33 protein-coding genes, 2 pseudogenes and 1 riboswitch (1 of these 36 only partly in view) are annotated in these 42053 nt (G+C 66.4%); of the genes and pseudogenes, 20 read left to right on the top strand and 15 right to left on the bottom strand.

Translation table 11 applies throughout. The features are described 5' to 3' along the window. From CFR72_RS06290 to ade, 6 genes and pseudogenes are all read right to left on the bottom strand, one after another. Positions 1-213 (bottom strand): annotated as a pseudogene (locus CFR72_RS06290) (MotA/TolQ/ExbB proton channel family protein); the annotation flags it as partial. A gap of 93 nt (positions 214-306) precedes the next feature. Next, positions 307-984 (bottom strand): energy transducer TonB, encoded by a 678-nt coding sequence (locus CFR72_RS06285; protein WP_110913136.1) that lies wholly within the window; start codon positions 982-984, stop codon positions 307-309. Positions 985-1866: 882 nt separating this feature from the next. Then, positions 1867-2670, bottom strand: coding sequence for a hypothetical protein (locus CFR72_RS06280; RefSeq protein WP_110913135.1), 804 nt, complete (start codon positions 2668-2670; stop codon positions 1867-1869). Further along, a complete protein-coding gene (locus CFR72_RS06275) occupies positions 2670-3383 on the bottom strand; it encodes a hypothetical protein (protein ID WP_110913134.1) in 714 nt (237 codons plus the stop codon). Before CFR72_RS06275 ends, CFR72_RS06280 begins: the two co-directional genes overlap by 1 nt. Beyond that, positions 3380-4303: a site-specific integrase gene (locus CFR72_RS06270; protein WP_233044546.1), complete on the bottom strand. Its 924-nt coding sequence runs from the start codon at positions 4301-4303 to the stop codon at positions 3380-3382. The genes CFR72_RS06275 and CFR72_RS06270 overlap by 4 nt, the downstream gene beginning before the upstream one ends. A gap of 16 nt (positions 4304-4319) precedes the next feature. Further along, positions 4320-6020 carry an adenine deaminase gene (ade, locus tag CFR72_RS06265; RefSeq protein ID WP_110913133.1) on the bottom strand — a complete coding sequence of 567 codons (1701 nt, stop codon included), beginning with the start codon at positions 6018-6020 and terminating at the stop codon, positions 4320-4322. Positions 6021-6396: 376 nt separating this feature from the next. Here ade and thiC point away from each other — a divergent pair, with 376 nt between their 5' ends. Next, positions 6397-8238, top strand: coding sequence for a phosphomethylpyrimidine synthase ThiC (thiC, locus tag CFR72_RS06260; protein ID WP_110913132.1), 1842 nt, complete (start codon positions 6397-6399; stop codon positions 8236-8238). A 199-nt stretch (positions 8239-8437) separates the two neighbouring features. Here the strand turns inward: thiC and CFR72_RS06255 are convergent, their stop codons facing one another. After that, complete coding sequence (locus CFR72_RS06255; protein ID WP_110913151.1) at positions 8438-9529, bottom strand: branched-chain amino acid aminotransferase; 1092 nt, start codon at positions 9527-9529, stop codon at positions 8438-8440. Here CFR72_RS06255 and CFR72_RS17115 point away from each other — a divergent pair. Then, on the top strand, positions 9501-9707 hold the full coding sequence (locus CFR72_RS17115; protein ID WP_167400310.1) for a hypothetical protein: 207 nt from the start codon (positions 9501-9503) through the stop codon (positions 9705-9707). The two genes, CFR72_RS06255 and CFR72_RS17115, sit on opposite strands and share 29 nt — an antisense overlap. 101 nt (positions 9708-9808) lie before the next feature. Here the strand turns inward: CFR72_RS17115 and CFR72_RS06250 are convergent, their stop codons facing one another. Beyond that, on the bottom strand, positions 9809-10642 hold the full coding sequence (locus CFR72_RS06250) for a nitroreductase family protein (RefSeq protein WP_110913131.1): 834 nt from the start codon (positions 10640-10642) through the stop codon (positions 9809-9811). A gap of 126 nt (positions 10643-10768) precedes the next feature. Next, the gene (locus CFR72_RS06245) at positions 10769-12211 is read right to left on the bottom strand and encodes an NAD-dependent succinate-semialdehyde dehydrogenase (RefSeq protein WP_110913130.1); all 1443 of its coding nucleotides are present in this window, start codon (positions 12209-12211) and stop codon (positions 10769-10771) included. Positions 12212-12552: 341 nt separating this feature from the next. Here CFR72_RS06245 and acuI point away from each other — a divergent pair, with 341 nt between their 5' ends. Further along, positions 12553-13539, top strand: a complete 987-nt coding sequence (gene acuI / locus CFR72_RS06240) for an acrylyl-CoA reductase (NADPH) (protein WP_110913129.1) — start codon at positions 12553-12555, stop codon at positions 13537-13539. Between the two features lie 56 nt (positions 13540-13595). Here acuI and CFR72_RS06235 read toward each other — a convergent pair whose 3' ends face one another. Next, positions 13596-13820, bottom strand: a complete 225-nt coding sequence (locus tag CFR72_RS06235; RefSeq protein WP_110913128.1) for a CbtB domain-containing protein — start codon at positions 13818-13820, stop codon at positions 13596-13598. Between the two features lie 376 nt (positions 13821-14196). Between CFR72_RS06235 and CFR72_RS06230 the strand changes: the two genes are divergently transcribed. From CFR72_RS06230 to cobJ, 8 genes are all read left to right on the top strand, one after another. Then, on the top strand, positions 14197-14736 hold the full coding sequence (locus CFR72_RS06230) for a histidine phosphatase family protein (RefSeq protein WP_110913127.1): 540 nt from the start codon (positions 14197-14199) through the stop codon (positions 14734-14736). An 18-nt stretch (positions 14737-14754) separates the two neighbouring features. Continuing rightward, a riboswitch (cobalamin riboswitch) is annotated at positions 14755-15025 on the top strand. A 176-nt stretch (positions 15026-15201) separates the two neighbouring features. Continuing rightward, on the top strand, positions 15202-15612 hold the full coding sequence (locus tag CFR72_RS06225) for a DUF1636 domain-containing protein (protein WP_110913150.1): 411 nt from the start codon (positions 15202-15204) through the stop codon (positions 15610-15612). After that, positions 15609-16676, top strand: a complete 1068-nt coding sequence (gene cobW / locus CFR72_RS06220; RefSeq protein ID WP_110913126.1) for a cobalamin biosynthesis protein CobW — start codon at positions 15609-15611, stop codon at positions 16674-16676. Before CFR72_RS06225 ends, cobW begins: the two co-directional genes overlap by 4 nt. A 100-nt stretch (positions 16677-16776) precedes the next feature. Next, the gene (cobN, locus tag CFR72_RS06215; RefSeq protein ID WP_110913125.1) at positions 16777-20166 is read left to right on the top strand and encodes a cobaltochelatase subunit CobN; all 3390 of its coding nucleotides are present in this window, start codon (positions 16777-16779) and stop codon (positions 20164-20166) included. Next, the gene (gene cobG, locus CFR72_RS06210) at positions 20163-21392 is read left to right on the top strand and encodes a precorrin-3B synthase (RefSeq protein WP_110913124.1); all 1230 of its coding nucleotides are present in this window, start codon (positions 20163-20165) and stop codon (positions 21390-21392) included. The genes cobN and cobG overlap by 4 nt, the downstream gene beginning before the upstream one ends. Beyond that, a complete protein-coding gene (locus CFR72_RS06205) occupies positions 21389-22030 on the top strand; it encodes a precorrin-8X methylmutase (protein ID WP_110913123.1) in 642 nt (213 codons plus the stop codon). Before cobG ends, CFR72_RS06205 begins: the two co-directional genes overlap by 4 nt. After that, the gene (locus tag CFR72_RS06200) at positions 22027-22764 is read left to right on the top strand and encodes a precorrin-2 C(20)-methyltransferase (RefSeq protein ID WP_110913122.1); all 738 of its coding nucleotides are present in this window, start codon (positions 22027-22029) and stop codon (positions 22762-22764) included. Before CFR72_RS06205 ends, CFR72_RS06200 begins: the two co-directional genes overlap by 4 nt. Further along, entirely contained in the window at positions 22761-23540 is a 780-nt protein-coding gene (cobJ, locus tag CFR72_RS17995; RefSeq protein WP_110913121.1) for a precorrin-3B C(17)-methyltransferase, read from the top strand. Before CFR72_RS06200 ends, cobJ begins: the two co-directional genes overlap by 4 nt. 67 nt (positions 23541-23607) lie before the next feature. On the opposite strand, the pseudogene CFR72_RS06190 reads toward cobJ, so the two are convergent. Then, positions 23608-24288 (bottom strand): annotated as a pseudogene (locus CFR72_RS06190) (cobalt-precorrin-6A reductase); the annotation flags it as partial. A 26-nt stretch (positions 24289-24314) separates the two neighbouring features. On the opposite strand from CFR72_RS06190, the gene cbiE reads away from it, so the two are divergent. From cbiE to cobM, 3 genes are read left to right on the top strand one after another with little or no spacing between them, the layout of a single operon-like run. Next, positions 24315-25559 carry a precorrin-6y C5,15-methyltransferase (decarboxylating) subunit CbiE gene (gene cbiE, locus CFR72_RS06185; RefSeq protein ID WP_110913119.1) on the top strand — a complete coding sequence of 415 codons (1245 nt, stop codon included), beginning with the start codon at positions 24315-24317 and terminating at the stop codon, positions 25557-25559. After that, positions 25556-25969, top strand: coding sequence for a cobalamin biosynthesis protein (locus CFR72_RS06180; protein WP_244182189.1), 414 nt, complete (start codon positions 25556-25558; stop codon positions 25967-25969). Before cbiE ends, CFR72_RS06180 begins: the two co-directional genes overlap by 4 nt. Continuing rightward, a complete protein-coding gene (gene cobM / locus CFR72_RS06175; RefSeq protein ID WP_110913118.1) occupies positions 25966-26718 on the top strand; it encodes a precorrin-4 C(11)-methyltransferase in 753 nt (250 codons plus the stop codon). The genes CFR72_RS06180 and cobM overlap by 4 nt, the downstream gene beginning before the upstream one ends. A 96-nt stretch (positions 26719-26814) precedes the next feature. Here the strand turns inward: cobM and CFR72_RS06170 are convergent, their stop codons facing one another. Continuing rightward, positions 26815-27930: a cobalt-precorrin-5B (C(1))-methyltransferase gene (locus CFR72_RS06170; RefSeq protein WP_110913148.1), complete on the bottom strand. Its 1116-nt coding sequence runs from the start codon at positions 27928-27930 to the stop codon at positions 26815-26817. A 74-nt stretch (positions 27931-28004) separates the two neighbouring features. Between CFR72_RS06170 and CFR72_RS06165 the strand changes: the two genes are divergently transcribed. The 6 genes from CFR72_RS06165 to CFR72_RS06140 all read left to right on the top strand — a co-directional run bounded on the left by CFR72_RS06165 (position 28005) and on the right by CFR72_RS06140 (position 36781). Then, complete coding sequence (locus CFR72_RS06165) at positions 28005-29318, top strand: cobyrinate a,c-diamide synthase (RefSeq protein ID WP_208629974.1); 1314 nt, start codon at positions 28005-28007, stop codon at positions 29316-29318. 457 nt (positions 29319-29775) lie between these two features. Further along, positions 29776-30036 carry a FeoA family protein gene (locus CFR72_RS06160; RefSeq protein WP_110913146.1) on the top strand — a complete coding sequence of 87 codons (261 nt, stop codon included), beginning with the start codon at positions 29776-29778 and terminating at the stop codon, positions 30034-30036. After that, a complete protein-coding gene (feoB, locus tag CFR72_RS06155; protein WP_110913117.1) occupies positions 30033-31883 on the top strand; it encodes a ferrous iron transporter B in 1851 nt (616 codons plus the stop codon). The genes CFR72_RS06160 and feoB overlap by 4 nt, the downstream gene beginning before the upstream one ends. Positions 31884-31892: 9 nt before the next feature. Beyond that, the gene (locus CFR72_RS06150) at positions 31893-32150 is read left to right on the top strand and encodes a DUF6587 family protein (RefSeq protein ID WP_110913116.1); all 258 of its coding nucleotides are present in this window, start codon (positions 31893-31895) and stop codon (positions 32148-32150) included. Between the two features lie 635 nt (positions 32151-32785). After that, the gene (locus CFR72_RS06145; protein ID WP_110913145.1) at positions 32786-35014 is read left to right on the top strand and encodes an EAL domain-containing protein; all 2229 of its coding nucleotides are present in this window, start codon (positions 32786-32788) and stop codon (positions 35012-35014) included. 39 nt (positions 35015-35053) lie between these two features. Next, the gene (locus CFR72_RS06140) at positions 35054-36781 is read left to right on the top strand and encodes a putative bifunctional diguanylate cyclase/phosphodiesterase (RefSeq protein ID WP_110913115.1); all 1728 of its coding nucleotides are present in this window, start codon (positions 35054-35056) and stop codon (positions 36779-36781) included. A 228-nt stretch (positions 36782-37009) separates the two neighbouring features. Here the strand turns inward: CFR72_RS06140 and lpdA are convergent, their stop codons facing one another. From lpdA to CFR72_RS06125, 3 genes are all read right to left on the bottom strand, one after another. Then, positions 37010-38749: a dihydrolipoyl dehydrogenase gene (gene lpdA / locus CFR72_RS06135; protein ID WP_110913114.1), complete on the bottom strand. Its 1740-nt coding sequence runs from the start codon at positions 38747-38749 to the stop codon at positions 37010-37012. Between the two features lie 74 nt (positions 38750-38823). Then, a complete protein-coding gene (odhB, locus tag CFR72_RS06130; RefSeq protein WP_110913113.1) occupies positions 38824-40074 on the bottom strand; it encodes a 2-oxoglutarate dehydrogenase complex dihydrolipoyllysine-residue succinyltransferase in 1251 nt (416 codons plus the stop codon). 266 nt (positions 40075-40340) lie between these two features. Continuing rightward, positions 40341-42053: the 3' portion of a 2-oxoglutarate dehydrogenase E1 component gene (locus tag CFR72_RS06125; RefSeq protein WP_110913112.1), read on the bottom strand. It continues 1152 nt past the right edge of the window; only the last 1713 of its 2865 coding nucleotides appear in the window; its start codon lies beyond the right edge, outside the window; its stop codon occupies positions 40341-40343.

Here is a 42053-nt window from a genome sequence, read left to right as displayed (position 1 = left end):
GGCCGCGGCGTCAGCAGGCGGGGCGGCCGGCGCGTCCGCCGGGGCGGCAGCGGAAGGGGCACCCGCGCCATCGGTCGGGGGTGCGGAAACCGCCGGCGCGTCTGCTGCCGGGGCCGCGTCCTGCGCCAGCGCCGCAAGCGGAGACGAAACGCACAGCATGGCGGCGAAAGCTGCCGAGGTGATGAGAGCGTGTTTGCGATGCAGTCTGATCATTTACTCAGGATCCTCTAGACAGGACGTGTTGTTTTTAGAAGCTGCTGGGGACTTCGAGCCCCCGCATCGCAACATTGGCTGACACCGCCACACTCAGTCGTTCAGGCTGAATGTGATGGTATAAAGGTGATGAAATTCCTTGACCGGAACACCATTTTTCACGGCCGGAGCGTAACGCGACTGACGCACGGCACGCAGCGCGGCATCGGCAAACGGCTGCCCACCCTTCACGCTCATGACCTGACAGTTGCTGGTCGCACCCGTCGTTTCAACGTCACACGCAACGGTCACGACGCCTTCGCGACCCGCATCCGACATTTCTTCCGGATATTCGGGCACCACATGGTTCAGCGGCGACGAACCGGCCATGTGATCGGGCACTGGCGGCGCATTGGACACCGGCGCATCCGACGACGACGGCGGGGTCACCTTGGCCGGCGGCATGGGCTTGGGCGGCTTCGTATGCGTCACGTGCTTGATCGGCGGCGGCGGCGCCTGGACCTGGATCTTCGGCGGCGGGATGTACGGCGGCGGCGGCTGCGTGATCACCGGCGGCGGCGGCGGCGGCGGCGGCGGCGGTGGGGGCGGCGGCGGCTCCTTGATCACCCGGGCCTGCACTGGCGGACGCGGCGGCGGCGGCGGCGAGGACTTGGGCGCGCCAAGGCCATACATCAGCGCCGTGACGAGAGCGCCCTCGAAAAGTAAAACGACGCCAAATATTATGGCTTTCTGTAATCGATTATCACTTTGTTCCGCATACGTCATACCCATACCTCATTCAGAACGGCATAGTTAATGGAGGTTATAGAAAGTTTCCTGATGTTCTGATTTGACCGAATACTACGAGAGTATGACCAGATATCTACGAAACGTCTGGTTGAATCCGACTGCGCCAGCCCGACATTCCTCCAACCGGATAGCGCTGTTTTCGCAATTGCCACGGATTGCAGCCAACAGCGTGTCAGAAGGACTGGCAGACAGTCGTGAAGCCGGTAGCCGGTTCCCTCCCTGCAAGGAAAGTCGCTTGTCCATCATGATTTATCCATAAACGTCCATAAACATTATTAACTCTCCGAAATCAACCCTCTTGTGGCCGAAACGGCATGGGAGGACACGCGTCATGCTTCGTGAATCGATTACCGAAAATAACAAACCAGAAACGCCATCTCCACCCGATGAAAAACTGATTTTGCCAGCTTGAGCAAAAACCCCGCGCAGTCAAGCTAAGGGACAACAATTAATGGAAAAAACACACAGGCGACGCTTCCCCGAACTCACTTTCGCACATCGTTGATATCCTTGCGGGCATTGCAGGCGGTCCCTGATGTTACCGTGCCGCCTGCATTCCATCGCGCGATGCAGCCCGGTGCAGGCCGATCCTGCGGATGTTTCTTGCGCAGAATGACAATCGCGCGACATAAAGTTATCATATCGAAACGATATGCGGTAGCACGTTCCACACCACCACATCACTTTTCGTTATTACACGATGTATTCACGGAATTCCGACACACTGTTCATGCGGACCGTCGCCCCGATTAATGCATCCCGGCGAAAGGCATCATACACCAGCTGTTATATTTACGGCTAACAAAATATTACTGCCCCCGGCCCGCAGGGCCACAATTCCGCCACATCCCGCCGCGACCGTCCTCAACTGCGGCAGAATGCCGGCAGCGGGTCGGGTTCCTCCTGCATGGCGCGGGCCTCCCCCTGCTTCACCAGTTCCAGGCAGGCGGTGAAGGTGCTGGTCCAGGCGGAGCGCGCACGCACGGGCGATTGGTCGGACGGTGCGGGCGCATCCCCCTCGCGCAGCGCCGCATCGGGCAGCATCCGGTCCAGCAGGACCGGGCCATCGCTCAACCGCAGGGCATGGCGCACACGCACGCGCGCATCCTCCACATCGAACAGGTCAAGCTGCACCGGAGCGTAACCGGGTTCGGGCGGCGGCACGCCCCAGTTGCCGTCAAAGACCGCAAGGCACCCCCACAGGAATTCGATGCGGTCGGTTTCCCATTCCGGTGGCTGCTCCGTAATGGCGCAGGCGGGCCCGGCGCCATAGACATGGATATCGCGGCCCAGTTGCGGGCGCGCCGACAGCCACGCCGCCAGACGGGCCGCTTCCTCCGCCGCCAGCAGTTGCGCGCGCAGGCGCGACACCTCGTCGGTGGCTTCCTGCTGTCGCGGGTCATCGGCCGGCAGCATCAGGCGCGAACGCAGCAGCAGCAGGCCCGACACCATGACCGCCCATTCCGCCCTGCGCCCCAGCGGGAGCGAGGACGAGGTACGGATGGCGACCGTCAACTGGTCCACCAGCGCGACAAGGTCGAGCGCACGGATATCGATCCGCCGCGCCTGCGCCAGCGCCAGCAGGTGCGTCAGGCCACCTTGGTACGCCTCCATGCGGATGACGGGTTCCGGGCGGCCATCCTCCTCGAACAGGTCATACTGCGCCATTACGCCATGTCCCGTGCCGACAGGACGAAGGACAGGTCCGGCCAGCGCGCACGCACCGCCGCGACCAGCGGTTCGGGGGCCTCCGCACGGGGGGTAAAAAAACCATAGACCACGGGCTTGTGCCCGTTGGGCAGGCGGCGTCCCGCCTTGCGCCCCACCAGGCGCTGCACGTTGCGCGGGGCCTCCGCCGTGCCCCAGTGCCGCCGCAGCCATGACAGCGCATCGGGATGCGTCGCCCCCAGTCGCAGGATGGAGGACGGTATGGGCACCAGCGCATGGAAATCCAGCACGCAGGGACGGTCCATGCGCATCAGGTTGTGCGAATGGCGGACCTCCGCCGCGTCACGGAACTGCCGCGCGAGGATGCGGCATCCCTCGATCGACAGGCCACGGCGGGTATGCGCGGACGCGCCATCGCCAATCGCCAGCGCGAACATGTCCTCCTCCACCCGTTCCCCGTCAAAGGGCCATGGGATCAGGCCGCGCCCGCGCGCCGTGGCGGCGAAATCGTCCACCGCCGCGATCGGGCCATGGACCAGCAGGTGCCACCATTGCCAGTACCCCTCCGCCGCCGCGTCGCGCCATGCCGCAAGGGGCCTGCGCCCGCGCCGCCCGCGTGGCGCGGGAGTGAGGGGTGCCGTGGAGTCGGAGAGCGGTTCATCTCCCTTTACCGGCGGCAGGTCGGCCCACGGGAAACGCAGGTTTTCGGTCATGGCGCGCTGGCCCGCACGTAGGCGAGCATCCCGCGCGGGTCACGGTGGCGGGTATGGCGGCGCACCTCCTCCACATCAACGCCACGTGCAAGGGCATCGACGATATGGCCCGCCCGCAGGGCATGCGCGCTAAGCCGGGCGGCATATCCCGCATCAAGGTCGGCCAGTGCCGCGCGCCGTTGCAGGATGCGCGTCACGGCAAAGGGGGTCAGCGCACGCCCCCCGGCCCGGTCGCCCTTGGAAATGGGCCGGAACAGCGGCCCGGTCTGGCGATGCGCCACCTTCTGCCACGCGGCAAACGCATCGGCGGGGCAGAGCAGCAGGTCATCGGGACGTTGCGGCATGGTGACGTCCTCCCCTTCCGGCATGTCGTCCGCACCTGCGCGGACGGACGCCGCGCGGTTGCGCACATGCAGCACCACGCCATGCGGTACGATGCGCACGTCCTCCACCATCAGTCCCACCAGTTCCGAACGCCGCAGCGCGCCCGCGAACCCGAAGACCAGCAGGCAGCGGTCCCGTCGGCCGCGCGCGCTGTCGTCGCAGCGTTCGACCATGGCCCGCAACTGCGCCGGTGTCAGGATTTCCGGCCGGGGCGCGACCTGTGGCGTCGCGGCCTCCAGCGCGGCGTGCAAAGCGGCGCGGATGACGGGATCGCTGACCTTCCACGGCTGGTTGTTGAACCGGTGCATCTTGCCGATCGCGGCAAGGCGGCGGCGGATGGTCGCAGGGGCATAGTCCTGCAGGGAGCCCAGATACGCCGCGACATCTCCTGCCGTGGCCGGGATGGGCCGCACCCCGTGTTGCGCGCACCATGCGGCGAAATGCGTCCAGTCGGCGCGATAGGCACGCAGCGTCGCCGTGGCCTGTGGCCGCGTGAGGGAGGGGCTGTCGCCGTGCGCCGTCATGTCCTGTGCCATCGGTTATCCGCGCATCCTACAGCAGGGCCATGCGATCGACATCCACCATCCCGAAATCCGTGATCTTGAGGTGCGGGATCACGGGCAGCGGCAGGAACGCCAGTTGCAGGAACGGCTCATCCAGCGTGCAGCCCAACCCGCGCGCGGCGGCGCGCAGCACCTCCAGCCGGGAGGCGACCTGCTCGAACGGGGCATCGCTCATCAGGCCCGCGATCGGCAGCGGCAGGTCTGCCACCACGCGCCCGTCGCGCACGACGACAAAGCCGCCGCCAGTGGTTTCCAGATGGTTGACGGCGGCGGCCATGTCCGCGCCGTCGATCCCGACCACGCAGATATTGTGGCTGTCATGGCCAACCGACGACGCCAGCGCCCCGGACTTCAGCCCGAATCCCTTCACCAGGCCCCGCCCGATATTGTCGTTATGCCCGTGTCGCGCCACCACGCAGACGCGCGCGATGTCGCGGGCGGGGTCGGCCTGCACCACACCGTCGCGCACCGGCATGTCGGCACGCAGGAATTCGGTGATGATCTGTCCGGGGATCAGGCCGATCACCGGGGCCTGCACGCCATCGCCCGCCTGCGCCATGTCGGCGGCACTGACCGGGGCGGGCAGGCTGATGCTGTCCAGCCCCACCGGCGCGATGACCTCGCGCGCGGCGAACAGCGCGTCATCGACCACGCGCCCCGCCGCGATCACGTCGGAGACCCGACATTCACGCAGGTCGTCAAGCAGCACGATATCCGCCCGCCATCCCGGCGCGATCATCCCGCGGTCGCGCAGCCCAAACGCATTCGCGGCACTGAGCGAGGCGCTGCGATAGGCGGCGACGGGTTCGACACCTTCGGCGATCGCAAGGCGGATCAGGTAATCCAGGTGCCCCTCATGCGCGATTTCCAGCGGGTTGCGGTCATCGGTGCAGAACGCGAAGAACGGCGAGGTCGCGGGCGTCAGCAGCGGGACAAGCGCGCGCAGGTCCTTGCACACCGATCCCTCGCGGATCAGCACCGTCATGCCCTTGCGCACCTTCTCCAGCGCCTCGGCGGCGGTCGTGGCCTCATGGTCGGTGGAAATCCCCGCCGACAGATACGCATTGAGCGCCCGCCCGCGCAGCAGCGGCGCATGCCCGTCGATATGCCGCCCCGCAAAGGCCGCCAGCTTTTCCATGCAGCCCGGATCCCCATTGATCACGCCGGACACATTCATGAACTCCGCAAGGCCGATGACCTTCGGGTGGTCGCGCCATTCCACCAGGTCGGCGGCCGACAGGCACGCGCCCGATGTTTCCAACGCGGTGGACGGCACGCAGCTTGACAGGTTGACGCGCAGGCCCATCACCACGCGCGACGCGGCGGCCACGAAATAATCCAGCGCCGCGCGCCCCAGCACATTGGCCATTTCATGCGGGTCGCAGATCGCGGTCGTCACCCCGTGCGGCAGGACGCAACGGTCGAATTCGAACGGCGTGATCAGCGAGGATTCGACATGCAGGTGCGTGTCGATGAAGCCCGGCACCGCAATACGGCCCCGTGCCTCAATGACATGGCGTCCCTCGTAATGGTCCAGCGTGCCGACGATGGTGTCGCCACAGATGGCGATATCACCGTCCAGCAGGTCCCCCGTCACCAGGTCAAGCAGGCGTGCGCCACGGATGACGGTATCGGCGGGTTCGCCGCCACGGCCCTGCGCAATGCGGGTGGGGATCGGTCGGGTGGTCATCGGCCTGTCTTCCGTTCTGATTTCCCTTGCCCTTTTACCCTACTCCGCCCCGATGCTGATACCGGGCGGGCATATTTTTCACATCCTGTTGTCTGATGCCCATGGTGATTGACAATGCGCGCGGCTTTGCCGATCCTGCGCCTACCAAGGGGAGTCCCGTCAAAGGGGCTGAGATACCGCTGGCACGCCGCCGAGGCGTGGATGCGGGGACCCTGCCGGGCGCATGGCGCGCCCGGGGAACCTGATCCGGTTCATACCGGCGGAGGGACTGGTGTGACATCGGAAAAAACAGGCCCTCCGCCGCGATCCACGCCCGCAGGACCACCTTCCGGTTTCTCCCCTTCCCCTGTCGGAGAGAAACACGAGGTGTCCTGTCATGAACAAGATTGTCCCGCCTTCCTCTCCCGACCATGTCACCACCGGCCCGATCCAGGGCTCGGTCAAGGCGTGGTCTTCCCCCACCGGCCGCCCGGACATCCGCGTGCCGTTCCGCGAAATCGCGCTGGAACCCTCGGCCAACGAACCGCCGGTGCGCGTCTATGACACGTCCGGTCCCTATACCGCCTCCCCCGCCCATACGGACGTGAACAGGGGCCTGCCGCGCATCCGCGAGGGCTGGATCGCAGCGCGCGACACCATCACCGTGACCCCGCGCGCCGTCCGGCCCGAAGATAACGGCTTCGCCGCGGGCGAGCAGCTTGTCCCCCCCTGCCCCGCGCCGCATGTGGTGCGCGAGGGCAGGCGCGGCACAAAGGTCACGCAGTTCGAATTCGCCCGCGCGGGCATCATCACGGACGAGATGATCTATGCCGCGCACCGCGAAAACCTTGGCCGGACGGAAATGGTGGCGGGTGCTGAGGCACGCCGCGCGGACGGGGAGGATTTCGGGGCGGACATCCCCGCCTTCATCACCCCGGAATTCGTGCGCTCCGAAATCGCGTCGGGGCGGGCGATCCTGCCGGCCAACATCAACCATCCCGAACTTGAACCGATGGTCATCGGGCGCAATTTCCTGGTGAAGGTCAACGCGAACATCGGCAATTCCGCCGTCACCTCCTCCGTCGCGGAGGAAGTGGAGAAGATGGTCTGGTCCATCCGCTGGGGCGCGGACACGGTGATGGACCTGTCTACCGGGCGCAACATCCACAACATCCGCGACTGGATCATCCGCAACGCGCCCGTGCCGATCGGCACGGTGCCGCTGTACCAGGCGCTGGAAAAGGTCGGCGGCGTGCCCGAAGCCCTGACATGGGACATCTTCCGCGACACGCTGATCGAACAGGCCGAGCAGGGCGTGGACTATTTCACCATCCATGCCGGCGTGCGCCTGCGCCATGTGCCGCTGACGGTCAACCGTGTCACGGGCATCGTCTCACGCGGGGGGTCGATCATGGCGGGGTGGTGCCTGCACCATCATCGCGAAAGCTTCCTGTATGAACATTTCCCCGAAATCTGCGACATCATGCGCCGTTATGACGTGTCGTTCTCGCTTGGCGACGGGCTGCGTCCCGGCTCTATCGCCGATGCCAATGACGCGGCCCAGTTCGCGGAGCTTGAGACGCTGGGCGAACTGACGAAAATCGCGTGGGCCAAGGGCTGCCAGGTGATGATCGAGGGGCCGGGCCACGTGCCCATGCACAAGATCAAGGTCAACGTGGAAAAGCAGTTGCGCGAATGTGGCGAAGCCCCGTTCTACACGCTTGGCCCGCTGACGACCGACATCGCACCGGGATATGACCACATCACGTCGGGCATTGGCGCGGCCATGATCGGATGGTTCGGCACCGCGATGCTGTGTTACGTCACGCCCAAGGAACATCTGGGCCTGCCGGACCGCAACGACGTGAAGACCGGCGTCATCACCTACCGCATCGCCGCCCACGCCGCCGACCTTGCCAAGGGGCACCCGGCGGCTCAGTTGCGCGATGACGCGATCAGCCGCGCGCGGTTCGACTTCCGCTGGAACGACCAGTTCAGGCTGTCGCTCGACCCCGATACGGCCTGCGCCTACCATGACGAGACCATGCCGCGCGAGGCGCACAAGAGCGCGCATTTCTGTTCGATGTGCGGGCCGAAATTCTGCTCCATGCGTATCAGCCACGACCTGCGTGACAATGCCGCGCGGGAGGCGGGAATGGCGCAGAAGAAGGAGGAGTTCCGCGAAGGTGGCAACCGCCTGTATGTCCCCATGCCCGAGGGCGAACCCGCGGCGGAATGAGGGATTTTTGAAAAATTGATAAACGAATAAAAGTTTTTGGGTGCCGCCTTTTTTCAAAAAGGCGGCGTTCTTCGAAGCTTTTTGAAAAAAAGCTTCACCAAAAACTTTTGATACTTTCAGGGCTTTCCATATGAAAAATGCGCGTCCATTCCGGACGCGCATTTCCATGAAACCCTCCCCCCATCATGGATGGTGCGGTTCAGATGACCTTATGCACCCAGCCATACGGGTCGGGCGCATTGCCGCGCTGGATCGCGATCAGGTCGGTGCGCAGCTTTTCCGTCACCGGGCCGATGCTGATGCCATCGCCGATCACGACCTCGCCCTGCTTGCCACGGAACCGCCCGATGGGGGAAATCACCGCCGCCGTGCCGCAGGCGAACACTTCCCGCAGGCGGCCGCTGGCGGCATCGGCATACATCTGATCGATCGCATAGGGTTCCTCACGCACCGTCAGGCCCACGTCACGCGCGATGCGCAGGATGGAGTCGCGCGTGATGCCACGCAGGATCGTACCCGTCAGCGGCGGGGTGGCGACCGATCCGTCATCAAAGACGAAAAACACGTTCATGCCGCCCATTTCCTCGATCCAGCGGCGTTCCACCGCATCAAGGAACAGCACCTGCGCGCAGCCATGGCCCTTGGCTTCCTTCTGCGCCATCAGGCTTGCGGCGTAATTGCCGCCACACTTCGCCTCGCCCGTGCCACCGGGGGCGGCGCGGCAGTATTCGGACACCCAGACGCTGACGGCCTGCTCCCCGAAATAGGCGCCCACGGGGGAGGCGATGACCATGAACAGGTATTCCGACGCGGGCTTGACGCCCAGGAACGCCTCGCTCGCGATCATGAAGGGGCGGATATACAGGCTTTCATCGGGACGGGCGGGCACCCATTCGCGATCCACCGTCACAAGCTGGCACACCGCATCGACAAACAGGTCCTCGGGCAACTGGGCCATGGCCATGCGCTCGGCCGACTTGCGGAAACGCCGGGCGTTGGCGTCGGGACGGAACAGGGAAATCCCGCCATGCGCCGTGCGGTATGCCTTCATCCCCTCGAAAATTTCCTGCGCGTAATGCAGCACCGCCGCTGCGGGGTCGAGGCTGATTGGCGCATAGGCGCGGATCACGGGATCGTGCCAGCCCTGCCCCTCGGTATAGCGGATGATGGCCATGTGATCGGTGAAGATCTTTCCGAATCCGGGGTTGGCCAATACCTCCGCCCGACGCTCCGGCGAAACCGGAGAAGGATTCGGTGAAAGCGTGAAACGGAGTGTACTGACGCTGTCCATGACCATTATTCTCTTTCATCATGCGCGGCCGCCACGGCGACGTGCCGGGCTGTTTTTTGCGCATCCGGACGGGAAACAGACACAACTTCCCCAGAATACCCCGCAGGTCAAGCCCATGGCCGTCATGGCCCCCACCCTGCCCGATCGGCCAGAAGGCCACTGTCAGGGCCTGCCCTGAAAACATCAAAGGTTTTTGGTGAAGCTTTTTCCCAGAAAGCTTCGAAAGACACCGCCTTTTTCGATCAAAAGGCGGCACCCAGAAACTTTTACTCCCAGATCCTAGCGCAGTTCGAACCCCATGCGCACCAGTTCCTCGCGCAGGCGGTCGCGCCCGTGCAGCGCCTGCACATCGCGGATGCGCCCGATCACGGTGGTGGACCAGTCCTGTGGTGACAGCCCCTGCTCGGTGCGAAACCGGGTCATGGTGGCGTCATAGGCCGGGACTTCCGCCTCCCCACCCGCATATTTCTCATGATGCAGCACCGCCGATTGCGGCAGGCGCGGCTTGATCGCGGTCGGGTGCTTGCGGTCGGGATGGCCCACGCACATGCCAAAGACGGCGACAGTGCGCGGCGGCAGGCCCAGTTCGGAGGCGATTTCACCGGGTTCGTTGCGCACCGCGCCGACATAGACGATGCCAAGGCCGAAGGATTCGAACGCCGCCGCCGCGTTCTGTGCCGCGAATGACGTATCGGCCACCGCCATGGTGAAGCTTTCGAGGTAATCCAGCGCCACATGTGGCTGCGCACGCGCATCGGCCACATGTTCCAGCCGCGACAGGTCCGCCACCCACACAAGGAACAGCGGCGCCTGCGCGATGAAGGCCTGATCCCCCGCCAGCTTCGCCAGGCGCGCGCGGCGTTGCGGGTCGGTGACGGCAATCACGCTCCATGCCTGGAAATTGCACGAACTCGATGCCGACTGCGCCGCCGCGATCGCCGCCTCCAGCGCGCCCTGCGGCACGGGGGCCGGGGAAAAGGCGCGCACGGAACGATGGGCCATCAGGCCACGCACGACCGTGTTTTCGGGCAATGCCACATCGGGCGGCGGCTGGCGGTAACGTGCTTTCCACAGGTCGGCCAGCGATGAAGATGAAGTCGGTGCATCCACCATGGCGGTACCCCTTGCTTGTACGAGGACAAATGAAAGGCTACCTCATCACGATCACATCGCGCAGCGGTAGCCACGCGATGTCACACCAGCCCCCTTTTACGCGCACGCCTGATCCGGAACGTTCCGTCAGCCGTACGCCCGCACCGTCACCAGGCGCGTGTCCAGATAGGCCTCCAGCGCCTCCGTCCCGCCTTCGGAGCCATAGCCCGAATCCCCGATCCCCCCGAACGGGATTTCCGGCAGGCCCAGGCCGATATGGTTGATCGTCAGCATGCCCGCGCGCATCTGGTCACGCAGGATGGCCGCCGTACGCCCCGACCCGGTAAAGGCATACGACGCCAGACCGTAATTCAGGCGGTTGGCCTCCGCCATGGCGGCATCAAGCGTATCGTACGGCGCCATCAGCGCGATCGGGCCGAAAGGTTCCTCGTTCATGATGCGCATGTCGGTCGTGACATCGGCAAGGACCGTAGGTTCAAAGAAATAGCCGGTATTGCCGATGCGCTTGCCCCCGGCGGCAAGGCGCGCGCCCTGTTCCAGCGCGTCGGCCACCAGCGTTTCCATCATGTCCACGCGCCGCACATTGGCCAGCGGCCCCATCTGCGTCCCCTCCGCCAGGCCATCGCCCACGCGCAGGCCCGATGCGACCTCGGCAAAACGGCTGACGAACGTGTCATAGGCGGGGCGTTCGACCAGGAACCGCGTGGGCGCGATGCACACCTGCCCCGCATTGCGGAACTTCGCCCCTGCCAGCAGCGACACCGCGCGGTCCATGTCCGCATCGGCGCTGACGATGACCGGCGCGTGGCCGCCCAGTTCCATCGTCGCGCGCTTCATGTGCGCGCCCGCAAGGGCGGCAAGGTGCTTGCCCACCGGGGTGGACCCCGTAAACGTGACCTTGCGGATGACGGGATCGGCGATCAGCGTCTCCGAAATCTCCGCAGGCGTGCCATAGACCAGCCCCAGCACACCCGCCGGCACACCCGCATCCGCCAGCGCGCGGATGAAGGCCGCGGGCGACGCCGGGGTTTCCTCCGCCGCCTTGACGATGATCGAACATCCCGCCGCCAGCGCCGCCCCCACCTTGCGCGCGACCTGGTTGACGGGGAAATTCCACGGGCAGAACGCGGCCACCGGCCCGACGGGACTGCGGATCACCTCCTGCATCACGCCCGGCGTGCGGGCGGGGACGATACGGCCATAGGTGCGGCGGCCTTCCTCGGCCATCCAGTCGAGCACGTCGGCAGCGGCCAGCAGTTCGATCCGTGCCTCGCCCACGGGCTTGCCCTGTTCCATCGTCATCAGGGCCGCGATGTCGCCGCTGCGTTCCCGCAGGAGCGTGGCCCCCCGGCGCAGGATGTCGGAGCGTTCCAGCGGGGAGGTGCGACTCCACGTCGCAAAGCCACGGGCCGCCGCATCCAGCGCACGGCGCAGGTCCTGCGCCGTGGCATGGGCGACATGGCCGATCACCTCCGCCGTGGCGGGGTTGATCACGTCGATCGTGCGTCCCGTCGCGCCATCGGTCCATGACCCGTCGATATAGAGCTGTGTGTTGCAATAGGCTGTCATCGGTTTCCTGCTTTCGTTACCCGATCCATCATGTGCGCACATGTCGCGCCATATTCGCATGAGCGCACCAGCGCAGCACATATCCAGATCACAAAACAGACAGTTCACGCGGATGTCGCTGCACAGGCGTCGCAAAACCTGCGCCTATCGCGCGTCCGCACGCCCGGCGGCCGCGTGCCCACACGGCCCCCATGTGCGGACGGGGCGCGGCGGACGACCTCTCCTGAAATTGTACAACTTATTGATATCTGTTCGTTTTATCCTGATCCGCCACAGGTTACGGACCGCAATCTGGACAGGGGAACATCCCTGCCTGCCATGACCCGCCGGAGAGCGCGCCGATGTTCAACGCCATCATGATCGACAAGACCCGCGCGGGATCGCGCGCCAGCGTACGCAGCATTGATCCCGCCGACCTGCCGGAAGGCGAAATTACGGTACGCGTCGATTATTCCTCCCTCAATTACAAGGACGCGCTGGCGATTACCGGGCGTGGCCCGGTGGTGCGGCGTTTCCCCATGATCCCGGGCATCGACCTGGCGGGGGAAATCCTCGCCTCGGACGACCACGTCCATCGCCCCGGCGACCAGGTGATCGCCAATGGCTGGGGACTGGGGGAGGAGCATTGGGGTGGCCTGTCGCAGATGGCGCGCGTGCATGGCAAATGGCTGCTGCCACGCCCGCGTAGCTTTTCCGCGCGGCAGTGCATGGGCATCGGCACGGCCGGCTATACCGCGATGCTGTGTGTCATGGCGCTGGAGAAGGGGGGCGTCACCCCCGGCGATGGCGACATCGTCGTGACCGGGGCGGGGGGCGGCGTGGGCGGCATCGCCATCGCCCTGCTGGCGCGTCTGGGATATCGGGTGGTGGCCGTGACCGGGCGTGACAGCCTGACGGACTACCTGCGCGGGCTGGGCGCGGCCGAGGTCGTGGGACGTTCGGCCCTGACCTATACCCCCCGCCCGCTACAGAGCGCACGGTGGAGCGGGGCCATCGATGTCGCGGGGGGAAAGGTGCTTGCCGCGCTGTGCGCCAGCATGCGGCCCGGCGGCGTTGTCGCCGCGTGCGGACTGGCGGCGGGGATGGACCTGCCGCTGACGGTCGCGCCGTTCATCCTGCGTGGCATTACCCTGCGCGGGATCGACAGCGTGATGTGCCCGCGGGAGCAGCGCATGACCGCATGGGCACGGCTGGAACGTGACCTCGACCCCGCACTGGTCGATTCGATCTGCGCGGAGATCACCCTGAAACAGGCGATCACGACATCGCCGCAACTGCTTGCGGGCAACATCCGCGGCCGCATCGTCGTCAACACGCGCGAGGGGTAGGCCCGCACCGTCCTGACACACGCACGGGCGTCAGGACAGGCAGGCGCCGGAACGGATCAGTGGCAGGGGAAGCCGAGCAGGTGGCGTCCGTCATGGACGAATTCATGGACATAATGTCCCGACACCAGCGAGGTCGCGCCCTGTTCCGCGCCGACGAAATACAGCAGCAGTGACGCGATCACGAGGCCGAACGCCGCCCAGGGCAGCAGGTCACGAACCGGAATCGCGGCAGGTGCGGAGGACAGGCCGCCCGTGGGCAGGACGGAAGATGTGTGGTTCATGGCAAATGCACTCCCTGATCAGTCGTGATCCCCGACTAACCGATTTCGCGACCATCGGCAAACGCTTCACACCGGGCAGCGGGCATGCATGGTCGGTGGCAGGGAACCATGACTTCCCTTTGTGGATGCAAGAACGCAGAGTGTTTGCGTCGCGCGGGCTGACGGAGGAGAACATAAAAAGTTCTGGGTGGAATCTTTTTCAAAAATTCCATGTTATTTGAAGCTTTTTGAAAAAAGCTTCACCAAAAACTTTTATAAATCCACCAGATGTCTTCCGAACGGCATTTTCAGACAATCTCTTAAGCAAACAGAAGTTTTTTGGTTCTTTTTTCAAAAAAGAACACGCCTTCTCCTGCACACGAAACCAAAGCCCGCCATGCACCTGACCTGCCTGTCCCTTCCCGCGCCCGACTGCCTGCGCCGCGCCATCATTCCCACCCATGACGACCTGCCCGCCCTGCCCCCCGGACAGGCCGCGCGCTGGTGTACGGATACCCCCGTCACCTGTGGCGATGACGCTGCCACACAGGTCGGGTGCTGGACCGGGCGCACGCCCCTGCCCCACCCCGCCCTGCGCGCGCGCCACCATGGCGCATGGCAGGGGCGCGCCCTGCGTGACCTGCCCGCACAGGACATGGCGGCGTGGATCACGGACCCGCACTTCGCCCCACCGGGGGGCGAAAGCCTGCGCGACGTGCTGGCGCGCGCGGCGGCATGGCTGTCATGCTGTCCCACCGATCGCGGGGAAATGGCGCTTGTCGCGGATGCGCTGGTCATACGCGCGCTTGTTCTGGCGACGCTTGGCGCGGATGCGGCGGCGTTCGCGGCCCTCGACATCGCGCCATACACACGGACCGTCCTGACATTCCACAACCGATGGCGGGTGCGTGAAACAGGGGGCATTGCAGCGTTTTGACTCTGCATGGCGGGGGCGTATAAAAGCCCGCGTGATGGTTCCCGCAAGGGATGAAACAGGGAAGTACGGTGCGTGGCGCGGCAGGCCGCCGCACACAATGCCGTCGCTGCCCCCGCAACTGTAAGTGGCGTCAAGCGCCCGGCAGGTCGCCCGTGTCCGGCATATGTCCGACATGGCGCGGCACGTCACTGGCCCCCATGGCCGGGAAGACGCCGGACGCGCGGGCACGGACACCCCAGTCCCTGTCCCGGCCACAAGTCAGGAGACCTGCCATCATCGTCATGCCCTGCCCTTGCGGGACATGGCACGATTACTGGTGTCGCAGGTCCGGCGGGGTGCCTGGAATGCGATGACGTCCTGATGTCCGCGCCGCGCATCGTACGTGATGCCGCACGGTCGATGCACCCCGGCCATGTCCACATCCCCATCCGGGATGATGCGACGACAGCGCAGGATGAACGTGCAATGACCACAGGCGACGTCCCCCTTCCCCCACCGGGTTCCGACACCCCTGCCATCCACATCCATGTCTGCGTCACCTGCCTGCGCGGCCTGCCGGTCGGCGCGCCACCACCCGGGCGCGACCTGCACGAGGCGATGCGCGAACGCGCGCAGGGCACCAGTGTCGTGGTGCATGAGGTCAGATGCCTTGCCGCGTGCGACCGTGGCTGCACCGCCGTCGTCGCCATGCCGGGGAAATGGGGATGGCTGCTCGGCCATCTAGGCCCGGAGAAGGCCGACGACCTGATGACCTACCTTGCCGCCTATGCCGCCTCACGCAGCGGCAGCGTCATGCCCTCGCGCCGCCCGGCCTCGCTGTCGGACATGGTGCTGGGCCGTTTTCCCGCCTCCCTCCTGACGGAGCAAAGTTCATGACCACACCCTCCCCCTCCCGTGCCCCTGCCGCCCGTGCAAAGGTGCCGGTCACCGTCATCACCGGCTTCCTCGGCGCGGGGAAGACGACGCTGCTGCGCCATGTGCTGTCGCAGGCGCGCGGGCGGCGCATCGCCATTGTCGTCAACGAATTCGGCACGCTGGGCATTGATGGCGAGACGCTGCGTTCGTGCGGGGTGGAAGGCTGCCGGGACGAGGATATCGTCGAACTGACCAATGGCTGCCTGTGCTGCACCGTGGCGGACGATTTCCTGCCGACGATGGAGGCCCTGCTCGACCGGGCCGAGCCGCCGGAGCATATCGTGATCGAGACCTCCGGCCTTGCACTGCCCAAGCCGCTGCTCAAGGCGTTTGGCTGGCCCACGGTGCGCACGCGCATGACCGTCGATGGCGTCATAACCGTGGTCGATGGCCCCGCCGTCGCCGCCGGGCGTTTCGCCGATGACCCCGACGAGATCGCACGCCAGCGCCAGGCCGACCCGTCGCTGGACCACGACAATCCCCTTGCCGAAGTGTACGAGGACCAGTTGCTGTCGGCGGACATGGTGGTCATCAACAAGACCGACCTGATGACGCCCGAACAGATCGCCATGGTGGAGCGCGAGATCCGTGCGGAGATCCCCCGCGCGGTCAAGATCGTGCATGCGGTGGACGGGCAGGTGGACCCCGTCGTCCTGCTCGGCATGGATGCGGCGGCGGAAGATGACCTGTCGGCCCGTCCCTCCCACCACGACGCGGAAGGGGGCGAGCATGAGCATGACGATTTCGAAAGCTTCGTCGCCCCCATCCCCGAACAGGACAGCGCCGACGCCTTTGTCACGCACCTGGCGCATGTGGCGGAAAAATATGACATCCTGCGCATGAAGGGATTCGCCGCCGTGCGGGGCAAGCCGATGCGCCTTGCGGTGCAGGGCGTGGGCAGCCGTTTCCGCCACCAGTTCGACCGTCCCCTGCCCGAAGGCGCGCCGCGCACCGGCAGCCTTGTCATCATCGGGCAGAAGGGCCTGCCACGCGCTGCGATCGAGGCGGACCTGCAACAGGCCTGAAAGACTGTCTGAAAACTTTCACTTTCCATCAACGCCCCCTGATGCCGTTGCAACCGCCATGAGCCGATGACCATGAGCACGAAACACAGAGACGACGCACATGCATCTCCTGGCGCGTGAGGTCCGCAGCCTTGACGAGGACGCGGTGGCCGAAGACCTCGGCCATGCGCCCGCCGACATCGTGTTCCTGTCATTTTCCGACAGCGACCTGCTCGCCCTGCGTGCGGCGGCCGATGCCGTGGCGGCGGGTGACGCCACGGTGCGCATCACCAGCCTGTCGCGCCTGCTCCATCCCATGTCGATCGACCTGTACGTGGCCGATACCCTCATGCGTTCGCGCTGCGTGGTGGTACGGCTGCTTGGCGGGATGGAATACTGGCGCTACGGGGTGGAGGAACTGTCGCGCGCCTGCCGCGATGGTGGCATCCCGCTGGCGCTGGTGGCAGGCGATGCACGCCCCGACCCGCGCCTTGCCGCGCTATCGACCATTCCCGCCCCGACACTGGTCCACCTCGATGCGCTGCTGCGCGCGGGGGGGCCACGCAACATGGCCACAGCCCTGCGCCTGATGGCCGGCCTCGCGCGTCAGGGTGACATGGCGGAGACGGCGCCGGACACGCCCCCGCCCGAAACCCTGCCACCTGCCGGCCTGCTGCGCGCGGCGGACCCGGCGCTGCCCCTGCGCGCGGGCGTCGTGTTCTATCGCAGCCACCTGCTGGCGGGTGACATCGCCCCCATCCTTGCCCTGTCGGACACGCTGGCGCACCACGGGATCGGGGCGGACCTGTTTTATGTCGCCTCGCTCAAGGACCGGACATGTGCGGCGATGGTGCACGACTGGCTGACGGATGCGCCGCCCGATGTCATCGTCAACGTGACGTTCTTTTCCGCGCGGGGGGAGGAGACGGACATCTCCGCCCTCGATATCGCCGATGTGCCGGTGATCCAGGCGCTGCAGCCCGGCGTGACGCAGGCGGCATGGCGCGACAGCACGCGCGGCCTGTCGCAGGCGGACCTTGCGATGCAGGTGGTGCTGCCCGAACTTGACGGGCGGATGCCCGGCGCGCCGATCTCCTTCAAGGAGGAAACGGCCCCCGGCCTGCCCGCGCGCCATGTCCCCTATCCCCCGGGGCTGGAAATCGTCGCCGCCCGTGCCGAAGGCTGGGCGCGGCTGTCCCACCTGTCGCCCGCCGCGCGGCGGGTGGCGATCGTCCTGTCGGATTATCCCGGCGCACAGCGTGACGGCGGTGGCGACGGGCAGGCGGGCCATGCCGTGGGACTGGACAGTTTCGCCAGCCTGTCGGTCCTGCTGACGCTGCTGCGCGCGGAAGGATATGACACGGGTAACGACACCCTGCCCGACAGCGCGACACTGGCGCACCTGCTGGCGCGCGCGCCGGCCACGCCGTTCATGACGCTGGCGCGGTATGAGGCGCTGCTCGCCACCCTCCCGCGCGAAGCACGCGACGCCCTGTCCGCATGCTGGGGCACGCCTGCCGAGGATCCATCGGTGGTGGACGGGGCATTGTGCCTGCGTCACCTGACGCTGGGCCATGTCACGATGGCGCTGCAGCCTGATCGCGGGTCGAAGCTGGACCGCAAAAGTTGGTACCACGACCCCGACACGCCGCCACGCCATGCCTATGTCGCGTTCTACCTGTGGCTGCGCCATGGGGTGCGGGCCGACGCGATGGTCCATCTGGGCACGCATGGCACGCTGGAATGGCTGCCGGGCAAGGCGGCAGCGCCCTCGGCCCGATGCTGGCCTACCCTGCTGGCAGGCGGGATGCCGGTCCTTTATCCCTTCATCGTCAACAACCCCGGCGAGGCCGCGACCGCGCGGCGGCGGCTGGGGGCAGTGACCATCGGCCACATGACGCCCCCGGTCATGGCGGCAGGCCATGGCGATGGCCGCACCGCCGAACTGGAACGGCTGATCGACGAATATGCCGCCGCCGACGGACTGGACCGCAGGCGCGGCGCGATCCTGCGCGGGGAAATCCTGCAACGCGCGGGGGACCTCGGCCTGCTCGACGAAAGCGGCCCGCGCCCGGACGAGGATGAGGACGAGGCGCTGGCCCGGCTGGATGCCTATCTGTGCGACGTGAAGGACCTCCAGATCCGCGACGGGCTTCATGTCTTCGGCCGTCCCCCGCCGCATGCCCGCGCACTCGCGACCACCATCGCGCTGGCCTGCGGGGCGGATGCGCCGGCCGACCTTGAAGAGCGGCTGCATGACTGCGGCGCGGCGGAGGCCTCCGCCCTGCTGCGGGGACTGGACGGGCGCATGGTCCCGCCCGGCCCGTCGGGCGCCCCCACGCGCGGGCGCGCCGACGTGCTGCCGACGGGGCGCAACCTGTTTGCGATGGACCCGCGCGCCATCCCCACCCGCTCCGCCGTGGTGCTGGCGCAGCGCGCCGCCGACCTGCTGCTGGAGGGGCACCTGCAGGACGAAGGCGATCACCTGTCTTCCATCATCATCGACCTGTGGGGATCGTCCAGCCTGCGCACGGGGGGCGAGGACCTGGCGCTTGCACTACTGCTGATGGGCACGCGCCCGGTCTGGGACAGCGGATCGGGCCGCGTGCGGGGGATCGAGGTCATTCCCATGGCGGTGCTGGACCGTCCACGCGTGGACGTGACGTTGCGCATTTCCGGCCTGTTCCGCGATGCGTTCGCGGGGCAGATCGCCCTGTTCGAGCAGGCGGTGCAGGCCATCGCCGACCGGGACGAGGACCCGGCCCTCAACCCGCTGGCCCATGGCGTGCGCGGCCTGACGGGGGCGGCACGGCTGCGGGCGACGGCGCGCATCTTCGGCACGGCGCCGGGCTGTTACGGCACCGGGATCGAGGACATGCTGGCGCGCGACGGGTGGGACGGGCGTGACGATCTGGGCCGCGCGTGGATGGCGGGATCGGCATGGACCTATGGCGGCACGCGGGAGGGCACGCGCGACGACGACGCCATGCAACGCCGCATCCGGGCCGCCGACGTCATGCTGCATGTGCAGGACCATGCGGAAATCGACATCCTCGAAAGCCCGGACATCGCGGCCCATGCGGGCGGCATGGCCGCTGCCGCCGCCGCCCTTGGCCGGACGCCACGCATGCTGCATGGCGATACGTCCCGCCCCGACACCCCGCGCCTGCGCGCCACGGCGCAGGAGGTCGCGCGCGTCGTGCGTGGTCGCCTGACCAACCCGGCATGGCTTGCGGGGATGCGTCGCCATGGCTATCGCGGGGCGGCGGAAATCGCGCGTGGGGTGGCGACCCTGCATGCCTTCGCCGCCACCGTGCCCGCGCGCTTCGACCGGCAGTTCGACCTTGTCTTTGCCGCGATCGCCAATGATGCGGAAATGGACCGCTTCCTTGCCACCGCCAACCCCGACGCCCGCGCCGCCATCCGCCACCGCTTGGCGCAGGCGCAGCGGCAGGGCCTGTGGCGTCCACGTTCCAACAGCGCAGCGATGCTGCTGGACCCCGACGCATGAGCACGTCCCCCACCGTACGCGGATGGTGCCCCGGCCTGCATACCCCGATGGAGGCCGCCGATGGCTGGCTGGTGCGCGTGCGCCCGCCGCTGGGGCAACTGACGGCGGCGCAGGCGGGGGTCATCGCCGATGCCGCGACACGCCTTGGCAACGGGCGCATCGAACTGACCAGCCGGGGGAACCTGCAACTGCGCGGCTTTTCGCCCGACACCGCGCCACGGTTCGCATGCGAACTGCGTACCTGCGGACTGGGGGGAGAGGACGCCTCCGAACGGCGGCGCGCGGTACTGGTGTCGCCGCTGGCGGGGCTGGACCCGGCCTGTGACGCGCGGACCCTGCCCATTGCCCGCGCGCTTGATGCGCGTCTCGCGGCGGCGACCCATCTGTCCACACTGCCCGCGAAATTCGTCATGGGGGTGGATGGCGGCGGATACGTGCCCGCAGGCGCGATCCGCGCCGACATCACCGCGCGCGCCCATGGCGGACGCTGGCATATCACCTGCGGCAATGCGCGCGCTGCCTGCGCGCCCGATGCGATCCCCGGCCTGATGATCCGCCTTGCCGAAGCCTTCGTGCAGGTCGGGGGCACCGCCCGCCCGCTGCGTCGGCGCGACATCGGCATGACCCTGTTCGCGCAGGCCGGCATCCCGGCCGAGGCCCATGATGACGGCCCTGCCCCGCCATTGCCGCCGCTGGTCGGTGCGCTGCCGGTGGGATGTTACGGGGTGACGCCGCCGCTGGGCCGGATGATGGCCGCCGACCTGTCGCAACTGGCGCAAGGGTGCGCCAGCGATGGCACGGGCGTCCTGCGGATGGGACCGGGGCGGGCCATCGTGCTGCCGGGACGTACCACTGCACCGGACCTCGGCGGGTTCGTCACGGACCCACATGACCCGCGTCTGCGTATCGTCGCGTGCATCGGGCGGCAGGGTTGCGCCTGCACGGAGGCTGACGTGAGTGCGGACGCACTGGCGCTGGCCGCCGACGTGCCTGCGGGCCTGCGGCTGCATGTCTCGGGATGTGCCAAGGGATGCGCGAATCCCGGGCGCTGCGACATCACGCTGGTGGCGGACGGGACGGGTTACGACCTGTGCCGCGATGCCCGCGCTGCCGACGCACCGCTCCTGCGGGGGCTGGGCGTGGCGCAGGTACGCGCCCTCTTGCATGAAGGGCGTGCCTCGGCCGATACACCACAACACCAGAACGGGGAGAAGACACCGGCATGACCGGCACCACGCGGTCTTATGACTATATCCATGACGGGGCGGCGATCTATGCCCGTTCCTTCGCGACCATCCGCACTGAGGCCGACCTGAGCGGTTTTACCCCGGACGAGGCCCGCGTGGCGGTACGTATCATCCATGCCTGCGGCATGGTGGATGTTGCACGCGAAATCCGCATGTCGCCCGATTTCACCGCCGCGGCACAGGGCGCGCTGCGGGCGGGGCGGCCCATCCTGTGCGATGCGGAAATGGTGGCCCGTGGCGTCACCCGCACCCGCCTGCCCGCCGACAATGCCGTCATCTGCACCCTGCGCGACCCGCGCACGCCCGACATCGCGCGGCGGATCGGCAATACGCGTTCCGCCGCCGCCCTCGACCTGTGGGGCGATGACATGGCGGGCGCGGTGGTGGCCATCGGCAACGCGCCGACCGCGCTGTTCCACCTGCTGGAACTGATCGAGGCGGGTGCCCCGCGCCCGGCGGCGGTCATCGGCATGCCGGTCGGGTTCGTCGGGGCCGCCGAATCGAAGGAGGCACTGGCCGAATTCGGGGACCTGCCGTTCATCATCGTGCGCGGGCGCCTTGGCGGCAGCGCGATGGCGGCAGCCACCGTCAACGCCCTTGCGTGCGAGGCGGAATGAACACCGCCCCCGCACGCGGCCGCCTGTCCATTGTCGGCATGGGACCGGGGGACCCGGAACTCCTGACGCTCAGGGCGGCGCGGATCCTGCGCGAAAGCCCGGTCGCGGCATGGTTCGCCCGCCATGACCGCACCGGCCATGCGCGTGAAATCGCGGGCGACCTGCTATCCCCCGACGTCATCGCGCTGCGCTTCGCCTATCCCTTCACCGTGGAAATCCCCGTCAGCGACCCGCGCTATCCCGCACGGATGGCCGAATTCTATGACCGCTGCGCCGAAGACATCGCAACCCACCTCGACGCCGGGCGCGACGTGGCGCTCCTGTGCGAGGGGGACCCGTTCCTGTTCGGCTCGGCCATGTATGTGTTCGACCGCCTGCATGGACGCTTTCGCTGCGAGATCGTGCCGGGGATCACCGGCATGGCCGGGTGCTGGTCGCAGGCGCAGGTGCCGATGGTCCATGGCGATGACGTGCTGTGCGTCATTCCCGCGACACTGGACGAGGACAGCCTGTGCGCATGGCTGGAACGCGCGAACGCTGCCGTCATCATGAAGCTGGGGCGCAACATGGCCAAGGTGCGCAACGCCCTGCGCCGCACCGGGCGCGACGGGCGGGCGGTCTATGTCGAACGCGCGACACAGGCGCAGCAGCGCTGCATGCCCCTGTCGGACGCGGGCGAACGCGCGCCGTATTTTTCCATCATCCTCGTGCCCGGACGCACAGGTGTAAGATGACCCAGACGCCTCCCCCTTCCCAGCCCTGCCTGTTCATCGTCGGCCTCGGCCCCGGCGCGCCGGGGCAGGTGACGCCACAGGCAGCCGCCGCACTGGCGCAGGCGACGGACCTGATCGGCTATGGCCCCTATGTCGCGCGCGCCGTGGCGGGGCCGGACGTGGTGCGCCACGCCACCGACAACCGCGTCGAACTTGAACGCGCGCGCCATGCGCTGGAACTGGCGCTGGCGGGACGGCGGGTGGTGGTCGTCTCCGGCGGGGATGCGGGCGTGTTCGGCATGGCCAGCGCCGTGTTCGAGGCCATCGACCACGGTCCCGCCGCATGGCGCGACATCGACGTGCAGGTCATCCCCGGCGTGTCCGCCGTCCTTGCCGCCGCCGCCCGCCTTGGCGCGCCGCTGGGCGGGGATTTCTGCGTCATGTCGCTGTCGGACAACCTCAAGCCGCGCGCGGTGGTACATGACCGCCTGCGCGCCGCGGCGGGTGCGGGGTTCGTCATCGCGCTGTATAACCCGCGTTCAAAGGCCCGGCCCGGACAACTGGCGGAGGCATTCGACGTGCTGCGCGCCGTGCTGCCCGGCACCGTCCCGGTTGCCTTCGCCCGCGCCATCGGCCGCCCCGATGAACGCGTCATCCTGCATGACCTCGCCCATGCCGATCCCGAACAGGTGGACATGAGCACGCTGGTCCTGATCGGCTGCGAACGCACGCACCTGATCCCGCGCCCGCAGGGGCAGCCATGGCTCTATACGTCGCGCAGGGTCGATCCCTCGTGAATGACGGCCGCGACCGCAGCCACGCCATGGCATGCCCCACGTCCCCCACCACGGTCGCGGGGGGTACTGCGGTCCGTTCCACCATGATGACCGCAATCCCCAGCGCCCGCGCGGCCTCAAGCTTCGCCACCGTTGCCGCACCACCCGAATTCTTCGTCACGATCAGGTCGATCCCCTCGCGCCGCAGCAGCGCGTCCTCCGCCGCCACGTCGAAGGGGCCGCGCGCCTGAATCGTGCGCGCCCCCATGGGCAGCAGGGCCGGGTCCGGGGCATCGACACTGCGCACCAGCCACGTATGCCCACATGCCGCCACGTCGCGAAACGCCAGCAGGTCCTTGCGCCCGATCGTCAGCAGGATACGGCGCGGCGCGGGGCCGATGGCGCGCGCGGCCGCCGCCATGTCGGGGACCATGGTCCAGCGGTCGCCAGGCGACGGGGCCCATGCGGGCCGCTCCACCCGCGCCAGCGCAACGCCCGCGCGCGCGCAGGCCGCAACCGCATTGGCGCTGATCCGCGCGGCAAAAGGATGCGTTGCATCAATGACGGCCGCCACGCGATTGTGCGACAGCCAGTGCGCGAGCCCTTCCACCCCGCCGAAACCGCCGATTCGCACCTCCATCCGTGGCAGGACGGGCGCGCGCGTCACCCCGGCGAGGGAGAGCGTGGCCGCGAAACCGGATCCCGGCGCCTCGAGCCTGCGGCACAGAAGCCGTGCCTCCGTCGTGCCGCCCAGAACCAGTACCCGCATCGTTGCCACCCCCCAAGGAGACTGAAATGACCCATCCCGCATGGCTGCATGTTATCGGCATTGGCGAAGATGGTGTCGAGGGCCTGTCGGAAGTGGCGCAGGCACTGATCGCCGCGGCCGAACTGGTCGTGGGGGGACGGCGGCACCTGCTGCTGGTCGAAGGGCTGATGCGTGGCGAACGGCTGATGTGGCCCACCAGCATATCCGAAGGGATCGAACGCATGCTGCGCTGGCGCGGGCGGCGCGTGGTGGTGCTGGCGTCGGGCGACCCGTTCAGCTTTGGCATCGGCGTCACACTGTGCCGGTACATACCGGTGGGGGAGATGACCTGCATCCCGGCCCCGTCTTCCATCACGCTGGCCTGTGCGCGGATGGGATGGGCGCGGCAGGATACGACGGTGCTGTCGATCTGTGGCCGCCCGATGGAGGTGGTGGCCCCCGCATTGCAGACCGGCGCGCACCTGATCGTGCTGTCGGCGGACGGGCGTTCGCCCGTGACGCTGGCGAAATGGATGACGGCGCGCGGCTTTGGCCCCTCCGTCATCCATGTGCTCGAGGCGCTGGGCGGTCCTTATGAACGCCACGTGCACATGCGCGCGGACGCGCTGGCGGCGGGCACGGCGGAAGGGATCAATCCGCTGAACCTGATGGGGATCGAGGTCGTGGCCGAACCCGGCGCGATGGTCCTGCCGCTGTCAACGGGGCTGCCGGATGACATGTTCGCCCATGACGGGCAGATCACCAAGCGCGAGATCCGCGCCGCCACCCTGTCCGCCCTTGCCCCGCGCCAGGGCGAGATGCTGTGGGATATCGGTGGCGGGGCCGGGTCGATCGCCATCGAATGGATGCTGTGCCATCCCGCCAACCGTGCCGTCACCATCGAACGCAACCGCGAGCGTACCGCACGCATCGCGCATAATGCACTGACGCTGGGCACGCCCGCGCTGCGCATTGTCGAAGGCAGCGCGCTGGAGACCCTTGCCGCATTGCATGACCGGCAGACGCCGCGTCCCGATGCGGTCTTCGTGGGGGGCGGGATCGGCAATCCGGGCATGATGGAGGGGGCATGGGACGCCCTGCGTCCCGGCGGCCGGCTGGTGGCCAATGCCGTCACCCTGGAAGGCGAGACCGCGCTGCTGGCCGCGCATGCGCGCTGGGGCGGCAGCCTTTCGCGCCTGCGCGTCGAACGGGTGGAACAGGTCGGCACGCAGTCCGCCTTCCGCCCGGCGATGACGGTCACCCAGTACGCGGCCACCCGTCCCGCCGCATGAACGCGACCACGACACCGGCGACGCATGCGAAGGGCCTGTGCGTGGCGGGCATCGGGTGCGGCAGCGGATGCGACGCGGACGATATCCTCGCCCTCCTGCATGAGGCCACCGGCCGGGCGCACTGCCGGCCCGGACTGATCGCCATTCCCGATTTCCGCGCCGACTGCGCCGCCCTGCACGCGGCGGCGCGACAGGCGGGCCTACCGCTGCGCGTTGTCTCCCACGCCGACCTGCTGGCGGCGCAGCCACGTTGCGTCACCCGTTCGTCACGTGTTATGGCGGCGCACGGTGTCGCCTCGGTCGCCGAAGGCTGCGCCCTTGTGGCGGCGGGAGACGGGGCGCGCCTGGTCGTGGCGCGCATGGCCTTCCGGCGCGTCACATGCGCCATTGCACGAACGGAGCATACATGACCGTACATTTCATCGGCGCAGGTCCCGGGGCCGCCGACCTGCTGACCCTGCGCGGGCGCGACCTGCTGGCGCGATGCCCGGTCTGCCTTTACGCCGGGTCCATCGTCCCGCGCGAAATGCTGGCCCACTGCCCGCCTGATGCGCGCCTGGTGGATACCGCGCCCATGACGCTGGACATGATCGAGGCGGAATATGTCGCGGCCCACGCGGCGGGCCACGATGTCGCGCGCCTGCATTCGGGGGACCTGTCGGTCTATAGCGCCGTGGCGGAGCAGATCCGCAGGCTCGACCGCCACGGCATCGCGTGGACCATGACACCCGGCGTCCCGGCATTTGCCGCCGCCGCATCGGTGCTGGGCCGTGAACTGACCATGCCCGAAGTCGCGCAGAGCGTCGTGCTGACCCGTGTCAGCGGCCGGGCGTCGGCCATGCCGGAGACCGAGACGCTCAGGGCCTTTGGCGCAACGGGCGCGACCCTTGCGATCCACCTTGCGATCCATGCGCTGGACAAGATCGTGGCCGACCTGACCCCGCTTTACGGCGCGGACTGCCCCGTGGCGATCGTGGCCCGCGCCACATGGTCCGACCAGGTGGTACTGCGCGGGACGCTGGGCACGATTACCGCGCAACTTGCGGAACATCCCATCGAACGCACGGCCCTCGTGCTGGTGGGACGCGCGCTGGGGCAGCATGATTTCCGCGAAAGCGCGCTCTATAACCCCGACTACCACCGCCGCTTCCGCTCATAAAAAACCTAAAGAAGTTTTTGGTGAAGCTTTTTTCAAAAAGCTTCGAAAGACGCCGCCTTTTTGGAAAAAGGGGGCACCCAGAAACTTCTATCAGTTTTATCCGTCTTCATCGGCCGGACGGGGACCATGGCGTGAAACCAGCGTGCCCGCACGGTCGAACATCAGGATGTCGAGGGCGCATCCACTGCCCGCCAGCACATCGCGCGCCACACCCCACGCCCGGCGCGTGATGACGGCGCCAAGGTCGATCCCCGCTGCTGCCGTAAGCGTGAACGCCGCCGCGACCGTATGGGTCCGCGCGATCCGTGCGGCAAGGTCCGCATCCGCCCCCGCACGCGCGGCATCGCGGGCCAGTTCGGCCATGTCCGCGCGCCCGCGCCGTGAATGCAGGTCAAGGAACCCATGCGCCAGCTTGCTGATCTTCGCGACCCCACCGGCCACGGTAACGCGCGGCACCGGATGGCGACGCAGGTATTTCAGCATCCCGCCCGCGAAATCGCCCATTTCGATCATCGCCTCCTCCGGCAGGCCGTACAGCGCCCGTGCCGCGCGTTCGGACACATCGCCGGTGGAGCCGACCACATGCACAAGCCCCATGGCACGCGCCACGTCCACGCCGCGATGGATGCTGTCGATCCACGCGGCGCAGGAAAACGGCACGACGATGCCCGTCGTCCCCAGGATCGACAGGCCCCCGACAATCCCCAACCGCCCGTTGAGCGTGCGGCGTGCAAGGCGTTCGCCATCGGCGACCGAAACCGTGACCTGCACGTCCGGCTCCCGCCCGCCCCCTTCATTCAGGGCGGTACGGATCATCCGGCGCGGGACGGGGTTGATCGCAGGTTCGCCCACCGCGATCGGCAGGCCCGGCAGGGTTACGGTCCCCACGCCGGGACCGGCGCGAAAGGTGATGCCCGTCCCCGGCGCGGCGGGGGCCAGATCGACACGGACCAGCGCGCCATGCGTCACGTCGGGATCGTCGCCCGCATCCTTGATGACGCACGCCCATGCGCCACCCGCCCCGTCATGGCCATGGGCGGCGAGGCTGAAGGCCACTTCCTGCCCGGCGGGCAGGGTGATGGTGACGGGATCGGGGAAATCGCCACCCCGCATCGCCACCCATGCCGCCCGCGCCGCCGCCGTGGCGCAGCTTCCTGTGGTCCAGCCCCGGCGCAGGCTGGCCGGATCGGGGGTGTTGCGGGTATGTGTCATCGCGGCGTTCCAGTATGGGCGGGGACCATGATGGAACAGCATGTAGCAGGTAGGGACACACGATGGCAGGCGTGATGGCACGGGGACTGATGATCGCGGCCCCCCGTTCGGGCGGGGGGAAGACCACGCTGACACTGGCGATCATGGCCGCCCTGCGCGCGCGTGGCGTAAGGGTGGACGGGGCCAAGACCGGGCCGGATTACATCGACCCCGCCTTTCATGAGGCCGCAACCGGCCGCCCCGGCCTCAACCTCGATAGCTGGACCATGCCGCCCGCCCTGCTCGACACGGTGATGGCGCGCGCCCGGCACGCAGCGGACGTGGTGGTGGTGGAGGCGTCGATGGGCCTGTTCGACGGGCTGGACACACCCGATGGCGCACGCGGCGCGCCGTCGGACATCGCGGCGCGTTTCGACCTGCCGGTCGTCCTTGTCCTCGACGTATCGGGACAGGGGCAGTCGGCGGCGGCGACCGCGCTGGGCTTTGCACGGCTGGACCCCGGCGTGCGCGTGGCGGGGGTGATCCTCAACCGTGTGGGCTCCCCACGCCACCGCGCCATGGCGACCCGCGCGATCGAGGCCATCGGCCTGCCGGTGCTGGGCGCGTTCATGCGCAATCCCGACCTGCGCATGCCCGAACGCCACCTGGGCCTGGTGCAGGCGCGTGAACATGACGGGCTTGCGGCCCTGCTGGCGCAACTGGGCGCGCAGGCGGAACGCGACCTCGACCTTGACGCGCTGCTGGCGCTGGCGGCGGGCCGGTATCGGCGACCGGCAACGCCCGCCATCGCCCTGCCACCGCCGGGACAGCGGATCGCGGTGGCCAACGACGCCGCCTTTTCCTTCCTCTATGCGCACATGGTCATGGGATGGCGCGAAATGGGGGCGGAGATCCGCTTCTTCTCCCCGTTGGCGGACGAGGCCCCGGACGGGGAATGCGACGCCTGCTGGCTGCCGGGGGGATATCCCGAACTGCATGCCGCGCGCCTGTACGCCGCCACGCGCTTTCACGCCGGGCTGCGCCATTTCGCCCGCACGCGGCGGGTGCATGGCGAATGCGGCGGGTTCATGACGCTGGGGGCCAGCCTGACCGACCGCGACGGGCGGACACATGCCATGGTGGGGCTGCTGGACCATGAAACCTCGTTCGCGCGGCGGCGGATGAACCTTGGCTACCGCGCGGCACGACTGCGCCATGACTGCGCGCTGGGGCCTGCGGGCACGCACCTGCGCGGGCACGAATTCCACTATGCCACCATCACCACCCCCGGCACCGACACGCCGCTGGTGGATCTGCGCGATGGCAATGGGGAGGACCGGGGCATGGCGGGGGGGATGCGCGGCAATGTCAGCGGCACGTTCTTTCATGTGCTGGCACGGCATGGCTGAGGTGCGAAACACGGTTCCCAGTGCGACGTGAGTGTCCGGGGGACAGGCGTTTCATGAGGCCAGTTCCTTTCAAAAATCTGGCGTCCTTCGAAGCTTTTTCAGAACGCTTCCCCAAAAACCCGTTGCCGGTTTTCGGGATGTTGCGCGGGCGGTCCCTTACAACAGGCCCGGAAGCCGATGGACAAGGCTGGTGCCAAAAATTAAGATTAATTCTTAGAGGCTGTTTCAAAAACCCCGTTCCCGGCGCATAACGCTGCGCCAGCGCGCCGGCTGCCTGCGGCGACTGGTGCGCAGGGATGCCCGCCGGTCACAGCCATCGGGATCGCCCACTGGACGATCCGCGGGGCCATGACCCGGGCGGGACTGCTGGATGGCCCCTTTGCAACCTGTCAGGTCCCGGGCCGGCCTGTTTCATTTTGGGCGCGCCATACCATATGGGTATGTGTGCGAGATACAGATGCGACTGAATGAACTTCCACGCGGGATGGAGGCCATCATTGATCGGGTGGAAGACGCCAGTCACCCCGACCCGGTGGCGGGCCGCCTGCGCGAACTCGGCTTCGTCCCGGACGAACCCGTGCGCGTCGTGGCCACCGCGCCCATGGGCGGCGACCCGATCGCGGTCAGCATCGGCTTCACCCGCTTTGCCCTGCGACGTGACGAGGCCGCGCGCGTGATCGTCCACGTCCCCGGCCAACAGCCCGGGTCACACCCATGAACATGATCACCCCGGCCCGCACCCTGCGCATCGCGCTGGTGGGCAACCCGAACTGCGGCAAGACGGCGCTGTTCAACCTGCTGACCGGCAGCCGGCAGAAGGTCGCCAACTATGCCGGCGCCACGGTGGAGCGCAAGGAAGGCCGCTTCACCACGCCGCAGGGGCACGACATCCGGGTGCTGGACCTGCCCGGCGCCTACAGCCTTGTCGCCACAAGCCCGGACGAGGCGGTGACACGCGACATCTGCGCCGGGACCTATCGCGGGGAGGCCGCGCCCGACCTGCTGGTGTGCGTGGCCGACGCGACGAACCTGCGCCTGCACCTGCGCTTCGTGCTGGAAATGCGCCAGCTTGGCCGTCCCATGGTGCTGGCGCTCAACATGATCGACGCGGCGCGGCGCAAGGGCATGGAAATCGACCTGCCCCGCCTTGCCGCCGAACTGGGCGTGCCGGTGGTCGCCACCGTGGGGATCCGCCGCGATGGCGCGCGCGACCTGCTGGCGCAGCTTGACGCGCCACTGCCGCCGCCGCCCGTGCCCCTGCCCACGGATACGGACCTGCATGCCGTCGTGCGGCGTATCCTGGCCGACTGCGTCACCCGCGCGCATCCGGTCTCCAGCGAACTGGAGGAGCGGCTTGACCGCTGGGTGCTGCATCCGGTGTGGGGGCCGCTGATCCTTGCGGTGCTGCTGTTCGTGATGTTCCAGGCGGTCTTTGCCTGGGCGCAGCCACTGATGGACGGGATCGACGCGGGCATGGGCTGGATCGGCGAACAGGTGGGCCACCTGCTGCCCGAAGGCGCATTGCGCAGCCTGCTGGTCAATGGCGTCATCGCGGGCGCGGGCAGCGTCGTGACCTTCCTGCCGCAGATCCTGATCCTGTTCCTGTGGATCCTCGTGCTGGAGGAATCGGGCTACCTGCCCCGCGCGGCCTTCCTGCTTGACCCGGTCATGTCGCTTGCGGGGCTGAGCGGGCGTTCCTTCATTCCCCTGCTGTCGAGCTTCGCCTGCGCGGTGCCTGGCATCATGGCGACGCGCACCATCCAGAACCCGCGCGACCGGCTGGTGACCATCCTGATCGCGCCGCTGATGACCTGTTCGGCGCGGCTGCCGGTCTATACGCTGCTGATCGGGGCGTTCATTCCCCACCGCGCCGTGTGGGGGTTCCTGAACATGCAGGGGCTTGTGCTGTTCGGGCTGTATGCGGTGGGTATCCTGTCCGCCCTGCTGGTGGCGCGCATCGCGCGGCGTGGTGGGCGCGGGCAGGAGGCGGCGCTGCTGATGGAGCTTCCGGCCTATCGCCTGCCCAACCCGCGTGACCTGCTGCTGGGGCTGACGGAACGCGCGCGGATCTTCCTGATGCGCGTGGGCACGACCATCGTCTCGCTCACGGTGCTGCTGTGGGCGCTGTCCAGCTTCCCCGCGCCGCCCGCAGGGGCCACCGGCCCCGCCATCGACTGGAGCCTTGCGGGGCGGATCGGGCACCTGATGCTACCGGTCTTCGCGCCGCTGGGCTTCAACTGGCAGATCTGCGTCGCCCTGATCCCCGGCCTGGCGGCGCGCGAGGTCGCGGTCGGCGCGCTTGCGACCGTCTATGCCATCGGGGATGCGGGCGCCGATACGGACCAGGCGGCGATGCTGGGGCAACTGCTGCCCGCGCACTGGAGTGTCGCGACCGCGCTGTCGCTGCTGGCATGGTATGTCTATGCCCCGCAATGTGTCGCGACCCTTGCGGTCATCCGGCGCGAAACCGCATCGTGGCGCATGGTCGCCATCACGGCGGGCTACCTGTTCGCGCTGGCCTATGTGATGGCGCTGCTGACCTACCGCCTCGCGCTGCTGTTCTGAGGGCGGGGCATGATCCAGTCGATCCTTGTGGCATGCGCCGTCGTGGCATGCGCCCTGTACTGGACGGGACGGCTGTTCCCGCGCGCGCGCCTGTCGGCATGGGGCATGATTGCAGCCACGCTGCAGCGCATGGGCGCGCCCGAACGCTGGCGCACCATCGCGGCACGGCGCGCGACCCCGCGGACCGGCGGCGGATGTGGCGGATGCAGTGGCTGCGCCGGGGCCTCCTGCACACCGGACAAAAAGCAGAAAGCCGGTTCGAAATAACCGGTCGCTACAGTCTCCGCGCGCCATCCCGTTTCAAAAACCAGCATTCTTTCAAAACTTTTCAGATCAGAAACGCCTGAACCGGTGTGGGCCGGTTTTCTGCCCCCTGCCGTCATCGCATGTCGATGGCCGCACGCAGGGGTCCGCCCTGCAATCCGCCAAAGGATATCCTTCCTTTGAGACGTTATTTATCAACAGTTTGCGTCATGCGTTCGCGCCGTTCCCGCCGACCCACTGACGCACGCGCATCGCGCCTGCCCCTAACCTTTCGTTAGCATCTGCTGATTACGCTGGGACCGCAGACGCGGGCCTGTCACCCGATGTCAATTAGGGGGCATAAGATTTATTTGTCTTTTTGCGGAAAACATCCCTATGCACATCACGATACGAATTGATAGAAACAAATAAGCCTGTATTGTCCAATTTCATAAACATAGACTATAAATGCATCTTTACTCTGAAAAAATTACTCATCTTTCCATTGTTTTTATTTCATATCTGAAACAGACAGCCTGCCTTGATTATGGATACCGGCACGCCTGACATCGCATGGGCACCCCTGCGCGGTGGCGAGACATGACTTTCAGATCCGCAGGCCCTATGATCCTTTTTCCTTTCTCCCCCTGAGGTTGATGATGAGCAAGTCCCATCTAAGCGCTGAAGTCCTCTTGTCGGCACTTGAGCATGCCATTGATGCGACAGTGATTATTGATGACAAGAACAACGTCATCTTTTTCAACAAGGCCGCCGAAAACCTCTGGGGACTGCCCCGGCAGGACGTGATCGGCAAGAACGTCAGTTCACTCGTGCCGCTCCAGCACCGCCAGGACCACGACAGCTTCATCGACACCAACCGCCGCACGGGGGTCAGCAAGATCGTCGGCACCTCGCGGGAGGTGGAATTCTCCCGCTCGGATGGGGAATATATCTGCGGGGAACTGTCACTTTCCAAGGTCCTGACCGGCGAAGGCCGCATCTACTACATGGGGGTGATGAAGAACGTCACCAACGAAAGCCAGCAGCGCAAGATCCTGATCCTGCAGAACGACGTGCTGCAGGCGCTCGCCAGTGACATGCTGATCCAGGACGTGGCCGACCTTCTGTGCCGCCGGGTCGAAGGGTTCGTGCCCGGCGCGGTGGCGGTCCTGATGCTCATCATGCCCGACGGGCAGTTGCGCGTGCTGTCCTCGCCCACACTGCCCAAGCGCTTCCGCGCGGCACTCGAGACGGTGCAGCTTTCCCCTTCCGCCATGGAAAAGCTGCGCGCGGACCCGAAGCAGGCCAACCGACTGGTATGGGACAGCTACCGCTCGCTGGGGATTTCGCTGGGGCTGCAGCAGTGCTTCTCCACCCCGGTCAAGACCCAGACGGGAGAGGTCTCGGGCATCTTCGCGCTGTATTCGCGCGATGACGCCCGCCACAATTCATGGCCGCAGCGCATCGTGGATTCATGCATCCCCTTCTGCGCGCTGGCGTTCGAGCAGAACGCGACCAAGCAGCATATTTCACACCTGTCGAACTTCGACTCCCTGACCGGCCTGCTGAACCGCTCTTCGGTGCACAAGGTCCTCGAGGGCATGATCGCCAAGCAGGAGGGCAACCACCACTTCGCGATCTTCATGCTCGACATCGACCGCTTCCGCGACATCAACGACGCGCTCGGCCATGTCTATGCCGACCAGTTCCTTGTCGAGATCGCGCAGCGCATCCGTTCCATCGCCAAGGATGATTACATCGTCAGCCGTTCCGGCGGGGACGAGTTCGTGGTGGCCGTGCCCAACTGCCGCAATGACGATGCGATCAAGTTCGCGGAAATGCTGATCGCGACCATCGCCAAGCCGATGCAGATCGGGCAGAACACGCTGACCATCTCGTGCAGTGTCGGCATCAGCACCTTCCCCGACAACGGCCCCGACAGCGAATCCCTGCTCAGCAACGCAGACGTGGCGATGCGGCAGGCCAAGATCGACGGGCGCGGCACCTACCGCTTCGCCAATTCGGAAAAGAACCAAGTGGCGCAGGACCGCCTGGTGCTCGGCTCCGCGCTGCGGGATTCGCTGGCGCGCGGGGCGCTGAACCTGCATTACCAGCCACAGGTGCGCACCCATACGCTCGAACTGTGCGGGGTGGAGGCGCTGTCGCGCTGGCATCACCCGCACCTTGGCAACATCTTTCCCTCCCGCTTCATCGCGGTGGCTGAGGAAACCGGCCAGATCGAGGCCATCGGCCGCTGGTCCCTGCAGGAATCGTGCCGCCAGATGGTGCAGTGGGACAAGGACGGCATCCATGTCCCCACCGTGGCCGTGAACCTGTCGGCGGTGCATTTCCGCAACCGCGCACTGCCGGAATACATTTCCAACCTGCTTGACCATTACAAGCTGACGCCCGACCGCCTGACGGTGGAAATCACCGAAAGCGTCATGATGGACAGCAGCAGCGACACCGAAGAAGTGCTGCAGGCCATCCGCAACCTTGGCGCGGGGCTGTCGATGGATGATTTCGGCACGGGCTATTCCTCCCTGTCGCGCCTGACGCGCCTGCCGCTGACGGAAATCAAGATCGACCGCAGCTTCATCAACGATTTCGAGCACGACACCAACGCGCAGGCCGTGACCATGGCGGTCATCGGCATCGGGTCGCGCCTGGGCATGACGGTCGTGACCGAAGGCGTGGAGACCGAGCAGCAGCGCCGCCTGCTGGAGGAGCTGAAGTGCGACGTGATGCAGGGTTACCTGTTCGCCAAGCCGCTGGCGCCCAAGGATCTGGAGCAGTGGGTGCGCCAGCGCCGCACCATCAAGAACCTGGCCGACCCGACGGGCAAGGCAAAGACGGTATCGGAAAAAACAAATCGAATTAAAAGTTAAGGCACCATTCCAGCGTTTCGCTTTGTTCCGAGGTTTTATATGTCCGCCAGACACGACGACCGACTCAGGGCCCTTACACATGAAGATGCCGATTTCTGGGCTGATGTCGTCGATAATGTCCTGATTGTCGCCGTCACCGACAGGAATGGCGTCATAACCTATGTCAACCAGAAGTTCTGCGACGTCAGCCAGTATGCGCGTTCGGAACTGCTGGGGCAGACGCACCGGATCCTCAATTCCGGCGTGCATACGCATGCGTTCTTCCGTGACATGTACCGCACCATCTATTCCGGGCGGACATGGCACGGGAACATCTGCAACCGCACCAAGGACGGCAGCCATTACTGGGTGGCGACCACGATCATCCCGCACCACGGTTCGGACGGGAACATCATCGGCTTTGTCGCCGCGCGGTTCGAGATCACCGAACTGATGAACACCAAGGAGCGGCTGAAGATCCAGGCCGCGACCGACACGATGACCGGGCTGCTGAACCGTGGCGGGTTCAACGCCAGCCTGATCGCCACGCTGGAACAGTGCAAGCACTCCAGCGCGGAGGAACGCGTGCTGGTGATGTTCGACCTTGACGGGTTCAAGCAGATCAATGACATCCACGGCCATCATGCGGGTGACATCGTGCTGCGCACGATCGGGCGGCGCATTGTCGAACTTGTCGGGCCGGAGGAAGCGACCAGCCGGCTGGGCGGCGATGAATTCGCGATCATCCTGCACAAGAGCCTGAAGGAAAACTCCCTCGAATCCATCCTGACCCGCCTTCAGACGCTGCTTGAGGAGCCGATCGACCTTGAATCGGCCGTCGTGCGTGTCTCCGGCAGTATCGGGGCAACCCCGCTGACGGCGACCGATACGCTCGAAGACGTGCAGAAGAACGCCGACGTGGCGCTGTATGCCGCAAAGCAGGCCGGTGGCAAGCAGGCGCGCATGTTCAGCGCCAGCCTGCACAAGACCGCGCTGGAACGTGCCAAGATCCTCAAGGAAGCCAGCGCGGGCGTGAAGCAGAACCAGTTCGAGGTCTATTACCAGCCCATCCTGAACTGCCACACCGGGCAGATCGAACAGGCCGAGGCCCTGATGCGCTGGCACCATCCGCAGCGTGGACTGCTGTCGGCCGGGGCATTCACTGACGTATTCGCCGATTCCGGACTGGCGCAGGAGATGGAGACCCATCTGGTGCAGTCGTTCCACGACGATATCGCCATGTGGAAGAAGGCGGGCCTGCCGAACCTGCGCCTGGCGGTGAACCTGTCACATCTCGACCTGCTCAGCCTCGACCAGCAGGTGGACCTGCTCAGCGAGATCAAGCACCTGAAGATGGATCCCAGCACCTTCATGCTGGAGGTGACGGAACATATGCTGCAGGGGCGTCGCGCGGAAAAGAGCCAGTTGCGCCTCAAGTCGCTGGCCGAAGACGGGTTCGGCCTTGCGCTGGACAATTTCGGCCATGGCAGCGTGCGGCTGTCCACGCTGAAGAACCTGCCGCTGAAATCGCTGAAGATCGACCGCAGCCTTGTGCGCTATATCGACACGCGGGAACAGGATCGCGACATCCTTGCCGCCCTCATCCGGCTTGGGCACGGGTTTGGCCTGTCAGTGACGGTCGAAGGCGTGGAGACACGCAAGCAGTTCGACATCGCAACCCAGTTGGGCGTGGATTATATCCAGGGCTTCTTCATCTCACGCGCGGTATCCGCCACCGATCTGGTGAAGATCACCCGCGAACATGCATGGGAGCATGATCTGGGCTGACCCCTCCCGGACAAACTGATGGATATAAGAAATAAAAGTTTTTGGTGAAGCTTTTTTCAAAAAGCTTCGAAAGACGCCGCCTTTTTGGAAAAAGGCGGCACCCAAAAACTTTTTGAAATTTACAGCCTTTTACCAAAAAAGCCTTCCACACGGACGGGATACCCCGGACCATGCGGAAGGCTTTTTTTCGTGTGGAGTGGGACAGCATGCCCCACCCCGGCAGGCGGATCAGATGTGGATGGCGCGCTTTTCCACGTCGAGGGCAGCTTCCTTGACAGCTTCGCTCAGCGTGGGATGCGCATGGCAGGTACGGCCGATATCTTCGGACGATGCGCCGAATTCGATCGCCATGGTGCATTCGGCAATCAGTTCGCCCGCCATCGGGCCAATGATATGCACACCCAGCACCGCGTCGGTCTTGGCATCGGCCAGAACCTTGACGAACCCGTCGGTCATGCCGATCGCGCGCGCGCGGCCATTGGCGGTGAAGGGGAACTTGCCAACCTTGTAGGCGACGCCTTCTTCCTTCAGCACTTCCTCGGTCTTGCCCACGGTCGCGACTTCCGGCCACGTATAGACAACGGCGGGAATGGCACCGTAATTGACATGTCCGGCCTGACCGGCCAGCAGTTCGGCCACCGCAACGCCTTCTTCCTCGGCCTTGTGCGCCAGCATCGGGCCTGCGATCACGTCACCAATGGCATAGATGCCCGGCACGTTGGTCGCGTAATGGGCGTCGGTCACGATGCGGCCACGCTTGTCCAGCGCAATCCCCGCTTCTTCCAGGCCCATGTTCTTGCTCGCCGCCGAACGGCCGATCGCCACCAGCACGATGTCCGCGTCCAGCGTTTCCGCCGCACCACCGGCCGACGGTTCCACCGTCAGGGTGACGCCTTTCGGCCCCTTGACGGCCTTCGTCACCTTGTGGCCCATCTTCATCTGCAGGCCCTGCTTGGTCAGGATGCGCTGGAACGTCTTGGCGATTTCGTTATCCGTGCCCGGCACCAGACGGTCGAGATATTCGATCACCGTGACTTCCGCCCCGAGGCGATGCCACACGCTGCCGAGTTCGAGGCCGATCACACCGCCACCGATCACCACCATCTTCTTCGGCACGGCAGACAGTTCCAGCGCACCGGTCGAGGTCACGATCTGCTTTTCATCAACCTCCACACCCGGCAGCACGGCACTGTCGCTGCCGCTGGCGACGACGATGTGCTTCGCCGTCACAGGCTTGCCGTTGACGGTGATACGGCCCGTGCCCTCGACACGGCCCTCGCCCTTCAGCCAGGTGATCTTGTTCTTCTTGAACAGGAACTCGACGCCCTTGACGTTGGCATCGACCACCGACTGCTTGCGCGCCATCATGCGCTTGAGGTCAAGCTTCACGCTGTCGATGATGATGCCCATGTCGGCATATTCATCCTTGGCGGCGTGGAAATTCTCGGACTGCTGCAGCAGCGCCTTGGACGGGATGCACCCGACATTGAGGCACGTGCCGCCAAGGGTCGCGCGCTTTTCAACGCAGGCCACCTTGAAGCCAAGCTGTGCCGCGCGGATGGCGCAGACATAACCGCCGGGACCGGCACCGATCACGATGACATCGTAATCCGTCTCCGCCGGGGGGGCGGCAGCAGGCGTGGCGGCGGGGGCGGGTGCCGCAGGTGCGGCGGCGGCAGGGGCAGCGGGGGCCGCGGCCTTGGGGGCAGCCGCAGGTTTCGCACCGGCACCGCCGGCTTCCAGCGTGGTCAGGACCGCGCCGACCTCGACCTCGTCACCTTCGGCCACCTTGTGCGCGCCCAGCACGCCGGCCTGCGGCGCGGGGACTTCCACGCTGACCTTGTCCGTTTCCAGCTCCACAATCGGGTCATCGGCGGAAACCGCCTCGCCCGGCTGTTTCAGCCATTTGCCGATCGTGGCCGTGGTGACGCTTTCACCCAGCGTCGGAACCTTGATTTCAATGGTCATTCTATTCTGTCCTGCTTGCGGTATCGTGGAGGATCAGGCGGGAGGGCCATGGATCGGCCCCCCGCCCGGCCGCATCAGACCTGCAGCAGCAGACGGCGCGGGTCTTCCACGTTCTGCTTGACCCGGACGAGGAAGCTGACAGCTTCCTTGCCATCGACGATCCGATGGTCATAGGTCAGCGCGATATACATCATCGGACGGATCACGACCTGCCCGTCCACGGCCACGGGGCGATCCTGGATGGAATGCATGCCCAGGATGGCCGACTGCGGCGCGTTGATGATGGGGGTGGACATCAGGGAGCCATAGATGCCGCCATTGGTGATGGAGAACGTGCCACCCGACAGTTCGTCGATCTTCAGCGTGCCTTCGCGCGCCTTCTTGCCAAAGCCCGCGATGGCGCTTTCGATCTCGGCAAAGCTCTTCTGGTCGGCGTCACGGATCACCGGCACCACCAGTCCGTTGGGACCGCCCACCGCGATGCCGAGGTTGACGAATTCACGGTAGATCACGTCATCACCGTCGATTTCGGCGTTGATCGCGGGGAATTCCTGCAGCGCGGCAATGACGGCGCGGCTGAAGATCGACATGAAGCCCAGCTTCGCGCCGTTATGCTTCTTGGCGAACGCGTCCTTGTATTCGGCGCGCATCGCCTTGACCGCCGACATGTCCACCTCGTTGAAGGTGGTCAGCAGGGCGGCCGTGTTCTGCGCATCCTTCAGGCGGCGCGCGATGGTGCGGCGCAGGCGCGTCATCTTCACGCGTTCCTCACGCGGGTCATCCTGACGCGGCGGACGCGGCGCGGCCGTGTGGGTGGCCGCACGCGGCTGTGCCAGGAACGCCTGCACGTCGCCCTTCGTGATGCGGCCATCCTTGCCGGAGCCAGCGCCGACCTGTGTGGCGGACACGCCCTGTTCGGTCATGATCTTCTGTGCCGCGGGGAACGGTGCGTGGGCCGCACCCTGCGCCGCAACGTCGGATGCGGGTGTTGCGGGACGCGCGACCGGTCCGGTGCTCAGCGGCTGTGCCTGCACGCCGGCGGCCGGCGCGGGCGCGGGCTTTGCGACGGGGGCGGCGGGCTTGCCCGTGCCGGCTTCGACGGTGGACAGGACGGTGCCGACCTCGACCTCCGCCCCTTCGGGCACCAGCAGCGGACCCAGCACACCGGCCTGCGGGGCGGGGACCTCGACACTGACCTTGTCGGTTTCCAGTTCGGCCACCGGGTCATCGGCGGACACGGAATCGCCCGGCTGCTTCAGCCATTTTGCAACGGTTGCGGTAGTTACGCTTTCACCCAGCGTCGGCACCTTGATCTCGGCAGACATTCCTATTTTCCAATCCCTTTGCCGCCCCACCCCATGTCGCGGTTTTTCCGCGTCCGTGATGGGCCAGCGTGACAGTTCCTGACCTCAGGCCTTGTTCACATGGCGGCAGTACCGCCATCCGGCCTGTTAACCCTGCCCGGTCCCGGATGACGGGCCGGACCCTGTTCGATGCCACGCGCCGCGATGTCCATATGGCAATGTCCATGCCACGCGTGACGAAATGAGCGGGCGGCGGCAGGACGGCATGTGCCCCGCCGCCTGCCCTGTTACGCGACGCCGAGCGCCTTGTTGACCAGCGCGGCCTGCTCCGCAAGGTGCACCTTCGCAAGACCCGTCGCCGGGCTGGCGGCGGCGACGCGACCGACATATTCGGGACGCGCGCTCTTGTGCTTGATGCTGCCCAGCACGCCCTCGATCCGGCGATCGACAAAGTCCCAGCCACCCATGTTGGCGGGTTCTTCCTGGCACCAGATGACCTTCGCATCGGGATAGCGTGCCAGTTCGTCGCCCAGCAGCTTTGCCGGGAACGGATAGAACTGCTCCAGCCGCACGATCGCAACCGTGTCAAGCTTGCGCTCCCGCCGTTCGGTCAGCAGGTCGTAATAGACCTTGCCCGAGCAGATCACGACGCGTTCCACCTTCTTGGGATCGGCAATGGTGTCGATCTCCCCGATCACCGGCCTGAAGGTCGTGCCCGGGCCGAAATCCTTCAGTTCGGAGACCGCCAGCTTGTTCCGCAGCAGCGACTTCGGCGTCATGATGATCAGCGGCTTGCGGTAGTCAAGGAACAGTTGCCGACGCAGCGCGTGGTAGTAGTTGGCCGGCGTGGTCAGGTTGCACACACGCAGGTTGTCTTCCGCGCAAAGCTGCAGGTAGCGTTCCAGGCGCGCGGAGGAATGTTCCGGCCCCTGCCCTTCATAGCCATGCGGCAGCAGCATCACGAGGCCGGACATGCGCAGCCACTTCGTCTCGCCCGAGGCGATGAACTGGTCGATGATGACCTGCGCGCCGTTGGCGAAGTCGCCGAACTGCGCTTCCCACAGGACCAGCGCGTTCGGATCGGCCAGCGAGTAGCCATATTCGAAGCCCAGCACCCCGAATTCCGACAGCAGCGAGTTGTAGATCTCGATATGCGCCTGGTTGGGGTCGATGTTGTTCAGCGGCACGTAGGTGTTCTGGTTCACCTGGTCGATCAGGACGGCATGGCGCTGGCTGAAGGTGCCGCGCTGGCAGTCCTCGCCCGACAGGCGGACATGGTGCTTTTCAAGCAGGAGCGAGCCAAAGCCCAGCGCCTCGCCCGTGGCCCAGTCGATGCCCTCGCCCGTCTCGAACATCTTGGCCTTGGCCTTGAGCTGGCGGACGATCTTGGAATTGGCGGTGAAGTCGTCGGGCACCTTTGCCAGCGCCGCGCCGATTTCACGCAACTTGTCGATGGCGATGCCGGTTTCGGGCATGGTCACGACCGCATCGACCGGCGGCGGCTTCAGCCCCTGCCATGCGCCCTCCAGCCAGTCGGCCTTGTTCGGCTTGTAGCCCTGCGCGGCCTGGTAGGCGGCCTCAAGCTTGTCGTGGAACGCGTTCCACTCCCCCTCGACCTCGGCCTCGGTCACGACGCCTTCGCGCACCAGGCGCTCGGAATACAGCGTGCGGATGGTCGGGCGCGCCGCGATGGCCTTGTACATGATCGGCTGCGTGAAGGACGGCTCATCCGATTCGTTGTGGCCGTGGCGGCGGTAGCCCACGATGTCGATGACCACGTCGGAAGCGAACTTCTGCCGGAATTCGGCGGCAAGGCGCGCGCAGTAGACAACGGCCTCGGGCTCGTCACCATTGACGTGGAAGATCGGCGCCTGCACCGCCTTGGCGATGTCGGTGCAGTACAGCCCCGAGAAGGCATGGATGGAAACGGTGGTGAAGCCGATCTGGTTGTTCACCACGACATGCACGGTGCCGCCGGTGCGGTAGCCGATCAACTGCGA

Source organism: Gluconacetobacter entanii (assembly GCF_003206495.1).
GTDB lineage: Bacteria > Pseudomonadota > Alphaproteobacteria > Acetobacterales > Acetobacteraceae > Novacetimonas > Novacetimonas entanii.
The sequence above is the reverse complement of the archived record's forward strand: the minus strand, read 5'-3'. Positions and strand labels throughout refer to the sequence as shown.

Coding starts and splice junctions, on each gene's coding strand:
- CFR72_RS06285 (WP_110913136.1), bottom strand. CDS start 984: ATGGGTATGACGTATGCGGAACAAAGTGATAATCGATTACAGAAAGCC.
- CFR72_RS06280 (WP_110913135.1), bottom strand. CDS start 2,670: ATGGCGCAGTATGACCTGTTCGAGGAGGATGGCCGCCCGGAACCCGTC.
- CFR72_RS06275 (WP_110913134.1), bottom strand. CDS start 3,383: ATGACCGAAAACCTGCGTTTCCCGTGGGCCGACCTGCCGCCGGTAAAG.
- CFR72_RS06270 (WP_233044546.1), bottom strand. CDS start 4,303: ATGGCACAGGACATGACGGCGCACGGCGACAGCCCCTCCCTCACGCGG.
- ade (WP_110913133.1), bottom strand. CDS start 6,020: ATGACCACCCGACCGATCCCCACCCGCATTGCGCAGGGCCGTGGCGGC.
- thiC (WP_110913132.1), top strand. CDS start 6,397: ATGAACAAGATTGTCCCGCCTTCCTCTCCCGACCATGTCACCACCGGC.
- CFR72_RS06255 (WP_110913151.1), bottom strand. CDS start 9,529: ATGGACAGCGTCAGTACACTCCGTTTCACGCTTTCACCGAATCCTTCT.
- CFR72_RS06250 (WP_110913131.1), bottom strand. CDS start 10,642: ATGGTGGATGCACCGACTTCATCTTCATCGCTGGCCGACCTGTGGAAA.
- CFR72_RS06245 (WP_110913130.1), bottom strand. CDS start 12,211: ATGACAGCCTATTGCAACACACAGCTCTATATCGACGGGTCATGGACC.
- acuI (WP_110913129.1), top strand. CDS start 12,553: ATGTTCAACGCCATCATGATCGACAAGACCCGCGCGGGATCGCGCGCC.
- CFR72_RS06235 (WP_110913128.1), bottom strand. CDS start 13,820: ATGAACCACACATCTTCCGTCCTGCCCACGGGCGGCCTGTCCTCCGCA.
- CFR72_RS06230 (WP_110913127.1), top strand. CDS start 14,197: ATGCACCTGACCTGCCTGTCCCTTCCCGCGCCCGACTGCCTGCGCCGC.
- CFR72_RS06225 (WP_110913150.1), top strand. CDS start 15,202: ATGACCACAGGCGACGTCCCCCTTCCCCCACCGGGTTCCGACACCCCT.
- cobW (WP_110913126.1), top strand. CDS start 15,609: ATGACCACACCCTCCCCCTCCCGTGCCCCTGCCGCCCGTGCAAAGGTG.
- cobN (WP_110913125.1), top strand. CDS start 16,777: ATGCATCTCCTGGCGCGTGAGGTCCGCAGCCTTGACGAGGACGCGGTG.
- cobG (WP_110913124.1), top strand. CDS start 20,163: ATGAGCACGTCCCCCACCGTACGCGGATGGTGCCCCGGCCTGCATACC.
- CFR72_RS06205 (WP_110913123.1), top strand. CDS start 21,389: ATGACCGGCACCACGCGGTCTTATGACTATATCCATGACGGGGCGGCG.
- CFR72_RS06200 (WP_110913122.1), top strand. CDS start 22,027: ATGAACACCGCCCCCGCACGCGGCCGCCTGTCCATTGTCGGCATGGGA.
- cobJ (WP_110913121.1), top strand. CDS start 22,761: ATGACCCAGACGCCTCCCCCTTCCCAGCCCTGCCTGTTCATCGTCGGC.
- cbiE (WP_110913119.1), top strand. CDS start 24,315: ATGACCCATCCCGCATGGCTGCATGTTATCGGCATTGGCGAAGATGGT.
- CFR72_RS06180 (WP_244182189.1), top strand. CDS start 25,556: ATGAACGCGACCACGACACCGGCGACGCATGCGAAGGGCCTGTGCGTG.
- cobM (WP_110913118.1), top strand. CDS start 25,966: ATGACCGTACATTTCATCGGCGCAGGTCCCGGGGCCGCCGACCTGCTG.
- CFR72_RS06170 (WP_110913148.1), bottom strand. CDS start 27,930: ATGACACATACCCGCAACACCCCCGATCCGGCCAGCCTGCGCCGGGGC.
- CFR72_RS06165 (WP_208629974.1), top strand. CDS start 28,005: ATGGCACGGGGACTGATGATCGCGGCCCCCCGTTCGGGCGGGGGGAAG.
- CFR72_RS06160 (WP_110913146.1), top strand. CDS start 29,776: ATGCGACTGAATGAACTTCCACGCGGGATGGAGGCCATCATTGATCGG.
- feoB (WP_110913117.1), top strand. CDS start 30,033: ATGAACATGATCACCCCGGCCCGCACCCTGCGCATCGCGCTGGTGGGC.
- CFR72_RS06150 (WP_110913116.1), top strand. CDS start 31,893: ATGATCCAGTCGATCCTTGTGGCATGCGCCGTCGTGGCATGCGCCCTG.
- CFR72_RS06145 (WP_110913145.1), top strand. CDS start 32,786: ATGAGCAAGTCCCATCTAAGCGCTGAAGTCCTCTTGTCGGCACTTGAG.
- CFR72_RS06140 (WP_110913115.1), top strand. CDS start 35,054: ATGTCCGCCAGACACGACGACCGACTCAGGGCCCTTACACATGAAGAT.
- lpdA (WP_110913114.1), bottom strand. CDS start 38,749: ATGACCATTGAAATCAAGGTTCCGACGCTGGGTGAAAGCGTCACCACG.
- odhB (WP_110913113.1), bottom strand. CDS start 40,074: ATGTCTGCCGAGATCAAGGTGCCGACGCTGGGTGAAAGCGTAACTACC.